The 57,671-nt window shown below is 73.0% G+C and carries 41 protein-coding genes and 2 tRNA genes (1 of these 43 running past the window's edge); 9 read left to right on the top strand and 34 right to left on the bottom strand.

Annotated elements, in window-relative coordinates; genetic code table 11:
* Window positions 1-714: the 3' portion of an MBL fold metallo-hydrolase gene (locus AC07FV_RS02160; RefSeq protein ID WP_479083994.1), read on the top strand. Its footprint begins 21 nt before the window's first position; 714 of the gene's 735 nt are visible here — the last part of the coding sequence; its start codon lies beyond the left edge, outside the window; its stop codon occupies window positions 712-714.
* Window positions 715-748: 34 nt separating this feature from the next.
* Entirely contained in the window at window positions 749-1,552 is an 804-nt protein-coding gene (locus AC07FV_RS02155) for a DUF3097 domain-containing protein (protein ID WP_479083993.1), read from the top strand.
* Window positions 1,553-1,678: 126 nt separating this feature from the next.
* Here AC07FV_RS02155 and hemW read toward each other — a convergent pair whose 3' ends face one another.
* From hemW to lepA, 4 genes are all read right to left on the bottom strand, one after another.
* Window positions 1,679-2,908, bottom strand: coding sequence for a radical SAM family heme chaperone HemW (gene hemW, locus AC07FV_RS02150; RefSeq protein ID WP_479083991.1), 1,230 nt, complete (start codon window positions 2,906-2,908; stop codon window positions 1,679-1,681).
* Between the two features lie 40 nt (window positions 2,909-2,948).
* Window positions 2,949-5,366 (bottom strand): SpoIIE family protein phosphatase, encoded by a 2,418-nt coding sequence (locus AC07FV_RS02145; protein ID WP_479083989.1) that lies wholly within the window; start codon window positions 5,364-5,366, stop codon window positions 2,949-2,951.
* 251 nt (window positions 5,367-5,617) lie between these two features.
* Complete coding sequence (locus AC07FV_RS02140) at window positions 5,618-7,495, bottom strand: AMP-dependent synthetase/ligase (RefSeq protein WP_479083987.1); 1,878 nt, start codon at window positions 7,493-7,495, stop codon at window positions 5,618-5,620.
* 297 nt (window positions 7,496-7,792) lie between these two features.
* Window positions 7,793-9,661, bottom strand: coding sequence for a translation elongation factor 4 (gene lepA / locus AC07FV_RS02135; protein ID WP_479083986.1), 1,869 nt, complete (start codon window positions 9,659-9,661; stop codon window positions 7,793-7,795).
* A gap of 310 nt (window positions 9,662-9,971) precedes the next feature.
* Here lepA and rpsT point away from each other — a divergent pair, with 310 nt between their 5' ends.
* Window positions 9,972-10,238: a 30S ribosomal protein S20 gene (gene rpsT / locus AC07FV_RS02130; RefSeq protein WP_030180898.1), complete on the top strand. Its 267-nt coding sequence runs from the start codon at window positions 9,972-9,974 to the stop codon at window positions 10,236-10,238.
* A gap of 444 nt (window positions 10,239-10,682) precedes the next feature.
* Here the strand turns inward: rpsT and holA are convergent, their stop codons facing one another.
* The 9 genes from holA to leuS form a co-directional block, all read right to left on the bottom strand.
* On the bottom strand, window positions 10,683-11,672 hold the full coding sequence (holA, locus tag AC07FV_RS02125) for a DNA polymerase III subunit delta (RefSeq protein WP_356603306.1): 990 nt from the start codon (window positions 11,670-11,672) through the stop codon (window positions 10,683-10,685).
* 137 nt (window positions 11,673-11,809) lie between these two features.
* Window positions 11,810-12,055: a hypothetical protein gene (locus AC07FV_RS02120; RefSeq protein WP_479083985.1), complete on the bottom strand. Its 246-nt coding sequence runs from the start codon at window positions 12,053-12,055 to the stop codon at window positions 11,810-11,812.
* A gap of 42 nt (window positions 12,056-12,097) precedes the next feature.
* Complete coding sequence (locus AC07FV_RS02115) at window positions 12,098-12,979, bottom strand: YceI family protein (protein ID WP_479083984.1); 882 nt, start codon at window positions 12,977-12,979, stop codon at window positions 12,098-12,100.
* 235 nt (window positions 12,980-13,214) lie between these two features.
* Window positions 13,215-14,042, bottom strand: coding sequence for an arylamine N-acetyltransferase family protein (locus AC07FV_RS02110; protein ID WP_479083983.1), 828 nt, complete (start codon window positions 14,040-14,042; stop codon window positions 13,215-13,217).
* Between the two features lie 4 nt (window positions 14,043-14,046).
* Window positions 14,047-16,815, bottom strand: coding sequence for a ComEC/Rec2 family competence protein (locus AC07FV_RS02105; protein ID WP_479083981.1), 2,769 nt, complete (start codon window positions 16,813-16,815; stop codon window positions 14,047-14,049).
* A complete protein-coding gene (locus AC07FV_RS02100) occupies window positions 16,812-18,116 on the bottom strand; it encodes a ComEA family DNA-binding protein (RefSeq protein ID WP_479083979.1) in 1,305 nt (434 codons plus the stop codon). Before AC07FV_RS02100 ends, AC07FV_RS02105 begins: the two co-directional genes overlap by 4 nt.
* Window positions 18,117-18,227: 111 nt before the next feature.
* Entirely contained in the window at window positions 18,228-19,073 is an 846-nt protein-coding gene (locus tag AC07FV_RS02095) for a DegV family protein (protein ID WP_479083977.1), read from the bottom strand.
* A 73-nt stretch (window positions 19,074-19,146) separates the two neighbouring features.
* Entirely contained in the window at window positions 19,147-19,881 is a 735-nt protein-coding gene (locus AC07FV_RS02090) for a hypothetical protein (protein WP_479083976.1), read from the bottom strand.
* A gap of 239 nt (window positions 19,882-20,120) precedes the next feature.
* Window positions 20,121-23,021, bottom strand: coding sequence for a leucine--tRNA ligase (gene leuS, locus AC07FV_RS02085; RefSeq protein ID WP_479083974.1), 2,901 nt, complete (start codon window positions 23,019-23,021; stop codon window positions 20,121-20,123).
* Window positions 23,022-23,571: 550 nt separating this feature from the next.
* Between leuS and AC07FV_RS02080 the strand changes: the two genes are divergently transcribed.
* On the top strand, window positions 23,572-24,828 hold the full coding sequence (locus AC07FV_RS02080) for a ferric reductase-like transmembrane domain-containing protein (RefSeq protein ID WP_479083973.1): 1,257 nt from the start codon (window positions 23,572-23,574) through the stop codon (window positions 24,826-24,828).
* A complete protein-coding gene (locus AC07FV_RS02075) occupies window positions 24,825-26,438 on the top strand; it encodes an NADH-ubiquinone oxidoreductase-F iron-sulfur binding region domain-containing protein (RefSeq protein WP_479083971.1) in 1,614 nt (537 codons plus the stop codon). Before AC07FV_RS02080 ends, AC07FV_RS02075 begins: the two co-directional genes overlap by 4 nt.
* Before the next feature lie 52 nt (window positions 26,439-26,490).
* On the opposite strand, the gene AC07FV_RS02070 is transcribed toward AC07FV_RS02075, so the two are convergent.
* From AC07FV_RS02070 to AC07FV_RS02030, 9 genes are all read right to left on the bottom strand, one after another.
* Window positions 26,491-26,563, bottom strand: a tRNA-Ala gene (locus AC07FV_RS02070).
* 126 nt (window positions 26,564-26,689) lie between these two features.
* Complete coding sequence (locus AC07FV_RS02065; RefSeq protein ID WP_003976229.1) at window positions 26,690-26,923, bottom strand: hypothetical protein; 234 nt, start codon at window positions 26,921-26,923, stop codon at window positions 26,690-26,692.
* Between the two features lie 377 nt (window positions 26,924-27,300).
* Window positions 27,301-27,373, bottom strand: a tRNA-Ala gene (locus AC07FV_RS02060).
* A 121-nt stretch (window positions 27,374-27,494) separates the two neighbouring features.
* The gene (locus AC07FV_RS02055; protein WP_479083970.1) at window positions 27,495-28,166 is read right to left on the bottom strand and encodes a histidine phosphatase family protein; all 672 of its coding nucleotides are present in this window, start codon (window positions 28,164-28,166) and stop codon (window positions 27,495-27,497) included.
* The gene (gene rsfS / locus AC07FV_RS02050; protein WP_383642460.1) at window positions 28,163-28,609 is read right to left on the bottom strand and encodes a ribosome silencing factor; all 447 of its coding nucleotides are present in this window, start codon (window positions 28,607-28,609) and stop codon (window positions 28,163-28,165) included. The genes AC07FV_RS02055 and rsfS overlap by 4 nt, the downstream gene beginning before the upstream one ends.
* Before the next feature lie 84 nt (window positions 28,610-28,693).
* On the bottom strand, window positions 28,694-30,457 hold the full coding sequence (locus AC07FV_RS02045; RefSeq protein ID WP_479083968.1) for an LCP family protein: 1,764 nt from the start codon (window positions 30,455-30,457) through the stop codon (window positions 28,694-28,696).
* Between the two features lie 16 nt (window positions 30,458-30,473).
* Complete coding sequence (gene nadD, locus AC07FV_RS02040) at window positions 30,474-31,184, bottom strand: nicotinate-nucleotide adenylyltransferase (RefSeq protein ID WP_479083966.1); 711 nt, start codon at window positions 31,182-31,184, stop codon at window positions 30,474-30,476.
* Between the two features lie 70 nt (window positions 31,185-31,254).
* Entirely contained in the window at window positions 31,255-31,422 is a 168-nt protein-coding gene (locus AC07FV_RS02035; protein WP_479083965.1) for a hypothetical protein, read from the bottom strand.
* Between the two features lie 131 nt (window positions 31,423-31,553).
* Window positions 31,554-31,715 carry a hypothetical protein gene (locus AC07FV_RS02030; protein WP_479083963.1) on the bottom strand — a complete coding sequence of 54 codons (162 nt, stop codon included), beginning with the start codon at window positions 31,713-31,715 and terminating at the stop codon, window positions 31,554-31,556.
* Between the two features lie 142 nt (window positions 31,716-31,857).
* Between AC07FV_RS02030 and AC07FV_RS02025 the strand changes: the two genes are divergently transcribed.
* Window positions 31,858-33,015, top strand: coding sequence for a M48 family metallopeptidase (locus AC07FV_RS02025; protein ID WP_479083962.1), 1,158 nt, complete (start codon window positions 31,858-31,860; stop codon window positions 33,013-33,015).
* Window positions 33,016-33,044: 29 nt separating this feature from the next.
* Here the strand turns inward: AC07FV_RS02025 and AC07FV_RS02020 are convergent, their stop codons facing one another.
* The 5 genes from AC07FV_RS02020 to proB all read right to left on the bottom strand — a co-directional run bounded on the left by AC07FV_RS02020 (window position 33,045) and on the right by proB (window position 38,127).
* On the bottom strand, window positions 33,045-34,115 hold the full coding sequence (locus AC07FV_RS02020; protein WP_479083961.1) for an SCO2583 family membrane protein: 1,071 nt from the start codon (window positions 34,113-34,115) through the stop codon (window positions 33,045-33,047).
* A gap of 85 nt (window positions 34,116-34,200) precedes the next feature.
* Complete coding sequence (locus AC07FV_RS02015; RefSeq protein ID WP_479083960.1) at window positions 34,201-34,770, bottom strand: SCO2584 family spore wall biosynthesis protein; 570 nt, start codon at window positions 34,768-34,770, stop codon at window positions 34,201-34,203.
* Window positions 34,771-34,979: 209 nt separating this feature from the next.
* Window positions 34,980-36,266, bottom strand: coding sequence for a glutamate-5-semialdehyde dehydrogenase (locus AC07FV_RS02010; protein ID WP_479083959.1), 1,287 nt, complete (start codon window positions 36,264-36,266; stop codon window positions 34,980-34,982).
* 73 nt (window positions 36,267-36,339) lie between these two features.
* Window positions 36,340-36,885, bottom strand: coding sequence for a hypothetical protein (locus AC07FV_RS02005; protein WP_479083958.1), 546 nt, complete (start codon window positions 36,883-36,885; stop codon window positions 36,340-36,342).
* Between the two features lie 135 nt (window positions 36,886-37,020).
* Complete coding sequence (gene proB, locus AC07FV_RS02000) at window positions 37,021-38,127, bottom strand: glutamate 5-kinase (protein WP_479084870.1); 1,107 nt, start codon at window positions 38,125-38,127, stop codon at window positions 37,021-37,023.
* Window positions 38,128-38,334: 207 nt separating this feature from the next.
* Here proB and AC07FV_RS01995 point away from each other — a divergent pair, with 207 nt between their 5' ends.
* Complete coding sequence (locus AC07FV_RS01995; protein WP_479083957.1) at window positions 38,335-40,491, top strand: hypothetical protein; 2,157 nt, start codon at window positions 38,335-38,337, stop codon at window positions 40,489-40,491.
* Window positions 40,492-40,780: 289 nt separating this feature from the next.
* Here AC07FV_RS01995 and galE read toward each other — a convergent pair whose 3' ends face one another.
* Window positions 40,781-41,752, bottom strand: a complete 972-nt coding sequence (gene galE / locus AC07FV_RS01990; RefSeq protein WP_479083955.1) for a UDP-glucose 4-epimerase GalE — start codon at window positions 41,750-41,752, stop codon at window positions 40,781-40,783.
* A 350-nt stretch (window positions 41,753-42,102) separates the two neighbouring features.
* On the opposite strand from galE, the gene AC07FV_RS01985 reads away from it, so the two are divergent.
* Both AC07FV_RS01985 and AC07FV_RS01980 read left to right on the top strand, forming a co-directional pair.
* Entirely contained in the window at window positions 42,103-44,334 is a 2,232-nt protein-coding gene (locus tag AC07FV_RS01985; RefSeq protein WP_479083953.1) for a bifunctional glycosyltransferase/CDP-glycerol:glycerophosphate glycerophosphotransferase, read from the top strand.
* A 23-nt stretch (window positions 44,335-44,357) separates the two neighbouring features.
* Window positions 44,358-47,921, top strand: coding sequence for a bifunctional glycosyltransferase/CDP-glycerol:glycerophosphate glycerophosphotransferase (locus AC07FV_RS01980; RefSeq protein WP_479083951.1), 3,564 nt, complete (start codon window positions 44,358-44,360; stop codon window positions 47,919-47,921).
* 216 nt (window positions 47,922-48,137) lie between these two features.
* Here AC07FV_RS01980 and AC07FV_RS01975 read toward each other — a convergent pair whose 3' ends face one another.
* The 6 genes from AC07FV_RS01975 to AC07FV_RS01950 form a co-directional block, all read right to left on the bottom strand.
* Window positions 48,138-50,177 (bottom strand): glycosyltransferase family 4 protein, encoded by a 2,040-nt coding sequence (locus tag AC07FV_RS01975; RefSeq protein WP_479083950.1) that lies wholly within the window; start codon window positions 50,175-50,177, stop codon window positions 48,138-48,140.
* Between the two features lie 214 nt (window positions 50,178-50,391).
* Entirely contained in the window at window positions 50,392-51,828 is a 1,437-nt protein-coding gene (gene obgE, locus AC07FV_RS01970) for a GTPase ObgE (protein WP_479083948.1), read from the bottom strand.
* A gap of 117 nt (window positions 51,829-51,945) precedes the next feature.
* Entirely contained in the window at window positions 51,946-52,200 is a 255-nt protein-coding gene (gene rpmA / locus AC07FV_RS01965) for a 50S ribosomal protein L27 (RefSeq protein ID WP_003976205.1), read from the bottom strand.
* 14 nt (window positions 52,201-52,214) lie between these two features.
* Entirely contained in the window at window positions 52,215-52,535 is a 321-nt protein-coding gene (rplU, locus tag AC07FV_RS01960; protein WP_004931419.1) for a 50S ribosomal protein L21, read from the bottom strand.
* 201 nt (window positions 52,536-52,736) lie between these two features.
* Window positions 52,737-53,798: an iron-containing alcohol dehydrogenase family protein gene (locus AC07FV_RS01955; protein ID WP_479083947.1), complete on the bottom strand. Its 1,062-nt coding sequence runs from the start codon at window positions 53,796-53,798 to the stop codon at window positions 52,737-52,739.
* 166 nt (window positions 53,799-53,964) lie between these two features.
* Window positions 53,965-57,671: Rne/Rng family ribonuclease (locus tag AC07FV_RS01950; RefSeq protein ID WP_479083945.1), on the bottom strand; the 3,707-nt coding region annotated here is incomplete at its 5' end.

Genomic DNA, 57,671 nt, shown 5'->3' with positions numbered 1-57,671 from the left:
CTGGGATGGGAGCGGCTGGCCGACGGGGTGGGCCGGTGCCGGCTGCCGGTGTGGGACTGCACGGCGGGGCTGGTCGTCGGCGCGGGCACGGCACTGGTCGTGGACACCGGGTCGAGCCTCGGGGAGGGCGCCCGGGTGCGTGCGCAGGCACGGCGGCTCGCCGGTCACCGTGTGACGCATCTCGCGCTGACCCACCCGCACTTCGACCACGTCTTCGGCGCGGCGGCCTTCGCGGGCGTGGAGGTCCACGGCGCGGCGGGCGTCGGGGCGGTGTTCGCGCCGGGCGGACGGGGGCGGGAGGCGCTGCGTGCGGACGCGGTGGCGGAGGGGCTGGACGCGGGGGCGGCCGAGGAGGCGGCCGACGCGCTCGTCCGCGTCCACCGCGAGGTCGACGGCGCGTACCCGCTCGACCTGGGCGGCGGCCGGCGGGTGCTGCTGGCCGACGTGGGGCCGGGGCACACCGGCCAGGACCTCGCGGTGCTGGTGCCGGGTGATCCGCCGGTCGTGTTCTGCGGCGACCTGGTCGAGGAGTCCGGCGAGCCGCAGGCGGGCCCGGACGCCGTGCCCGCGCGCTGGCCGGCCGCCCTGGACCGGCTGCTCGCCCTGGGCGGTGCGGACGCGCTGTACGTGCCCGGCCACGGAGCGGTGGTGGACGCGGCGTTCGTCCGGTCCCAACGGGACGCGCTGGCCGCGCGCTTCGGCGTGTCGCGCTGATCACGGACGGCGGATTCCTCGTATCGTCCTGAGAATGCGCCAGTACTCCGCCGACCTGACCCCTCCGTGGAAGAAGCCGCAGCCGGTACCGGAGGTCCCGGCCGATCCCGGCCTGGTGGTCGAGGAGCCCGGCACCGGCTTCTGCGGTGCGGTGACCGGCTGCGAGGCGGGCACGGTGACCCTGGAGGACCGCTTCGGCAAGCGCCGGGCCTTCCCGATGGAGCCGCGCGGCTTCCTGCTGGAGGGGCGCGTGGTGACCCTGGTGCGCCCGTCGTCCGGTCCGGTGCGGCCCGCCCGCACGGCGTCCGGTTCGGTCGCCGTCCCCGGGGCGCGCGCCCGGGTGGCCCGGGCCGGGCGGATCTACGTCGAGGGGCGGCACGACGCCGAGCTGGTCGAGAAGGTGTGGGGCGACGACCTGCGCGTCGAGGGCGTCGTGGTCGAGTACCTGGGGGGCGTGGACGACCTGCCGGCGATCGTCGCCGAGTTCGGTCCGGGGCCGGACGCGCGGCTGGGGGTCCTGGTGGACCACCTGGTGCCGGGGTCGAAGGAGTGGCGGATCGCGAAGGACGTGACGAGCGAGCACGCGCTGGTCGTGGGCCACCCGTACATCGACATCTGGGAGGCGGTGAAGCCGGCGTCGGTCGGCATCGACGCCTGGCCCCGGGTGCCGCGCGGCCAGGACTGGAAGACGGGCGTGTGCCGGGCCCTGGGGTGGCCGCCGGAGAACACCGGGGCGGTGTGGCAGGCGATCCTGGCGCGGGTGGGTTCGTACAAGGACCTGGAGCCGGAGCTGCTGGGCAGTGTGGAACGACTCATCGATCACGTGACCGTGTCCTGAACGTCGACCGGGCGTTGACAGACCGGGCCTGGTGGGCTGCTCTCCGCCGCTGCGGAGACGGTCCGTCGATGAGTTCGTCGACACGCCCGAGCAGTTCCTGCTCCCCGCCATAGCGGGGATGACCCTTCAGTCCACCAGGTCCCGCACCACCGCGTCCGCCAGCAGCCGCCCCCGCAGCGTGAGCACGGCGCTCCCCGCCTCGTACGGCGCCTCCTGGAGCAGTCCGTCGGACAGCGCCCGCCGTGACGCCGCGAGCCCCGGCTCCCGCAGCAGCGACAGCGGGACGCCCTCCCGCAGCCGCAGCTCCAGCAGGATGCGCTCGACGCGCCGGTCCTCGTCCGTCAGGATCTCCCGCCCGGCTCCCGGCGACCGCCCCTCCGCCAGCGCTGCCGCGTAGGCCCCCGGGTGCTTCACGTTCCACCAGCGCACGCCGCCCACGTGCGAGTGCGCGCCCGGCCCGGCGCCCCACCAGTCGGCGCCTCGCCAGTACAGCTCGTTGTGGAGGCAGCGCCCCGCGTCCGAGGTGGCCCAGTTCGACACCTCGTACCAGTCGAAGCCCGCCGCCGACAGCCGCTCCTCCGCGATCAGGTACCGGTCGGCGTGCACGTCGTCGTCGGTCATCGGGACCTCGCCGCGCCGGATGCGGCGGGCCAGCTGGGTGCCCTCCTCGACGATCAGGGCGTACGCGGAGACGTGGTCGGGTCCGGCGCCGAGCGCGGCGTCGAGGGTCGCGCGCCAGTCGTCGTCGGACTCGCCCGGCGTGCCGTAGATCAGGTCCAGGTTGACGTGGTCGAAGCCGGCCGCGCGGGCCTCGGCGACGCACGCCTCCGGGCGGCCCGGGGTGTGGGTGCGGTCCAGCACCTTCAGGACGTGCTGGCGGGCGCTCTGCATGCCGAAGGAGACCCGGTTGAAGCCGCCCTCCCGCAGGGTGGCGAGGTACGCCGGGTCGACCGACTCGGGGTTGGCCTCCGTCGTGACCTCCGCGTCGGCGGCGAGGCCGAACTCGTCGCGGATCGCCCCCAGCATCCGGACCAGGTCGCCGGCGGCCAGCAGGGTGGGCGTACCGCCGCCGACGAAGACCGTGCGGACCTCGCGGGGGTCGTCGCCGAGCACCTTGCGGGCGAGGCGGACCTCGTCGACGAGTGTCTCGGCGTAGTTGTCCCGGGAGGCGAGGACGCCGCCGGTGCCGCGCAGCTCGGTGGCGGTGTAGGTGTTGAAGTCGCAGTATCCGCAGCGGGTCGCGCAGTACGGGACGTGCAGGTAGAAACCGAGGGGGCGGTCGGCGGCGGCGAGCGCGGACGCCGGGAGGGCGCCGTCGGAGGGGACGGGTTCGCCGTCGGGCAGTGCGGAGGGCATGCGTTCCATTGTCCCGCACCCCGCCTCGTGCCCCGGGCCGTCACTCCGCCTGGAGCACCAGCAGCGCCAGATCGTCTTCCGGGGGCCGGGCCCCGAACTCGTGCACCAGCCGCCTGATGCGCTCCGCGACCAGGCCCGCGTCGAGCCCCGCGCACCCGGCGAGCGCCGCCGCCAGACCGTCCCCGTCGTCGAACTGGCGGGAGCCGCTGCGCCGCTCGGTGACCCCGTCCGTGACGCACAGCAGGGTGTCCCCGGAGCCCAGGTCGAAGGTCTCACTGGTGTACGTCGCGTCCTCGACGACCCCGAGCAGCGTCTGCGGCTGCGCGACCGCGCGGACGGTGCCGTCGGGCCCGAGGAGCAGGGGCAGCGGGTGCCCGGCGGAGGCCAGGGTGCAGCGCACGCCGCCCTCGAACGGGACCAGCTCGCCGTAGAGCAGGGACAGGAAGCGGGTCTGCGGTCCGTCGCCCGGGGCAACCGGACGGCCGCCGACGGCGACCAGGGCGCGCGCGGCGGCCTCGGCGGCCTCGGTGGCGTCGTCGAGGAGCAGTTGGTTGAGGCGGTCGAGGACGTCCGGGACGCCGTACCCCTCGCGGGCCAGCAGCCGCAGCCAGGGCCGGGCGAGCCCGATGACGACGGCGGCCTCGGGGCCCTTGCCCTGGACGTCGCCGACGGCGAAGCACCAGCGGCCGTCGCCGGCCGGGAAGAGGTCGTAGAAGTCGCCGCTGGGGCCGCCCTTGTCGCACGGTTCGTAGACCAGGGCGCTGCGCACGCCGGGGATCTCGGCGACGGCACCGGGCAGCAGGCCGCGTTGCAGGACGGCGCTGATGGTGGCCTGCCGGGCGTACTGGCGGGCGGCGCCGATGGCGAGCGCCACGCGGCGGCTGAGGTCCTCGACGAGGCCGCTGATCTCGTCCGGGAAGCGGGAGGTGCCGGACCGCCCGATGACGAGGGTGCCCAGCGGCCGGCCGCCCGCGACCAGCCGGTAGGCGAGCGCGGCGCCCTGCGTGCCGTCCGGGCCGAGCCCCTCCGCGGGCCAGGGGTGGTCGACGGGGCCGGAGCGCCAGGGATCGCGCGGGCGGGGCGGGTCCTTCTCCAGGACCCGGCGCAGTTCCTCGATGTGGCTCTCGCTGCCGTGCCAGACGCGGGCCAGCCGCGCTCCGACGGCCGAGCCGGGGTCGTCGCTCCACGCTCCCCGGCCGAGGGACTCGTCCTCCAGCCACACGGCGCACCAGTCGGCGAGCCGCGGCACGATCAGCTGGCCGGTGAGGGAGGCGACGAGGTCCTCGTCGAGCTGACCGGCCAGGAGGTCGGAGGCCTCGGCGAGGAAGGACAGGGCACCGTGTCCCAGCCACTCCCGGTCGCGCAGGCCACGCGGTCCGGTGGCCGCCTCCACGTCCCACCAGAAGGGCCACTGCGGGGGCTCCGCCCGGTCGGCGTCCTCCTCGCGTCCCGGGTGCTCCGGTCCTCCCTCCGGTGCCGTCGGACCCGGGCCGGGCAGGACGCCCTTCGGTTCGGGCGCAGCACCCTCGGTGCCGGTCGGAACGCTTCGGACCGGCCCACCCGGCGAGGATCGCGGCCCGGCCGGACCCGGCCCCGGGTCCGGGTCCGGGGCCGGCGGGAGGTCACCCGCGTACTCCGCATCGTCCGGGGCCCGAAAGCCGGCCGGGACGGCCGGGACGCCCGGACTGCCCGGACCGCCGGGGTCGACCGAAACGTCCCGGCCTTCGGTGCCGCCCGAACCGTTCGCGCCATGCGAGGCGTACGGGGCGGGTGTGCCCTGCGGGGGGTGCGTACCGTCGGCGCCGTCCCCGGTCGCCGCGCCCTCCGCGCCCTCCCCGCCCCTCACGCCCCCGGGCCGCTCCCCCGGCGGTTCCGCGAGCGGCGACCCGCCGCGGCGCCACCCCCGGCCCCCGGCGTACGCCTCGGTCCGCTCGGTGACGTCGGTGCCGACCGCCGGCAGCCGCGCCCACACCGTCTTGGTGCCCGGCCGGTACGTGATGCCCCAGGCCTCGGAGAGCGCGGCGACGAGCCGCAGGCCGCGCCCGTACTCCGCGACGTCCTGCGGTGTCTCGTGGTTGCCGCCCCTGGGCGCACGGGAGGGGTGGTGGTCCGTGGCCTCGACGACGAGGGTGCCCGTCTCCTCCAGCCGGCAGACCACCTCGACGTCGGTACCGGCGTGGACGACGGCGTTGGTGACCAGTTCGCTGACCGCCACCAGGGCGTCGGCGACGAGGTGCTCCGTCAGCCGGCCCGTCCCGGGCAGGCCGAGCGCGGACCAGTCGGCCAGCGCGTCCCGCACCATCGCGCGGGCCGCGCCCGGCGCCAGGGAGCTTCCGAGCAGGGTCACGTGCGCCGGCGCGCACCCCTGGTCCGGTGCCTCGGACGATGCCTCGGCGGTGTGCGCCGGCGCCCCGCCGGCGTGGGAGACGGTCTCCCGTTGCGTCGGAATGGCCCCCATGGACGGCTCCCCGGGCAGTTCGTGCGAGTACTTCGCAGTCGATGCCGACAGAGTGACAGACCGGACCCGTCCATAAGCGTCGAGTTACCGAAGTGGGCCGCCATGAGTGAGAACCGTGCCAGGCGAATGCCCGAAAATGGCCCGAAGGAGACCAGAAGAAGACCGGAAGACGGCCCGAGGGCGATCCGAAGAGGGCGAGGTGCGGGCAGCGGCCGGGCGGATCGCCGCGACCGCCCCCCGCCGCGCCCCCGCTACGCCTCCCGGGAGCCCTCGTACATCTCCTCGATCAGGTGCTTGTACTCCCGCTCCACGACCGGCCGCTTCAGCTTCAGGCTGGGGGTGATCTCCCCGTGCTCGACGTCGAGGTCACGGGGCAGCAGACGGAACTTCTTGACCGTCTGCCAGCGCTGCAGGCCCTCGTTGAGCTGCTTGACGTAGCCGTCGACCATCTCCACCGTCACGGGCGCGGCGACGATCTCGGCGTAGGCCTTGCCCTCCAGGCCGTTCTCCTTCGCCCACTGCGTGATCGCGATCTCGTCGAGGGCGATGAGCGCGGTGCAGAAGTTCCGGTCGGCGCCGTGGACCAGGATGTTGGAGACGTAGGGGCAGACCGCCTTGAACTGGCCCTCGACCTCGGCCGGCGCGATGTACTTGCCGCCGGAGGTCTTGATCAGGTCCTTCTTGCGGTCGGTGATGCGCAGGTAGCCGTCGGGCGAGAGTTCGCCGATGTCCCCGGTGTGGAACCAGCCGTCGCTCTCCAGCACCTCGGCGGTCTTCTCGGGCAGCTGGTGGTAGCCCTCCATGATGCCGGGGCCGCGCAGCAGGATCTCGCCGTCGTCCGCGATGCGCACCTCGGTGCCGGGCAGCGGCTTGCCGACCGTGCCGGTGCGGTAGGCCTCACCGGGGTTGACGAAGGACGCGGCGGAGGACTCGGTGAGGCCGTACCCCTCCAGGATGTGGATGCCGGCGCCGGCGAAGAAGAAGCCGATCTCCGGGGCCAGGGCGGCCGAGCCGGAGACGCAGGCGCGCAGGCGGCCGCCGAAGGCCTCGCGGATCTTGGCGTAGACGAGCTTGTCGGCGACGGCGTGCTTGGCACGCAGGCCGGCCGGAGCGCTGGCGGTGCCGGTGCGCTTGAAGTTGTCCTGGGTGACCTTCGCGTACTCGCGGGCGACCCCGGCGGCCCACTGGAAGATCTTGTACTTGGCTCCGCCGCCGGCCCGGGCCTTGGCGGCCACGCCGTTGTAGACCTTCTCGAAGATGCGCGGGACGGCCGCCATGTAGGTCGGCTGCACGACCGGCAGGTTCTCGATGATCTTGTCGACGCGGCCGTCGACGGCCGTGACGTGACCGGCCTCGATCTGGCCGGAGGTGAGCACCTTGCCGAAGACGTGCGCGAGCGGCAGCCACAGGTACTGCACGTCGTCCGGGCTGACCAGGCCGGTCGCGGCGATCGCCTTCGCCATGTACGACCAGTTGTCGTGCGGGAGGCGCACTCCCTTGGGACGGCCGGTCGTGCCGGAGGTGTAGATGAGGGTGGCGAGCTGGTCCTTGGTGAGAGCGCCCACCCGCTTCCTGACCAGCTCCGGGTCCGCCTCCAGACGGGCCGCGCCCCGGCGCTCCAGGTCGTCGAGGGTCAGCACCCAGTCCTCGGAGGTGTCGGCGCCGGTCGCGTCGACCACCACCACGTGGGTCAGCTCGGGCAGCTCGCCGCGCTTGTCCCGCGCCTTGGCGAGCTGGGCGGCGTCCTCCGCGATCAGGACCCGGCTCTCGGAGTCGGAAAGGATGTACGCCGACTCCTCGGCGTTGGTCTGCGGATAGACGGTGGTCGTCGCGGCGCCCGCGCACATGATGCCGAGGTCGGCGAGGATCCACTCCAGCCGGGTGGAGGAGGCGAGGGCCACGCGCTGCTCGGGCTGCACACCGAGTTCGATCAGTCCGGCCGCGATCGCGTAGACCCGCTCGGCGGCCTCGCCCCAGGTCAGCGACTTCCAGTCGTCCGGTCCCTCACCCGAGGACGACGGCACCGGGTAGCGGTACGCCTCGGCGTCCGGCGTGGCCGCCACCCGCTCCAGGAAGAGTCCCGCCACGGAGGGCGGACGGTTCTCGATCAGTGTCTGTGTGTCGCTCACGACATCCTCCGTGGGCCCGCGTCGGTGCGGCTTGCTCAGGTGCGGCTGGATTTTCACTCTCGGGCGGTGCTGGGCAGCGGCTCGGGCAGGTGCCCGATCACTTGTTTAACTCACGAGTAACTACGGGGCAGGCATCAGATTAAGGGGCGACCGGCCCCGGCGTAAGACTCCGCACCCTGTCACTTCCTACAGATGCCCGGCCGTGACATGCGAAGGGACCCGCCGCACTTTCGCACGACGGGCCCCTGCACGACCGTTTTTCCCGGACCCGGCGTACGGCGGCGCGGTGTGACGCGGTTACTTCTTGCCCTTGCCCGATCCCGCGCTGTCGTCACTGGACAGGACCGCGATGAAGGCCTCCTGCGGAACCTCCACGGAACCCACCATCTTCATCCGCTTCTTGCCTTCCTTCTGCTTCTCCAGCAGCTTCCGCTTGCGGGAGATGTCACCGCCGTAGCACTTGGCGAGGACGTCCTTGCGGATGGCGCGGATGGTCTCGCGGGCGATCACCCGGGAGCCGATGGCGGCCTGGATGGGCACCTCGAAGGCCTGCCGCGGGATCAGCTCGCGCAGCTTGGCGACGAGCCGCACCCCGTACGCGTACGCGGCGTCCTTGTGGGTGATCGCCGAGAAGGCGTCCACCTTGTCGCCGTGCAGCAGGATGTCGACCTTGACCAGGCTGGAGGTCTGCTCGCCGGTGGGCTCGTAGTCCAGCGAGGCGTAGCCCCGCGTCTTCGACTTGAGCTGGTCGAAGAAGTCGAAGACGATCTCGGCGAGGGGCAGGGTGTAACGGATCTCCACCCGGTCCTCGGAGAGGTAGTCCATGCCGAGCAGGGTGCCGCGCCGGGTCTGGCACAGCTCCATGATCGAGCCGATGAACTCGGTCGGCGCCAGGATCGTGGCGCGCACGACCGGCTCGTACACCTCGTTGATCTTGCCTTCGGGGAACTCGCTCGGGTTGGTGACGATGTGCTCGGTGCCGTCCTCCATGATCACGCGGTAGACCACGTTGGGCGCGGTGGCGATCAGGTCGAGCCCGAACTCGCGCTCCAGCCGCTCGCGGATCACGTCGAGGTGCAGCAGGCCGAGGAAGCCGACGCGGAAGCCGAAGCCGAGGGCCGCGGAGGTCTCGGGCTCGTAGACCAGCGCCGCGTCGTTGAGCTGGAGCTTGTCCAGCGCCTCGCGCAGCTCGGGGTAGTCCGAGCCGTCCAGCGGATACAGGCCGGAGAAGACCATCGGCCGCGGGTCCTTGTAGCCGCCGAGCGCCTCCGTGGCGCCCTTGTGCTGGCTGGTGACGGTGTCACCGACCTTGGACTGGCGGACGTCCTTCACGCCGGTGATCAGGTAGCCCACCTCGCCGACGCCGAGACCGTCGGCGCCGAGCATCTCCGGGGAGTTGGTGCCGATCTCCAGCAGCTCGTGGGTGGCGCCGGTCGACATCATCCTGATGCGCTCGCGCTTGCCGAGCTGGCCGTCGATGACACGGACGTACGTCACGACACCGCGGTACGAGTCGTAGACGGAGTCGAAGATCATCGCGCGGGCCGGTGCGTCCTTGACGCCGACCGGGGCCGGGACCTCGGCGACGATCTTGTCCAGCAGCACGTCGACGCCGAGCCCGGTCTTGGCGGAGACCTTGAGCACGTCGTCGGGGTCGCAGCCGACCAGGTTGGCGAGTTCCTCGGCGAACTTCTCGGGCTGCGCGGCCGGCAGGTCGATCTTGTTCAGCACGGGGATGATCGTGAGGTCGTTCTCCATCGCCAGGTAGAGGTTGGCGAGGGTCTGGGCCTCGATGCCCTGGGCGGCGTCGACGAGGAGGATGGTGCCCTCGCACGCGGCCAGCGACCGCGAGACCTCGTAGGTGAAGTCGACGTGCCCCGGGGTGTCGATCATGTTGAGGATGTGCGTGTCGGTCTTGTCGTGGGTGGGAGCCCACGGCAGACGCACCGCCTGGGACTTGATCGTGATGCCGCGCTCGCGCTCGATGTCCATGCGGTCGAGGTACTGGGCGCGCATCTGCCGCTGCTCGACGACACCGGTCAGCTGGAGCATCCGGTCGGCGAGCGTGGACTTGCCGTGGTCGATGTGCGCGATGATGCAGAAGTTGCGGATCAGCGACGGGTCGGTACGGCTCGGCTCGGGCACATGGCTAGGGATCGCGGGCACGCAGGGTCCTGATTCTTGAGGCGTCCGCAGTGTCTGCGGTCTCGGGTCGGATCTATACGTAGCCTCCATCGTCCCACGGGTGGGGAGCCGGGGTGGGTCTGGGAGCGGGTCCGGCGGCGGTGCGGGACGGCGGCGGGGGACGGCCGGGACCCGGTCCGGGGGCGGGCGGAGGGCGGGTTTGGGTCGGCCCGCGGGCCGCTGGTAGTGTGGGGGGCTGTGTCTCTTGCCCTCTCAGCGCGAGGCACTCCTTCAAGAAATCACCGGTACGGGCCCTTCGCGGCCTCGTGCCTGAACCTGCAAAGGCTCATTCGTGGCGAACATCAAGTCCCAGATCAAGCGGAACAAGACCAACGAGAAGGCCCGGCTGCGCAACAAGGCCGTCAAGTCCTCTCTGAAGACCGCGATCCGCAAGGCCCGTGAGGCCGCTGCCGCGGGTGACGTGGAGAAGGCCACCGAGTACCAGCGCGTCGCTTCGCGCCAGCTCGACAAGGCCGTCTCCAAGGGCGTCATCCACAAGAACCAGGCCGCCAACAAGAAGTCGGCGCTGGCGCAGAAGGTCGGCGCTCTCAAGGGCTGAACCCCTTATCTGGTCTGATCGCCGGAAGGACCCAGAGCGGGCCCTCTCTCATCCGCTCCCGTCCGGCACCCAGGGTCCATGCGCGGCCTGCGTTCGCCACGCGGGCATGGACCCCCGAGCTTGATCCCGAGGCCCCGGTGGCCGTCCTTCCCCAGGACGGAGACCGGGGCCTTCGGTCTGCTCCGGCTCGGGCTGGGGGGAGGGGACGGCCCGGGGGTGCGGACGGCGGAGCCCCGGGGTCACCGACGGGACGGGCCGGGGATCACCGACCGGACGGACCGGGGGGCACCGACGGAACGGGCAGGAGGCCACCGACGGGACGGGCCGGGCGATCACCGACCGGACGGACCTGGGGACACCGACCGGACGGACAGGAGGCCACCGACGGAACGGGCCGGGGGGCACCGACGGGACGGGCCGGGGTACGGACCTGGGGACCGCGCTCTACGACCGTCCCCGCGAGCGCGCGGCCCGGGCGATGATCACCACGCACTTCTCCAGGGCGTACTCGGGGTCGTCCCCGCTGCCCTTGACTCCCGCGTCCGCCTCGGCCACCGCGCGCAGGGCCACGGAGACGCCGTCCGGTGTCCAGCCGCGCATCTGCTGCCGGACCCGGTCGATCTTCCACGGCGGCATCCCCAGCTCGCGGGCGAGGTCGGCGGGGCGTCCGCCGCGGGCGGAGGACAGCTTGCCGATCGCCCGCACTCCCTGGGCCAGCGCGCTGGTGATCAGCACCGGTGCCACCCCCGTCGCGAGGGACCAGCGCAGCGCCTCCAGCGCCTCCGCCGCCCGTCCCTCGACCGCCCGGTCGGCGACCGTGAAGCTGGAGGCCTCGGCCCGCCCGGTGTAGTACCGCCCGACGACCGCCTCGTCGATCGTCCCCTCCATGTCGGCGGTCAGCTGGGAGACCGCCGAGGCCAGCTCCCGCAGGTCGCTGCCGATCGCGTCGACCAGCGCCTGGCACGCCTCGGGGGTGGCCGACCGCCCGGCGGTGCGGAACTCCGCCCGCACGAAGGCCAGCCGGTCCGCCGGCTTCGTCATCTTGGCGCACGCCACCTCACGCGCGCCCGCCTTGCGTGCGGCGTCCAGCAGGCCCTTGCCCTTGGCTCCGCCCGCGTGCAGCAGGACGAGGGTGATCTCCTCGGCCGGTGCGCCGAGGTAGGCCTTGACGTCCTTGACGGTGTCGGCGGACAAATCCTGCGCGTTGCGTACGGCCACGACCTTGCGCTCGGCGAAGAGCGAGGGGCTGGTCAGCTCGGCGAGTGTGCCGGGCTGCAACTGGTCGGGCGTCAGGTCGCGTACGTCCGTGTCGGCGTCGGCGGCCTTCGCGGCGGCCACCACCTCCTGCAGGGCACGGTCGAGCAGGAGGTCCTCCTGGCCCACGGCAAGGGTCACCGGGGCGAGAGGGTCGTCGTTCGCAGTCTTCCTGGCCATCGCGACAAGCATCGCACGCACCACTGACAACGGTCCCCGGGCGGCGCCCCTCCCGCACCCGAGGCCGGGGCCGGGCCCGCCTGGGGGCCGGGGCCGGGCTGGGGGCGGTCCGGGGTCGGGCCGTGCTCGGGGCCGGGTCAGGGCTCCTCGCGCCAGCCCTCCCACTCCCCCGCGAACGCGTCGAGCACCGCGGGGTCCAGCCGCTCCCTCTCGTCGCGCAGGACCACGAGCCACTGGGCGTCCTCGGCGTCGTCCTCGCCGGCCAGGGCGTCCCGGACCAGCTGCGGTTCCTCGTCGAGCCCGAAACGCTCCCCCAGCGCCTGGGCCGCCTCCTCCGCGGCATCGCGGTCCGGCAGCACCAGCACATGTCTCACATCACTCACGGGAGCCATTGTCCGGCACCCCGCTCCACGCCGACCGCCCGGTCAGCCCTTGGGCACGATCTGCACGTCCAGGTCGATCCGGATGCTGGGCCCGACGACGGCGATGCCGCGCGCCAGCATCGTCTGCCAGCTCACCGTGAAGTCGTCGCGGTGCAGCTCGGTCGTGGCACGGCAGGCCGCCCGCACCTCGCCCTCCATCCCGTTGCCGAGCCCCAGGTACTCCGCGTCCAGCGTGACCGTGCGCGTCACGCCGTGCAGCGACAGCGCCCCCGTGACGGCCCACCGGTTGCCGCCCCGGTGCGTGAAGCGGTCGCCGTAGAACTCCAGGGTCGGGAAGCGCTGCACATCCAGGAAGTCCGCCGACCTCAGATGGTCGTCGCGCATCTTCACGTTGGTGTCGATGGACGCCGCGCCGATCACCACGTGCATCGCCGACTGCGCCATGTCGTCCGCGATCCGCACCGCGCCCGCGAAGGAGTTGAACCGGCCGTGGATGCGGGCCAGCCCGATGTGCCGGGCCGTGAAGGCTATCGAGGAGTGCGCCGGCTCGATCTCCCAGTCGCCCGGCGCGGGCAGCTCCGGCGGCTGGGCCACCTGAAGGGTCACGTCGCCGAGCGTGGCCAGCGTGTCCTCGGTGACCGTCGCGGACGCCCGGTACGGCGCGTAGCCCTCGGCGGACACCGCGAGCCGGTACTCCCCCGCCGGCACCGTCGCCACGAACGACCCGAAGGGGTCCGTGCCGCCGCCGACCACCTTGCGCCCCATGGTGTCGCTCACCGTGAACTCCGCGTGCGGTACCGGTTCGTCGACGGGGTCGAGTACCCGGCAGCTGAGCACTCCCGCGCTCGGCGGGATCCGCACCGCCGCCAGAGGACCCGTCCGTTCCATCCGCTTCGTTCGGCTTTCCAGCCAGCGGCCGATCATCTGCGACACCCTCTGCGCGACGTGCGAAAATTCGTTGACGAAGCAACATTCGATCACTGATGGGGCTTTCGAGGCAACACGGACCCACATCACGGGAAACCGGCGTATGTGCAGGCAGTAGGCACGAGTAAGCCTGACTACGTACGAGTGGACCCCGTGTGGCTCGTGTGTACCCCGTGGGGCGAATTGGGTGGTTGGAGCGCGGTCCCGGCGCGGTTCCGCCGGGGACCGCCGCTCACGGTCGGCGCGCGGCGGGCACCCGGTCCAGTGCGATGCCGAACCGGTCCCGGTACGCGGCGAGCACCTCCTCGTCCGTCGTCAGCCCGGTCTCCTCCCGGCGCCCGTCGACGGTCGTCGACACGAACCTGCGGCCGCTGATCGTGATCCTCCCCCCGTCCTCCGTGAGCATCGAGCAGACCGGCGCCTGGAGGAAGTGCGACTGCGGCGAAGTGCTGTGCCACCACGCACCGGACACGAAGTCGCCGAGCACCCGCGGGCGCAGCTCCAGGCGGTACACGGGCTTCCCGTCCTGCGACACGTCCAGGTCGGCCGCCCGGGCCGAGTCGTGGCCGCCGCGCACCCCCGCGGCGTCCGGCCCCGCCTCGGCCACCCGGAACGTGCCGCCGGGGTCCTCCTGCTCGCCCCGCTCCGCGAAGGCCAGCGGTCCGTGGCTGTGCGCCCCGAACCCGACGTCGGCCAGCCAGTCACCGGCGTCCACCGACCGCACCAGCAGCGCCAGGTGGTCGTACGGGACGCCGAGCCGGCCGCCGTCCCCGTACACCCGCGCCGCGAGCAGGGTGACCTCGTACCCGAGCGCCGTCAGCAGCGCGCCGAACAGGCCGTTGAGTTCGTAGCAGAACCCGCCCCGGCGGGCGCCCACCACCTTGTCCAGGAGCCGCTTCTCCTCCAGCACGATCTCCTCACCGAGGTGGACGGAGAGGTTCTCGAAGGGCACCGTCCGCAGATGGCGCGACTGAAGCTCACGCAGGGCGTCGGCGGTGGGCCACGCCGGGTACTCGACTCCGAGTCGGCGGAGGTAGGCATCGACCTGTGCTGAATCCATGCCCTCAGTCTCCCGCCACGCGCAAGGCCTCGCCGGTGCCGGTGACCGCCAGCGCCCCGTCCCGGTCCGTGCGCAGCACCATCGTGCCCCGGGCGCGCAGCGCCGCGACGGTGGCGGGGGCCGGGTGCCCGTAGGTGTTGTCCGCGCCGCAGCTGATGAGCGCCAGCCGGGGGGCGACCCTTCTCAGGAGGCCGGGATCCTGGTGGGCCGAGCCGTGGTGGGCCACCTTGAGCACGTCGACGCCTGCCAGCGCCACCGCCACCGGTGAGTCCGCCAACTCCCGCTGGGCCGGCGGCTCCAGGTCGCCGAGCAGCAGCAGCCGCAGCCCCGCCGTCCGCACCAGGAGGGTGACACTGGCGTCGTTGGGCTCCACCGCGCTCGTCACGGAACCCGGCCCGGCGCTCGGCGAGGGTGGTGGCCACACCACCTGCCAGGACAGCGGTCCCGCCCTTCGCTGCTGCCCGGCGGCGGCGTGCCGCATCGGGATCCGTCGTGCCGCCGCCTGTCTGCGGACGGACTCGGCCTGCTCCGCGGGCTCCTCGAGCGCGGTGGTCTCGATGGCGCCCACGGCACGCCCCCGCAACACCCCGGCCAGTCCCGCGACGTGGTCGGCGTGGAAGTGGGTGAGCACCACGAGCGGGACGCGGGTGATGCCGAGCGAGCGCAGGCAGTGGTCGACCAGCGCCGGGTCCGGTCCGGCGTCCACGACCACACCCGTGCCCTCGCCCGCCGCGAGCACCATGGCGTCGCCCTGCCCCACGTCGCACATCACCATCCGCCAGTCGGGCGGGGGCCACCCCGTGATCACCCGGGCCAGTGGGGGCGGCCTGACCACCACCAGCATCAGGAGCACCGCGCAGACTCCGCACCACCAGGGATGCCCGAGCAGTCGCCGGCCCACCAGGAGCGCACCCACCGTGGCGAGGGCGAGCAGCGCAGCCCCGGTCCAACTGCCCGGCCAGTCGACTCCCGCGCCGGGCAGCGCGGCCCCCGTGCGGGCGATCCCCGCGATCCACTCGGCGGGCCAGCTCCCGCACCAGGCCAGACCTCGGGCCACCGGCATCGCCACCGGGGCCGTGGCCAGCGCCGCGAACCCCAGCACCGTGGCCGGTGCGACCGCGAACTCCACGAGCAGGTTGCAGGGGACCGCCACCAGACTCACCCGCGCCGACAGCACGGCGACGACCGGCGCGCACAGGGCCTGTGCGGCACCCGCGGCGGCCAGCGCCTCGGCGAGCCGAGGGGGGACCCGACGCCGGCGCAGCGCCGCGCTCCACCGGGGGGCGATCGTGAGCAGCGCCCCGGTGGCCAGCACGGAGAGCAGGAATCCGTAGCTGCGGGCGAGCCACGGGTCGTACAGCACCAGCAGCAGCACGGCCGTCGCCAGCGCGGGGAGCAGCGACCTGCGACGCCCGGTGGCCAGCGCGAGCAGGGCGACGGCCCCGCAGGCCGCTGCCCGCAGCACGCTCGGGTCGGGCCGGCAGACGACGACGAAGCCGAGTGCCAGGACCCCGCCGAGCAGCGCGGTGGTCCGCAGGGAGATGCCGAGCCGGGGCGCCAGGCCTCGGCGCTCGCTGCGCTGGGCCAGGCCGGGCGGTCCCAGCAGCAGGGCGAGCACGATCGTGAAGTTGGCCCCGGACACCGCCAGCGTGTGCGCGAGGTCGGTCTCCTTGAACGCCTCCTCCAGCTCCGGCGTGATACGCGAGGTGTCCCCGACGACCAAGCCGGGCAACAGGGCCCGGGCGTCCTCCGGCAGGCCGTCGGTGGCCTCCCGCAACCCCTCCCGCAGCCGTCCGGCCAGCCGCTGCGCCCCCGACGGATCGGCCACGACCTCCGGGGCCTCCCGTCCACCCCGTACCCGCAGCACGGCGGCGATGCGGTCGCCGGCCGCCCTCGGGGGTGCCGCCCGGGCGGTGACGCGCAGCCGCGTGGTGGGCAGCAGCCCCAGCCAGTGTGCGGCGCCGGGCCCGGCTCGGGAGGCAGACGGGTCGTCCGGGACGCCCGGGAGGGAGCGGCTCGCGATCCCTCCGGGTGTCTCCGGCCTCCCCGACTCCGCCGGTGCTCCACGTGTCTCCGGCCTCCCCGACTCCGCCGGTGCTCCACGTGTCTCCGGCCTCCCCGACTCCGCCGGTGCTCCGGATGCCGACCTCTCGGACGCCGCCGGTGCCCGGGATGCCCCCTCCCCTTCCCCCACGTCGACGAGCACCAGCACCGGTGTCCGGGTCGTGACCTCAGCGCCGCCCGCCTCCATCAGCCGGCGGACCTCGCCCTCGATCAGCACGGTGGGCGGCACGGCCCGGTTCCCCCGGACGCGGGGCCGGGTGAGGCGGGGATCCGCGGTCACCTCCACCTCGGCGGTGACGGTGGCGTACTGCCGTGCCAACGCCGGTACCGGCCCACGGCGCAGATCCGCGCCGTGCAGTGCGGCCGAGGCGGCGGCCGCGGTGACGCACAGGAGCAGGGCGGCGAACGCCACGTACGGTCGTCCACGCGTCGGGCGGCGCCCGCGCGACCTCAGCAGCAGTACGCCGGCCAGGAGAAGGGCACCGGCCACGACCGCGACGGCCCACCCGGGCGGCGCGTCGAGCATCACCGCCGCCGTCGTCCAGGCCCCCAGCGCGGGCGGTACCAACCGCAGGTCCGTGGGCCCCTCCTGGCGGGGATGGGCGGCACCGAGCCGATGCCCGGAAGCGGCGTGCACGGCCGCACGCGGCGGTGCCGTCCGTTCGCCGGGCGCCTCGGCGCTGCCGGGGGCCGCCGCCTCCGTCCTCATGGCCGCACGAGGTTTCGCAGGTCGGCGAAGCGGCGCTCACCGATGCCGTTGACCTCGCGCAGTTCGTCCACCGAGCGGAAACCGCCGTGTCGAGTGCGGTAGTCGAGGATGTGCTGCGCCAGCACGGGGCCGACACCGGGCAGGGTGTCGAGCTGGTCGGCGGTCGCCGTGTTGAGGGAGACCGGTGCGACGGGACCCGCTCCCGCGAGCCCGCCCGCGGCGGCCGACCCGCCCGCCCCGCCTGGTCCACCTGGTCCGCCCGGGGCCGTCCCGCCCGGGACCGCCCCGGTGCCGGGCGCCGGAGCCCCGACGACCACCTGTTCGCCGTCCACGAGGAAGCGGGCCCGGTTCAGCCCGTCGGTCCCGGCGCCGGGCCGGACCCCTCCGGCGGCACGGAGGGCGTCCGCCACCCGTGAGCCGGCCGGCAGGCGGTGGACCCCGGGCTTGCGGACCTTCCCCCCGACGTCCACCACGATCTCGGCGCCGACGGTGGCACCGGCCACGGCGGAGCCCCGGTGCGCACCGGCCGTGGAGCCGCCCCCACCCGCCTCCCCTCCGCCCGCCTCGCCCTCGGCCGACCCGCTCCCCGCCGAGGCGCCGTACACCGCGGCCTCGCGCACGGTCTCGGGCGCCGGGACCGGCTGGGTGCGGCCCGTCCAGAAGTGCTGCACGGCGAAGACCGACGCGATGACGAGCAGCACCGTGAGCGCGGCCACGCTGCGCCGCTCCAGCGCGCACCGGGTCTGCAACCACACCGGCATGCGCTCCCGCAGTGCCTGCCCTGCCCGGTCCCGCCAGGTCGCCGCAGGGGTGTCGGCGGCGCGGTGTGCCGCCTCCGCCTCGCTCCCGGCGGTCTCCCTCCGCGCCCCTTCGCTGCCTGCGTCCGCCCGCCGGTGCCCGAGATCGCGGCCCCGGGGCGTCGGCGGTCCCTTCCCCGACTCGCCCCGCCGCGCGGGGTGTTCGGCGAAGAGTGCCTCGGCCCGCAGGCGCAGCTCCTCCGCCTGCGCGTGCCGGCGCATCCGTCCTCCCCGGCCGCCGGAAAGGGACCCGGCCCCGGGACGGGCGTGCAAGCCGGACCCGGCCCCGGAACGGCCGTGCAAACCGGACCCGGCCCCGGAACGGCCGTGCAGACCGGACCCGGAACGGGTCTGAAAGCCGGAGTCCGACCGACGGCGGTCGCGCAGTCGCCCGGAGGGGCGGCGGTCGCGCTGCCGGCCGTCGGATGCGGGGCCCCGGCCCGGGCCACTGGCCGCGGTCGCCGTACGTGAGCGTGAGTGTGAACGTGGTGATCGGAGAGCCATGCGACGAGGATCGGGCACCCCGGCACCACCGCGTTGATCTTGGTCAGATCCCGGGGACGACCACCGCGTTGTGGACAACTCCGCCACCCTCACGGGTGATGCGGCGCCCGTTCAGCGCGACGAGACCACGACCCCCAGCAGCCCGGGGCCCGTGTGTGCCCCGATCACCGCCCCGACCTCGCTCACATGCAGGTCGGCGAGTCCCGGCACCCGCTCGCGCAGACGGTCCGCCAGGGCCGAGGCCCGGTCGGGGGCGGCGAGATGGTGGACGGCGATGTCGACGGGCGCGGCACCCGCCCGGTCGGCGACGATCTCCTCCAGCCGGGCGATTGCCCTGGACGCCGTCCGTACCTTCTCCAGAGGCTCGATGCGGCCCTCGGCCAGCTGCAACAGCGGTTTCACCGCGAGCGCGGAGCCGAACAGGGCCTGGGCCGCGCCGATCCGGCCGCCGCGGCGCAGGTAGTCGAGGGTGTCGACGTAGAAGTAGGCGGAGGTGGCCGCGGCCCGCTTCTCCGCGGCCGTGACCGCCTCGTCCACCGTGCCGCCCGCCTCCGCGGCCTCGGCCGCGGCCAGCGCGCAGAATCCGAGGGCCATCGCGATCATCCCGGTGTCCACGACCCGCACCGGAACCGCCGCCTCGCGCGCGGCGACGACGGCCGCGTCGTGCGTACCGGAGAGCTCGGCGGAGAGATGGAGGGAGACGATGCCGTCGACGCCGGACTCGGCGATCCGTCGGTAGGTCTCGGCGAAGAGTTCGGGGCCGGGGCGGGAGGTGGTGACCGGGCGCCGCTTCTGCAGGGCCTGGGCCAGCGAGCGGGTCGAGATCTCGGTGCCCTCTTCCAGCGCCCGGTCGCCCAGGACGACGGTCAGGGGGACCGCGGTGATGCCGTGCCGCTCCATCGTCCGGGCCGGGAGGTAGGCCGTGGAATCCGTGACGATCGCGACATGGCGGGACATGAGCTGGAGGTTACCTGGCGTAGCGCCGGTACGGCAGCCCGGCCCTTCCGCCGGGCATCCACACGGCGTGTGATCAGGTCGTGTTCTCCGGACGGGCCTTCTTCTGCCAGGGGTACACGGGGCTCGGGCCGGGCGGGTCGAGGGCGGGCCGCGCGGGTTCCTCCGCCGGCTCCGGCTGCGGGGTCCGCGGCCAACTCTGCCGGGCGCCGGGGGTGTCGGCGGCCGGGGCCTCGGGCCAGGGCGGTGGCGCGGCGGCGGGCTCCGTCTCCGTCCAGTGCCGCAGGGCTCCGGCCTCGACGTCGATCTGCGCGCTCAGTGAGTCCAGGTCGTCGTCCGCGAAACGGCGGGCCCGGTCACGGGCCGCCCAGCGCAGGGACTCCGCCGAGCGCGCGATGCGTTCGGTGCGCTCGCGCAGCGTGGGGAGGCGCTCGGCGAGCGTGGCCCGGTCCGGATCGGACTCCAGCCGCCTGAGCTCGCTGTCCAGTTCGAACCCGTGCGCGCTGAGCCGGTCGAAGAGGGCGAGGGACTCCTTGAGGGACTCGTCCTCGGCCACACCCGCGTGCAGCGCGTCCTGGGTGGCCCGCATCGATGTGCGCAGGGTCAGCCGCAGCTGCGCCAGCTCGCCCGCCGGGCCCGTCTGGACGAGGGACTTGGCCCGCAGCGTGTGGTCCTCGACCGTGCGCCGGGCCTGGGTGATACCGCGGTCCACGCTGCGCTTGGCCGCGCCGACGGCCTTCACCGTGGCGTAGGCGCCCAGCACGAGGGCGAGCACGAAAAGCAGGGCGAATACCGTGATCACTGCTTCCACGAAGCTCCTCCTCCAGGCGTCCGACCCGCGCACCGGCAGGCCGCGGCATTCTCCGCGCCGCTCTTCCACGGTAAACGCAGCGGGCAGGCCCAGGGTTCCGACGGAACCCCGAACCTGCCCGCACGCGACCCTGAACCGGCCCGCACCGCCCCCTAGGGGACGTCCGCGCCCCCGCACGCCCCCTACAGGACGTCCGCCCCGGACGCCCGTCCCGCTCAAGCAGCCCGCCAGGCAGCCCGCTAGGCAGGAACGATGTTCACCAACTTCGGCGCCCGCACGATCACCTTGCGGATCCCGGCCCCGCCCAGCGCGGCCACGACCTTGTCGTCGGCCAGCGCGGCCTTCTCCAGGTCCTCCTCGGAGATCGACGGAGCGACCTCCAGCCGCGCCTTGACCTTGCCCTTGATCTGCACGACGCAGGTCACGGTCTCGTCGACGACGTAGGCCGGGTCGGCGACCGGGAAGTCCTGGTGGACGACCGAGTCGGAGTGCCCCAGCCTGCGCCACAGCTCCTCGGCGACGTGCGGGGCCAGCGGCGCGACCAGCAGCACCAGGCGCTCGGCGACCGTGCGCGGGACCGGGCCGCCCACCTTCGTCAGGTGGTTGTTCAGCTCGGTGACCTTGGCGATGGCGGTGTTGAAGCGCATGCCCTCCAGGTCCTGCCGTACGCCGTCGACGGCCTTGTGCAGGGCGCGCAGGGTGTCCGTGTCGACGTCGGTCTCGGCGACGTCCGCGACCGTCACCTCGCCGGTGTCCTCGTCGACGACGTTGCGCCACAGCCGCTGCAGCAGCCGGAACTGGCCCACCACCGCGCGCGTGTCCCACGGACGGGAGACGTCCAGCGGACCCATCGCCATCTCGTACAGGCGCAGGGTGTCGGCGCCGTACTCGGCGCAGATCTCGTCCGGGGTGACCGCGTTCTTCAGGGACTTGCCCATCTTGCCCAGCAGCCTGGAGACCTGTTCGCCCTGGTAGTAGTAGGAGCCGTCGCGCTCCTCCACCTCGGCGGCCGGCACCGCGATGCCGCGGCTGTCCCGGTAGACGTAGGCCTGGATCATGCCCTGGTTGAACAGCTTGTGGAACGGCTCGGCCGAGGAGACATGCCCCAGGTCGAACAGGACCTTGGACCAGAAGCGCGCGTACAGCAGGTGCAGCACGGCGTGTTCGGCACCGCCGACGTACAGGTCGACGCCGCCGTGCGGCAGGCCCTCGCGGGGGCCCATCCAGTACTTCTCGATCTCCGGGTCGACCAGCTTCTCGCTGTTGTGCGGGTCCAGGTACCGCATCTCGTACCAGCAGGAGCCGGCCCAGTTGGGCATGGTGTTGGTCTCGCGCCGGTACTTGCGCGGCCCGCGGCCGTCTCCCAGGTCCAGGGTGACGTGGACCCAGTCGTCGTTGCGCGACAGCGGGGTCTCGGGCCGGGTGTCGGCGTCGTCCGGGTCGAAGGTCCGCGGGGAGTAGTCCTCGACCTCGGGCAGCTCCAGCGGCAGCATCGACTCGGGCAGGGCGTGCGCGATGCCGTCCTCGTCGTAGACGATCGGGAAGGGCTCGCCCCAGTAGCGCTGGCGGCTGAACAGCCAGTCGCGCAGGCGGAAGTTGACGGTGCCCTCGCCGGCGCCGGACCGCTCCAGCCATTCGGTGACGCGCTCCTTGGCCTCGACGACGCCCAGGCCGTCCAGGGAGACGTCCGCACCGGCGGAGTTCACGATCTTCGCGTCGTAGGAGGCGAAGGCCTCGTCCCACGTCGCGGTGTCCGTACCGCGGCCGTCGGTCGGTTCGACGACGCAGCGGATGGGCAGCTCGAAGGCGCGCGCGAACTCGAAGTCGCGGCCGTCGTGCGCCGGGACGGCCATGATCGCGCCGGTTCCGTACCCCATCAGCACGTAGTCGGCGATGAAGACCGGCACCTGCTCGCCGTTGACCGGGTTGGTCGCGTACGCGCCGATGAAGACGCCGGTCTTGTCCTTGGCCTCGGCCTGCCGCTCCACGTCGGACTTCGAGGCGGCCTGCGCGCGGTACGCCGCGACGGCCTCGGTCGGGGTCGCGTGACCGCCGGTCCACACGTCGTGCGTGCCCTCGGGCCAGGCGGCCGGGGTGAACTTCTCGACCAGCGGGTGCTCGGGCGCCAGCACCATGTAGGTGGCGCCGAACAGGGTGTCCGGGCGCGTGGTGAAGACGGTGATGCGCTCCCCGTCGACGGGGAAGTCGACGCGGGCGCCCTCGGACCGGCCGATCCAGTTGCGCTGCTGCAGCTTGATGGCCTCGGGCCAGTCCAGCTCGTCCAGGTCGTCCAGCAGCCGGTCGGCATAGGCGGTGATGCGCATGTTCCACTGGCGCAGCTTGGACTTGAAGACGGGGAAGTTGCCGCGCTCGGAACGGCCGTCGGCGGTGACCTCCTCGTTGGCCAGCACGGTGCCCAGACCCGGGCACCAGTTGACGGGCGCGTCGGAGGCGTAGGCCAGGCGGAACCCGCCCAGCACGTCGGCACGCTCGGCCTCGGTCAGCTCGCTCCACGCCCGGCCGGAGTGGCCCGGGACCGCCCGCTCACCGGACTCGAACCGGGCGACCAGCTCGGCGATCGGCCGGGCCCTGCCCGCCTCCTCGTCGTACCAGGAGTTGAAGATCTGCAGGAAGATCCACTGGGTCCACTTGTAGTACTCCGGGTCGATCGTGGCGAACGACCGGCGCTTGTCGTGGCCCAGACCCAGCCGGCGCAGCTGGCTCTGCATGTTCTTCATGTTGGCCTCGGTCGACACGCGCGGGTGCGTGCCGGTCTGCACGGCGTACTGCTCGGCGGGCAGTCCGAAGGCGTCGAAGCCCAGGGTGTGCAGGACGTTGTGGCCGGTCATCCGCTGGAAGCGGGCGAAGACGTCGGTGGCGATGTAGCCCAGGGGGTGACCGACGTGCAGGCCCGCGCCGGAGGGGTACGGGAACATGTCCATGATGAACTTCTTGGGCTTGGCGACCAGCTCGGGGTCGCCCGCCAGATCGCCCTCGGGGTTCGGTGCGGCGTACGTCCCCTCGGCGTCCCAGAAGTCCTGCCAGCGTGCCTCGATGTCGGCGGCCATGGCGGCCGTGTAGCGGTGCGGCGCGGCGTCCGCCGACACAGGGGCGGTCGCCGCGGGGTTCGTCTCGCTCATGATCCTCAAAGCTCCATCGATCGTCTCTGCCAGCGGCTGCGACCTTCATGACCCACGGCGACGAAGGCCGGGAAATGAAAAATCCCCTCGCACAGGAGGGGACGCCGCGCCGATTCCGGCCGCCGGACTGTGGCCGGGGTCGGGACTGATCAGCGCGGCTCGCTAAGCAGAAGGCGTACGGCACGCATGGCGTCAGGGTACCGCAGTCGCCGCACGGGCCGCGACGGCCCTGCGGACGCCGCGCGCACGCCCCCAAGCACGCTCCCGCGCACACCCCGCGCACACCCTGCGCACCGGGCGAACCTGAACCAAGGTCAAAGGTTACTTCGCGTAACGACCACTAACGGGACATCACAACGACCGCATTGTCATTTGATAACAACGCAATAACTCAAACCTCGTACTCGCGGGTATGGCGCCACTTAGAGTGCGGCAGCGGGACCGCTTTCCCGAACCGCTCCGGAGTCGCCCCCATGAACCCTCCCCCGTTCCACCCCAGCAGTGACAGCTCACCCCCTCCCCTCACGTCCCTGACGTGGGGAGGCCGGTCGTGGTGACGAACGACAGCACGATGGACGACACCTTCGCCCAGTTCCTCGACTTCGGCGCCGGTGTCCTCTCCCTCGTCTTCCTCAGCTGTTCCGTGATCTGGGGACTCGTCGCCCAGGACCGGGTGGTCCTCGACACCCGCCAGCGCATCCTGGCGCAGGCGGTGCACCGGACCACCGCGGTCGCCTCGGTCGTGTTCCTGCTCGTGCACATCGGGGTCAAGCTGACCCTGGCCCACACCACCTGGGTCGCCGCGGTGATACCCTTCGGGCTGCTGGCCACGGAGGACGAGGCCTTCGGGGGAAGGTCCGTCCTCATCGGCTTCGGCACCCTCGCCAGCATGCTCATGATCTTCGTGGGCGTGACCGGCGCCCTGCGCAACCGCTTCGCGTCCCCGGCCCCCGTGGCCTCCCGCTGGCGCGCCATGCACATGCTGGCCTACCCGGCGTGGTGCCTGGCCCTGCTGCACGGGCTCTACGCGGGTCGCGCGGCGAAGCCGGTCTTCACGGTGCTGTACGGCCTGTCCGTGCTCGGCGTCATGGCGGCGCTGGCCCTGCGCGCGGCGCCCGGCCCGGTCAAGCGCCGGGTCGCCGACCGGATCGCCGACTTCTTCGGAACCGCCGAGCGCAGGCGCCAGGAGGAGCTGGAGGAGAGCCGGGCCCGCACGGCCGACGCCTCCGCACTTCCGGGGTACGCGGGCCAGGGGGCCTCCGGGTCCCGGTCCACGCCGCTGTACGCGTCCGCGGAGCGGCTCGCACCCCCGGAGCCCGCAGGCGGCTTCGCGGCGGCCTACCGCGCCGTGTCCAGCCCCGGCGGCACCCGGCGGCAGCCGCTGCCGGCCGACGCGGTCACGCCCGACCTGCTGCCGCCGGACATGCGTCCCACCCAGACGATGCCGGTCGCGGACAGCGGCGGCAGCACCTCGGGAAGCTGGCCGATACCGTCGCCCCCGCCGGTCGGCGAGGCGCCCCCCTCGGCCTACGACCCGCTCAACGACACGGGACACACCATCCCGGTCTATGGCAATCCGGACGCCTCTGGCTACGGCTCGAGTGACGTGTACGACACCGCTGAGACGAACGCCGTCTATGACACGTACTACCCCAACGACACCTACAACAGCGGTCCCGCCACTGAACCGACCCCCGGCGTGCCCTCCGGCCCCACGGCCTTCGGCACGCCGTACGACCCGTCCTACGATTTCGACGCACCGGGTTCGGGCGAACCTTGGAACACGCCTTCCGGAGGCTTGAAGTGAACGAGGCCCTGCCCGACGTCCCCGAAGTCCGCGTCGTCGGTCTTCCCCAGCTCACGTCGGGCTTCGACCTTGTCGAGCGCCTGGACCTGCCGATGCACCTCAAGGTGCACGGGCCGCTCGAACCGCTGGGCGGCGAACAGCTCGCCCAGCTGTCCGAACGCATCAACCTGCTGGGCCGCGGCGGCGCGGGCTTCCCCTTCCACAAGAAGCTGCGCTCGGTCGCCGAGGCGGCGATCAAGCGCGGTGTGCGGCCGGTCGTGGTCGTCAACGGCAGCGAGGACGAGCCCGCCTGCCGCAAGGACACGGTCCTCATCAACCGCGCCCCGCACCTGATCCTGGACGGCGCGCTGCTGTGCGCCGAGGCCATGGGCGCGCGCACGCTGGTCATCGGGGTCACCCGGGAGTCCACCCAGCGCTCCATGGAGGCCGCCCTCGCCGAGCGCGGCCTGAACAACGGGCGCCGCTCCGCCCTGCGCGCCCGGGTGCAGCGCAACCCGGTCCGCATGGTCACCGGTGCGGCCGCCTCCCTGATCCGCTCCATCGACGGCGGCCCCGCGATGCCGCCCGGCCGCAAGGTCAGCGCCTCCCGGAGCGGGGTCGGCGGCGCCCCGACACTGCTGTCCAACGCCGAGACCTTCGCCCAGCTGGCGATCGCCGCCCGCATCGGCCCGGAGCGCTACGGCAACACCGGCCTGTACGACGAGCCGGGCACCGTCATGCTCACCGTCTCCGGCGCGGTCGCCCGCCCGATGGTGATCGAGGTGCCGACGGGCGTGCCGTTGCGCTACGTCCTCCAGCTCGCCGGCGCCCCGCCGGTGCCGCAGGGCGTGCTGACCGGCGGCTACCACGGCAAGTGGATCGACGCGGCGACCGTCGACGAGGCGATCGTCTCCCGCAACTCCCTGCAGCAGGCGGGCGGCTCGCTCGGCGCGGGCGCGATCCTGCCGATCGGTCAGGGCACCTGCCCGCTGGGCGAGTCGCTGCGCGTGGCGCAGTGGCTGGCGCAGGAGAGCGCGGGCCAGTGCGGCCCCTGCTACCTGGGTCTGCCGGCCGCCGCCCGCGGTCTGGAGGACATCCTGAACGGCGGTGGCCCGGCCGCGCTGGAGGCGGTCAAGCAGGTCGCGCGGAACGTGAAGCGGCGCGGCGCCTGCTCGCACCCGGACGGCTCGGCGATGTTCCTGGAGTCGACCCTCAAGGCCTTCACCGACGACCTCGCCGCGCATGTCCTCGGCAACGGCTGCGGACGGCCCGTGGAGGGCGTCCTGCCGCTCTTCGAGGGCGGGGCGACCCCTACGGGCGTGCCGGGCGGCGGTGCGGAGAACGGCCCCAGCCGCCAGAAGATCTACGTCGACTGGACGCTGTGCCGGGGCCACGGCCTGTGCGCGGACATCCTGCCGGAGGTCTTCCAGCTCGGCGCCGACGGCTTCCCGACGGTCGCGCAGGCCGAGGTGCCGCGCTTCGCGGAGGCCAAGGCGGTCCGCGCGGTGCGCCGCTGCCCGGCGCTCGCCCTGCGCATCGAGGAGGACACCCGGGGCCAGCTCCCCGCGCCCTCGCGGACCAACCTGCCGGTCCTCTCCCCGGGCCGGGGCCGCCGGGCGCTCGGCCGCTGAGGCCGGATCATACGAACAAACCCCCCGGATCGTGATCCGGGGGGTTTTTCTGTGGAGCTAAGGAGAATTGAACTCCTGACCTCCTGCATGCCATGCAGGCGCTCTACCAACTGAGCTATAGCCCCTTGCTTCTTCCTCCGCCCGGTCTCCCCGGCGGCGACGCCAACATTACACGGTCCACCGGGCCCAACACCAAATCGTTTCCGTTCTGTCCGATTTGGTGCCGGATGCTCCGCACTGGGCAGGTGTGGCTAGGCCGTCACGAAGGAGTAGAACCGCTTGAGTGTGCAGTGCTCCTCCAGGAGCCGGCCGTAGATCGGCTCACCCTCCAGCTCACGGTACGTCTCGATGGGGTCGCCTTTTATGATCAGCGCCCGCGCGCACTCCTCGCACCAGTACTGGTAGTCCGGATTCACCGGCTCCATGTCCCGCACGATCGGGGTGCCGCTGCCGCACCAGTCGCACTTCCGCCTGTGTGCACCCATCGATCAGCTCCAGCTGTGGCCGCAGGCCGTGCACACGTAAGAGATCCCGCCGTTGTCACCGAGGACTTGGGCCACGTGTCCGGAACCGCAGGAAGGGCAGCTGAGACGGGTGATCGTGTTCCGTGTCACCGCTCCGCCGAGGAGATGACCGACCTCCTCGAGGATGCTCGCAGGCATCGCCACTCCCTCCCGTCGGGCCGCGGTCCCTTCCGGCCGTTTGATTCTGCCACGACCGGGCCAATACGGTCAGCGACGCCTCAGTACCGGTCCGGACACGGAGTCCCGGAGGGGTATACGCCTGCGGGACGCCTGGTGCTCAGCTGGGCTCGAACGAAAAATCCCGCCCCCCGAGGGGGACGGGATTCGTCCGTGGGCTGTGGAGCTAAGGAGAATTGAACTCCTGACCTCCTGCATGCCATGCAGGCGCTCTACCAACTGAGCTATAGCCCCTTGCTGCCACCCGGCTGGGCCGTGTGGTCCTTCGCTCCGCTCGGCGGGGCGAACAAGAAGAACTTTAGCCTGCGACCTGCCGGAAAGTGAAATCCGGGTACCGGACCCCGCCCGCGGCGGCTCAGTCGTCGTCGCCGAGCACCGGTTCCGGCAGCGTGCCGGCGTTGTGCTCCAGCAGGCGCCAGCCCCGGGCGCCCTCGCCGAGGACGGACCAGCAGCAGTTGGTCAGCCCGCCGAGGCTCTCCCAGCTGTGCGGTTCCAGACCGAGCAGGCGGCCGATGGTGGTGCGGATCGTGCCGCCGTGGCTGACCACGACGAGGGTGCCGTCCTCGCCGAGCTTCTCCGCGTGGCGGAGCACCACGGGCGCGGCGCGGTCGGCGACCTCGGTCTCCAGCTCGCCACCGCCGCGGCGGACCGGCTCGCCGCGCTTCCACGCCGCGTACTGCTCGCCGTGCCGGGCGATGATCTCCTCGTGGGTCAGCCCCTGCCAGACGCCCGCGTAGGTCTCCCGCAGGCCCTCCTCCGGGGTCACGTCCAGGCCGGTGAGGGCGGCGAGTTCGGCCGCGGTGTGCGCGGCCCGCTTGAGGTCGGAGGCGATGATCGCGTCGGGGCGCAGTCCGACGAGCAGCCGGGCGGCGCGGCGGGCCTGGGCGACGCCGGTCTCGGTCAGCTCGACGTCCGTGGTGCCCTGGAAGCGGCGCTCCACGTTCCACGAGGTCTGGCCGTGCCGCCACAGGATGATGCGCCGGCCCTTGCCGGGCCGGCCGGCGGTCACCTCGCCGGTGGCGCTCACCGCCAGTCCCCGTCGGTGTCGGTCGCCTCCTCGGCGGCCTTGAGCTCGGCGTGCTCCGCCCCCTTGCCGCGGGTCTCCTTGGCGTCGGCGGGCAGCTCCAGCTCGGGGCAGTCCTTCCAGAGCCGCTCCAGGGCGTAGAAGACGCGCTCCTCGCTGTGCTGGACGTGGACGACGATGTCGACGTAGTCGAGCAGGACCCAGCGGGCCTCTCGGTCGCCCTCGCGGCGCACCGGCTTGGCGCCGAGCTGCTTGTTGAGCCGCTCCTCGATCTCGTCGACGATCGACTTGACCTGGCGGTCGTTGGGGGCGGAGGCCAGGAGGAAGGCGTCCGTGATCGACAGCACGTCGCTGACGTCGTAGGCGATGACGTCGTGGGCGAGCTTGTCGGCTGCCGCCTGGGCGGCGGCGTTGATGAGTTCGATGGAGCGGTCGGTCGCGGTCACTGCCTGGCTTTCGGGTCGGCGGTCGGTTGACCTCAAGGGTCTCACGACCGCCGACGGTGCCCCACGTGACGACCGCGCCGCCCGCTAGGACGCCGGTTCGTAGTCCTGCCCGAGGACGACCGAGACCCTCGCGTTCGCGGAGACCTCGCCCTGGGTGACGGAGCCGGCGGGCAGGCCCAGGGTCTGGGCGACCTGGACGGCGTTCTCCTTGTCGGCGGCCTGCGCGTAGACCACCTTCGACGTGGCTTCGGTACCGGAGGCGGTGCCGCCCTCCAGGAAGGTGAAGCCGCCGTTCAGGAGGACGACGCGGGCCTTGCCGGCGCGGTCCTCGACGCCGGTGGCGTTGCGGACGGAGACGCTGACGGCCGCGTCCTTGTCGGGGCTCTTGGCGGTGCCGCCGAGCACGTCCTTGACGATGCTGTCGCTCGCCTCGGCGCTGAGCCTGCCGTCACCCCCCACGGGCAGCAGCGCGGTCCTGAAGTCGCCGCCCTTGGCCAGGTCGGAGAGCCCGGCGAGGAAGGCGCCGAGGTCCTGGTCGGTCAGCGGCGGGTCGAGGATCAGCCCGAGCGTCTGGATGGTGGTGGTCGCGGCCTGCGGGTCGGAGGAGAGCTTGCGCAGCACCCCCTGCATGACCTGGCCGAACCGCTGGAGCTGGGCGTCGGCCCGCTCGCCGGAGCCGCGGTGGGTGGCGTAGGCGACGGCCGCCTTGCCGCTGAGGGTCTGGTTCTCGCCCTGGTGGACGAGCGGGGCGGTGCCCTTGGTCTTGGCCGCCGGGTCGGGGACGTCGGTGTCGGTGTCGACCTCGATGTTGCCGACCAGGTCGACGAGGATCTGGAGGTACGGCGTGTCCAGGCGCCAGGTGCCGCCGATGTCGGTGCCGAGGGCCGAGTCGAGCGCGGTGCGGGTCGCGTCGGGACCGTCGTCGTCCACGGACCTGGCGAGCGTGGTGGTGGTGCCGTCGTCGCCGGTCAGGGCGAGCGCGTTGGGCACCAGTACGGCGGTGCCCTGCTTGGTCGTGGTGTTGTCGACGAGCAGCGCGGTGGAGGTGCCGCCGCCCTTGGTGTCGTGCAGGTGGACGGCGATCACGTCGCGTTTCTGGGCGCCGGCGGCCGTCGTGCCGCCCGTCCGGTCGTCCGAGGAGGACGTGCCGGGCAGCTTCCCGGCGTACCAGAGGTAGCCGACGCCGCCGACCGCGACCAGCGCCAGGACGACGACCAGGGCGACGACACGCGCGCGTGCGCGCCGCCGGGCCTCCTCACGGCGCTCGGTGCGGTTCTCCGTGAACTTCATCCAGTCGATGACGTCCTCGGAGTCGTCGGTGGGCTCCTCGACGAAGGCGAACTGCTCGGTCCGGTACTCCCGGTCGGGCCCGGCGGTCTCGGTGAGGGCGTCCGCCTCCGGTTCCCCGCGCGGGCCTGCCTGCTGCGGGATGTGGGCGGTCTGCTCGGCGACGCGGGGCTGCGGGCCGCTGGTGGCGGTGCGGCCGTACGGGTCGTGGGCGGGCTGCTCCTGGCCGGTGGCGTAGCCGTCGTAGGTGCCGTGGCCGGGGGCGGGGGGCTGCTGCCCGGTGTCCCAGCCGCCCTGGGCGCCGTAGGGGTCGTACGGCTGCTGGGCGGGCTGCTGCGCGTACGGGTCGTAGCCGTAGCCCTGCTGCCCGTACTGCCCCTGCTGGTGACCGTACTGGCCGGCCTGCGGCTGCGCGTACGGGTCGTACGGCTGCTGTCCGCCGAGGCCGCCCTGGGCCTGGTCCGGCGCCTGGGCCTGGCGGTACACCGGCCGGCCGTACTCGTCGTAGCCGACGAGTTCGTACTGGTCGCCGCCGTACCCCGCGTCGTATCCGTCGTTCACCGGTGCCCCTCTCGGCTCACTCGCCGCGGTACAGCTGGCGCTTGTCGATATAGCGCACCACGCCGTCCGGCACCAGGTACCAGACGGGATCGCCCTGGGCGACTCTCGCACGGCAGTCCGTGGAGGAGATGGCGAGGGCGGGGACCTCGACGAGCGAGACTCCGCCCTTGGGGAGCCCGGCGTCCGTGAGCGTGTGGCCGGGGCGGGTGACGCCGATGAAGTGTGCCAGGGAGAACAGCTCCTCGCTGTCGCGCCAGGTGAGGATCTGGGCGAGGGCGTCGGCGCCGGTGATGAAGAACAGGTCCGCGTCCGTGTTGAGGGCGGCCAGGTCGCGCAGGGTGTCCACGGTGTAGGTGGGGCCGCCGCGGTCGATGTCGATGCGGCTGACCGAGAACTGGGGGTTCTCGACGGTGGCGACGACCGTCATCAGGTAGCGGTCCTCGGCCGCGGAGACCGCGCGGTGGCTCTTCTGCCAGGGCTGCCCGGTGGGCACGAACACCACCTCGTCGAGGTGGAACTGCGCGGCGACCTCGCTGGCCGCCACGAGGTGTCCGTGGTGGATCGGGTCGAAGGTGCCGCCCATGACGCCGAGGCGGCGCTTGCCCGACGGCGACGGGCCGTTGCCCGGGCCGGCGGCGCGCGCGGGCGCCACCCGGTTCTGCGTGCCGCGCGCCGGAGCGGGCGCCGTGTCGTGCGCCGGACCGGTAGGCATGTCCTGCTCTCCCATGCGTGCAGACCCTACCGGCCCGGCCTGAGGGCTCCTGCCGGGCCCACGGTCCCCGGACCCGCGGCCGTGCTCAGCGGTCGCGGTTGAACCGGGTGGTGATCCACAGCAGCAGCATCAGGATGACGAACGCGCCGATGCCGGTGACGTAAGGGCTGAGACTCTGGTGGTTGCCGCTGTGCTCCTCGCCGCCCTCGGAGGCGAGGGTGACGATCTGGGCAGCGGTGCTGTGGAAGCTCATCTTCGGCAGGACCTATCCGGTGTGGGCGGAATAAAGACGTCGGCTCATCGTATGCGGGCGTCTCACGGGCGATCACGCCGACTCCGCCGTTGGGGACGGGTCGGGGAGGTCCGGGGAACCTTCGGATCTCCTCAGTCGTCCTTCCGCTTGTACCCCCGCAGCAGGAACCACGCGGTCAGCACGCAGCCCACCATCATCACGATCAGCACCACCCGGAGCAGATTCCCCGCCCCTTGCTGTTCGGCCGCGGTCGCCGCCGTGGCGAGCCAGTCGGTGTGGGGGGTGTGCGCCATGACGTGGACTCCTTCGTTGCACTGCCCGTCCACGGTATCTCCGCCTGAGGTGGGCTCGGCTCCGGGGGCGCAAAGGACCGCACAAGGGTTCGTAAAGGGCCGGCCAGCAGCACAGGCCGCACACACGCACATGGGGGATGACATGTCCGACGGCCACCAGCACAACGGGCACGAGCACGTGCCGAGCAGGCAGCGCAGGCGCTTCCCCGGGATCTCCTCGCGCGCGTACGAGCACCCCGCCGACCGCAGCGCCCTGGTGGCGCTGCGCAAGCTGAGCGGCTTCGACACGGTCTTCAAGGCGCTCAGCGGGCTGCTGCCCGAGCGGAGCCTGAGGCTGCTGTTCCTGTCCGACTCGGTCCGGGTCTCGGACCGGCAGTTCGCCCATCTGAACGTCATGCTGCGCGACGCCTGCTACATCCTGGACCTGGAGAAGGTCCCGGCGATGTACGTGCAGCAGGATCCGAAGCCCAACGCGATGTGCATCGGTCTGGACGAACCGATCATCGTCGTCACCACGGGCCTCGTCGAGCTGCTGGACGAGGAGGAGATGCGGGCGGTCGTCGGGCACGAGGTCGGGCACGCGCTGTCCGGGCACTCGGTCTACCGGACCGTCCTGCTCTTCCTGACGTCCCTCGCGGTCCGGGTCGCCTGGATCCCGCTGGGGAACCTGGCGATCATGGCGATCGTGACCGGGCTGCGCGAGTGGTTCCGCAAGTCGGAGCTGTCCGCCGACCGTGCGGGCCTGCTGGTCGGTCAGGACCTCCAGGCCTCCATGCGGGGCCTGATGAAGATCGCGGGCGGCAACCACCTGCACGAGATGAACGTGGACGCGTTCCTGGAGCAGGCCGACGAGTACGAGGCCGGGGGCGACCTGCGCGACTCCGTGCTGAAGATCCTGAACGTGCTGCCCCGCTCCCACCCCTTCACCACGGTGCGGGCCGCCGAGCTGAAGAAGTGGGCCGAGTCCCGCGACTACCAGCGGATCATGGACGGCCACTACGCGCGGCGCGAGGAGGACAAGGACACCTCGGTCCGGGACTCCTTCCGCCAGTCGGCGTCCAGCTACGCCTCGGACGTGCGCGACTCCAAGGACCCCCTGATGAAGCTGGTGGGCGACATCGCCGGCGGTGCCGGTGACCTCGGGGACCGGGTGCGGCGGGGCTTCGGCGGCTTCACCGGCTCCCGGCCGAGGCCGCCCCAGGACGCCGACCGCCCGTCCGACCGCCCGTCCGAAGGTCCGACAGGGGCCGGCGGCACGGACGGCGGCCCGGACGACCGCCCGCCCCGCGACGGCGCCTGAGAGCGCGGTTCACGGCCCCGTCCGGCCCCTCACACCCGCGGCTGCGCGCCGGTCGCGAGGGTGCCGCACAGGGCCGTGGCGTTGTCGGTGGTGTAGGGATCGGTGCCCGCCGGGGCGCTGGTCCTGACGCTCTGGCCGGCGAGCAGCGGCCGGAGGTGGTTCGCCGCGTCCTCGGCGCAGGACAGCGGGCCGGCCTGGACGTAGGAGGCGACGAGCTGCGTCTGGTGCAGGCGCAGGTCCTCCCGGTCGAAGCGGAAGTGCAGCTCGCGCCGGACGGTGAACAGCGAGGCCTCGGCCCGGTCGTCGCCGGCGGGCCGCAGGGGGTAGACCATCGTGTGGTCGGCGGTGACCTCCAGCGTGGACGCCTCCGTCTCCGCGATCCGCATGCTGCCCTTCACCCGGATCTCGGCGTCGGTGAGTCGGGCGCGCCCCGGGTCGAAGCGCACCAGCCAGCCGGTGGGCGCGTGCCGGCCGTCCGCGGCGGGCCGCTCGAAGCTCTCGTCGAACTGGTCGAGCTGGTCTGGGTCCAGCAGCACCCGCACGGAACGGACCTCGCCCCGGCCGAGCACGTCCGGGTCGAGCGCCGAGCGGACGATGTAGTTCTTGGCGGTGGTCAGCGCGTTGAGCACCTGGTCTTCGGAGAAGTGCGCGGTGCGCCGGGCGCCGGGCAGCGGGACGCCCTCGGCGGCGGACCGGAAGTGCGCGGCCGGGCTGTGCTCGTACAGGTGGACGGCGTCCCGCGCGCCCGGCACCGGTTCGCGGGGGGCGAGCGGGACGACGGTCATCCGCACCGGCTCGCCGGACCGCTGGTCGCCGGGGTTCTGGTAGGGGTGCCGGACGCCCATGTAGAGGGCGGTGCCGAAGGCCACGGCGATCAGCACGACGAGGATCAGCGCCTGCCGGGAGAGGCCGGCCCGGCGCAGCGGCGTACGGCGGCGCACGGCGGGAGTGTGGTCGGCGATGCGCTCCTGCGCGGAGAACTCCTGGAGGCGGGCAGCGCGGACGAACGACTCGTCGAAGACGACGGATCGGTACTCGTCCTCTCCGCCTCCGGGGGAGCCCTCGGGCGTCCCTCCGGGCGGGTCGCCAAGCCCTGCCATACCTTCAGGGTGGGTCGCCGGGACGCCCGGTAAACGCGTCGGCAGGGGTCAGGGCGGGAGGGGCCCCCGGTCCCCGGGCGGTCGGTCAGGGGCTGTGCGGAATGACCGGGACGGCCGGCTGCGAGTAGTCGGCGGAGGCCGAGGGCGTCGCGGTGCCGCCCTGCTCGGGGCCGGTGGAGGCGGGTGGGGGCACCTGCTGCGTGCCGCCGCCCGAGGACGCGCCCCGGTACACGGCCACGAAGGCCAGCGCGACCATGCCGATCCCCATCACCAGGGCGAGCAGCCAGGCCACCGGGCGGTGCCAGCGGACCTGTTTCCCGGAGGCGGGAGGAGCGCCGTAGGGGCGGTCGAGGAGGTCCCGGTCGTCGTCCGGGTCGTCGAGGTCGGGGTCGTGGCCGAAGTCGCCGTACCCGTCGTCGTAGCGCTCGGCTCTGCTGCGGCCGCGGCGGGCCGCCTCCGCCTCGGTGGCCTCGGCCCTGGCCTCCGCGGCGGCCAGGAGGCGTTCGACGGCGGTCGGCTCGTGCACAACGGCCGCCCGTACGAAGTCCTCGTCGAAGACCACGGAGGCGAACTCTTCGTCCGACACCCCGCGGTCGTGATCGTCGTCGGGCTCCCAGCCGTCAGGGAACGGCCTACCCCCCACGTCCTCCGGCACGGGACCAGAGTAGACCGGGGGGGTCGTTTTGGGCAGACCGCGGGGAAATTCATCCGGTGGGTGAGATGCCCCGATCGGGGCAGGGACGTCACCGAGAGCGTGCGCCGGTCGTCCGTGCCCCGGCGTGCGCCTCGGCGCGGCTCGCGCCGACGCACGCCGGGCCGGTGCGGCGGCTCCCGTCGGTGCCCGTAGGTGGGGCGGGGGCCCGATCAGCGCCGTACGTGCCCGTCACCGGTGACGATGTACTTGGTGCTGGTCAGTTCCGGCAGCCCCATCGGTCCCCGGGCGTGCAGCTTCTGCGTGGAGATGCCGATCTCGGCGCCGAAGCCGAACTGGCCGCCGTCGGTGAAGCGGGTGGAGGTGTTCACCGCGACGGTGGTGGAATCGACCAGCTGGGTGAAGCGGCGGGCGGCCTGCTGGGAGGTCGTCACGATGGCCTCGGTGTGACCGGAGGTCCACAGCCGGATGTGCTCGACGGCCCGGTCGAGGGAGTCGACGACCGCCGCGGCGATGTCGTAGGAGAGGTACTCCGTCTCCCAGTCCTCCGGCGTGGCCTCCACGACGGTCGCCTTGGAGTCCTCGGCATGGGCCAGCACGCGTTCGTCGGCGTGCACGGTGACGCCGGCCTCGGCGAGGGCGTCCAGCGCGCGGGGGAGGAACTCGGCGGCGATGTCCTGGTGGACCAGGAGGGTCTCGGCCGCGTTGCAGACGCCGACGCGCTGCGCCTTGGAGTTGATCAGGATGTCGACGGCCATGTCGAGGTCGGCCTGGGCGTCGACGTAGACGTGGCAGTTGCCGGTGCCGGTCTCGATGACCGGGACCGTGGACTCCTGGACGACCGTGTTGATCAGCGAGGCCCCGCCGCGCGGGATGAGCACGTCGACCAGGCCGCGGGCCCGCATCAGCTCGCGCACGCTCTCGCGGCTCTCGCCGGGCACGAGCTGCACGGCGTCGGCGGGCAGTCCGGCCCCGCCCACGGCGTCGCGGACGACGCGGACCAGGGCGGTGTTGGACCCGTAGGCGGAGGAGGAGCCGCGGAGCAGGACCGCGTTGCCGGACTTCAGGCACAGGGCGGCGGCGTCGACCGTCACGTTGGGCCGGCCCTCGTAGATGATGCCGACCACGCCGAGCGGCACCCGGACCTGGCGCAGGTCGATGCCGTTGGGGAGCGTGGAGCCGCGCACGACCTCGCCGACCGGGTCGGGCAGCGCGGCGACGTCGCGCACGTCGGAGGCGATGGCGCGGACCCGCTCCGGGGTCAGGGTCAGCCGGTCGATGATGGCCTCGCTGGTCCCGGCGGCGCGGGCCTTGGCCACGTCCTGGGCGTTGGCCTCGACGATCTCGCTCGTCCGGACCTCCAGCGCGTCCGCGACGGCGAGCAGCGCGTCGTCCTTGGCGGCCCGCGGCAGCGGCGCGAGGTCGGCCGCGGCGGCCTTGGCCCGGTAGGCGGCCCGGGTGACCGGGGACATCGAGTCGTACGGCGAGAGCGTGGTCATGGGGGGAAGCGTAGTGCGCCGGGCAGGGGCGTTCACCGGCTGTCCCAAACCCCGAGACATGCCCCGGACGGCGTCAAAAGGGGTGCACCCCGACCGGGGTGGCCGGGGCGGGCCCGTACCCGGCGGCGATGCGCTGGTGGTAGGTGGCCCGGTCGATGACCTCCAGGCCGACGATCTCCCAGGGAGGCAGTCCGGCGGTCTGCCGGTGCTCGCCCCACAGGCGCAGGGCGACCGCGGCGGCGTCGTGCAGGTCGCGGGCCTCCTCCCAGTACCGGATCTCCGCGTGGTCGTCGGCGTACCGGCTGGTCAGCAGGAAGGGGTGGTCGTGGGCGAGCTGCTCCAGGGCGCGGCGCACCTCGGTGAGCGGGGCGCGGGCGCCGGAGACGCTGAGGGTGACGTGCCACAGGCGCGGGGTGTGCTCGGGCTCCTCGCCCCGGTGGCGGTCACCGGCCGCGACGCTGGTCAGCGGGCGCTCCTCGCCGGCCGCGCGGGGTCCGCCGCGGCTCCCCCGGGCGCCGGTGCCGCCGCGGGAGGCCGTGCTCCCACCGCGGGAGCCGGTGCCACCGCGGTACCCCGTACCACCGCGGGACGCCGCCGTCCCAGGGCGCACTCCGCTCACGACGGCCTCCTTCACGCACACCGCTCGGCCCGGTGGTCGGCCGGGCTCGTCCCTGAGGAAAGTTGAGCAGGCCGCACAGGCTCGCGGGGCGGTTTTGCGGAACGTCCACCGCCGATTCGGGGACGTTTCGACCCATTACGGATGCAGGATCACCAGGTCGTCCCTGTGTACGACCTCACGTTCGTACGCCGGGCCGAGTTCGCGCGCCAGTTCGCGGGTGGAGCGGCCGATCAGGCGGGGCATCTCCCTGGCGTCGAAGTTGACGAGCCCGCGGGCCACCGCGTGTCCCGCGCCGTCGCGCAGCTCGACGGGGTCCCCGGCGGTGAACTCGCCCTCGACGGCGGCGATCCCGGCCGGCAGCAGCGACTTGCGGCCGTCGACGACCGCGCGCACCGCACCGTCGTCCAGGAGGAGCGCCCCCCGCGGGGTGGAGGCGTGCTGGAGCCAGAGCAGCCGGTCGGCGGAGCGCTTGCCGGTGGCGTGGAACCAGGTGCCGGTGTCGCCGCCGGCCAGGGCGTCGGCCGCGTGCACCGCGCTGGTCAGCACCACGGGGATGCCGGCGGCGGCGGCGATGCGGGCCGCCTCGACCTTGGTGACCATGCCGCCGGTGCCGACGCCGGCCTTGCCCGTGCTGCCGATCTCGACGTCCGCGAGGTCGGCCGGCGCGCGCACCTCGGCGATCCTCGAGGTGCCCGGCCTGCTCGGGTCGCCGTCGTAGACGCCGTCCACGTCGGACAGGAGCACCAGCAGGTCGGCGCGGACCAGGTGGGCGACGAGGGCGGCGAGCCGGTCGTTGTCGCCGAAGCGGATCTCGTCGGTGGCGACGGTGTCGTTCTCGTTGACGATCGGGAAGGCGCCCATCGCCAGCAGTTTGTCGAGGGTGCGGGAGGCGTTGCGGTGGTGGGCGCGGCGGCTCATGTCGTCGCTGGTCAGCAGCACCTGTCCGACGCGTACGCCGTAGCGGGCGAAGGAGGCGGTGTAGCGGGCGACCAGCAGTCCCTGGCCGACGCTGGCGGCGGCCTGCTGGCGGGCCAGGTCCCTCGGGCGGCGGCGCAGGCCCAGGGGGGCGAGTCCGGCGGCGATGGCACCGGAGGAGACGAGGACGATCTCCCGGTCCCCTCCCCCGCGCACCTTGGCGAGGACGTCGACGAGCGCGTCGACCCGGTCGGCGTCCAGGCCGCCCGCCGCGGTGGTCAGCGAGGAGGAGCCGACCTTGACGACGATCCTGCGGGCCTCGCCCACGGCCTGCCTTGCCCCTGCCACGGCCCCGTCCGCCTCTCCCGTCGACGCGCGCCGATCCCTGCGCTCGCCAGGCAATCTACGCGAAGGGCGACGCGCGCCGCACCACGGTTCAGGCTGTGGACGCCCGGTGCGGGATCCGCCGCGTCGAGGGGGCGGTCAACACGCGCGTGTCGTCGGACGGCCACCGGGCGTTAACCCGGTCGTCCGATGTGCGACGAGCCTGGAGCGACCGCAGTGCCCCTATCCCCGCCCCGCCGCCGACTCCCCCGCCCGCCCCGCGTGCCCCGCGGTCTCCGCTTCGGCCTGCCGGGGCGGCGGGCCGTGGTGAAGGTGCTCGTCCTGTGCGTGGCGGCGGCCGCCTTCGTCGCGCAGGCCGTCGGCGCGCTGCTGCCGCACGTACCCCTGCTGCTCGCCGCGACCGCCGGTTCCCTGGCCGCGGAGGGCGTGCTGTACCGGTGGCAGCGGGGCATGGTGTCGCTGTTCGCCAAGTCGCACGCGGACGTCACGGTGCGGCACGTGCTGCGGGACCTGCTGCTCGTGGTGGGGCTGCTGCGGCTCGGCGAGCAGCACCGGGAGACGGTGTACGCCCCGCTGGTCGCCGGTCTGCTCGCCTTCTACGGGCTGCACTGGGCGATCCAGGCGGTGTCGGTCCTGGTCCGCCGCACCCGCACGCTGCCCGTGGTCACCCGGAACGTCGACACCTCCGCGCTGCGCCTGACCCCGGCTCCCCCGCTGCTGCTGCGCCGGCCCGGGCACCGCCTGGCGGCCTTCGGGCTGCCGGCGACGGCCGGGCTGCTCGCCACCACGGCCACCGACGCCCCGGTCTACGGCGCGGCCGGTCTCGCGCTGTCCCTGACGGCGGCGCTGGCGGGCCTGGTCGCGCTGCTGCTGCGGTTGCTGCCGGGGCGCCGGCCGGCGGGCGAGCAGGAGGTGCTCGACTGGTTCGAGGCGTGGCTCGCGGCGTACCGGCCCACCGTCGGCCTGTACTTCTCGGGCGGGGCCTCCTCCGCGTACCAGGCGAACATGTGGCTGGAGCCGCTGGCCCGGCTGGACGAGCGGCCGCTGATCGTGCTGCGGGAACGGCACATGGTGCAGCGGATCGCGGCGACCGACATCCCGGTCGTGTGCCTGCCCCGGGTGTCCACGCTGATGCGCCTGGAGCACTCCACGCTGCGGGTACTGCTGCACCCGTCCAACTCCGGGAAGACCTCGCAGGTCCTGCGCATCCCCACGATCAAGCACGCCTTCGTCAACCACGGGGAGAGCGACAAGCTGTCCTCGTGCAACCCGTACGCGAAGGCGTACGACGAGGTGTGGGTGGCCGGCCCGGCGGCGCGCGAGCGGTACGCGCTGGCGGAGGTCGGGGTGGAGGACAAGGACGTCGTGGAGATCGGCCGCCCGCAGCTGGACGCCGTGGCGCCGTACGCGGGGCCGCCCGCGCCCGGCGCGTACACGACGGTCCTGTACGCGCCGACCTGGGAGGGCTGGGACGGCAACCCCGGCAACACGTCGGTCGTCGTGGCCGGCGAGAACCTCGTGCGGGCGCTGCTCGCGGACCCGGGGGTGCGGCTGCTGTACAAGCCGCACCCGCTGACGGGGTCGGTCGATCCGCGGGCACGCGCCGCCGACCTGCGCATCCGGGAGCTGGTGCGGGCGGCGGGCCGGGAGCGGGGCGGGCCCCGCCCTGACGCGTCGGCGGCGGCCGAGCTGACCCGGCGGACGGCGGAGCTGGACGGGCTCGTCGCAGCGGGCTTCCGGTCGGCCGCCGACCAGGCGGAGCGGATGCTGTACCGGCCGGCGCCGGAGCCCGGGCGGGCGTCTGCGGTGGCGCGGGCGACGGCCGCCTGGGAGGAGGCGTACCGGGCCTCGCTGCCGGCCTGGGAGCACCAGGTCGTCACGGACGCCCGGCCGCCGCTGTACGTCTGCTTCAACCAGGCCGATCTGCTCATCAGCGACGTGTCCAGCGTGATCAGCGACTTCCTCGCGAGCGGCAAGCCGTACGCCGTGGCCAACACCAGCGGGCTGGCCGAGGACGTGTTCCGCAAGTCGTTCCCGACGGTGGCGGCGGCGACCGTGCTGGCGCCGGACGCGTCCGGGGTGCCGGCGCTGCTGGAGGCGGTCCGGCGTCCCGAGCTGGACGAACTGGCGGGGGCGCGCGCCGAGTTGGCCCTGAGGCTGCTGGGGCCGGCCGAGCCGCCGTCCCAGGAGCGCTTCGCCGGGGCCGTACGGGCGCTGTGCGCGACGGCCGGGGAGCACCGGGCGCGGAAGGCGGAGCGGACGTCGGCGGAGCTGCCGCTCCCCGCCCCGCGGCGGCACGCCGGAGCCCTCGCCGCCGCCGCGCCGGAGCGGCGGAACCGCCCCTGACGCCTGCCGCCGGGCCGGGGCGCCGAGGGACGCGCCCCGGTGCGTCGCGGCCCCGGGCCGCACACCCGCGCGGGAAGCGGCCGGGAGGCCGTTGACGCCTGCCGCCGGGCCGGGGCGCCGAGGGACGCGCCCCGGTGCGTCGCGGCCCCGGGCCGCACACCCGCGCGGGAAGCGGCCGGGAGGCCGTCAACCGGTCGGCCGACGCCGCTTCGGAGCGGGCGGGCAGCCCTCGACGGCGGCCCGGCAGTCCTCGGCGGCGGACGGAGCCCGGGGGCAGAGCCGACGGACGTCACCCGTGCCGGTGGCACCAGCCCTGCCAGGCCGAGTCGATCATGTCGTCCAGGCCGTGCCGCGCCGACCAGCCGAGTTCCGCGTGGGCGCGGTCGGCGGAGGCGACGACGCGGGCCGGGTCGCCGGGGCGGCGTTCGGTCACCCGCGGGGCGAGGTCCTCCCGGCCGGCGACCTTGAGGATGCGGTCCACCATCTCCCGGACCGAACTGCCCTCGCCGCGGCCGATGTTCAGGACGAGCGAGGTGCCCTCCGGGGCGTCCCCGAGGCGCCGGGCCGCCGCCAGGTGGGCGGCGGCGATGTCCCGTACGTGGATGTAGTCCCGTACGCAGGTGCCGTCGGGCGTGGCGTAGTCGTCGCCGAAGACGCGCGGGGCCTCGCCCGCCTCCAGGCGCTCGAAGACCATGGGGATGAGGTTGAAGACGCCGGAGTCGGACAGCTCGGGGGCTGCGGCGCCCGCGACGTTGAAGTAGCGCAGCGACGCCGCGCGGATGCCGTGCGCCCGGGCGGCGGCGCCGATCAGCCACTCACCGATCAGCTTGGTCTCGCCGTAGGGGCTCATCGGCAGGCAGGGGGTGTCCTCCGTGACGAGGTCCACGTCGGGCATGCCGTAGACGGCGGCGGAGGAGGAGAAGACGAGGCGGTCGACGCCGGTCGACGTCATGGCCTCCAGGAGGGTCTGCAGACCCGTCACGTTCTCCCGGTAGTAGTGGAGCGGCCGCTCCACCGACTCGGCCACCTGCTTCTTGGCCGCGATGTGCACCACACCTGTCACAGCATGGTCACGAAACGCGCCTTCCAGGGCGGCCCGGTCGAGCACGCTGCCGACCACCAGCGGCACCCCTTCGGGCACCCGGTCCGCGCTGCCGGTGGACAGGTCGTCGTAGACGGCCACGCGTTCACCGCCGTCGGCCAGAGCGCGCACCACATGCGCGCCGATGTACCCGGCGCCACCCGTGACCAGCCAGCTCATCCTCATGCCTCCCAGGTCTTCGTACCTGGATGCAGACTCGTCCGTGCGCCGGGGAAAATCGAGTCGGGCACAAGGGACGGAAGCCGACGGAAGTCCTTAAAGAGGACAGGGGGGCCGAATGTGAGGAAGTTCTCCAGCCGCGGTGAAGCGTTCGTTTCGGGCCTCCGTCGCCGGGCAATTCCCGTGGTGGCCGGGCACGGACTGTCCGACTACCGTGCCAGCGGAAACTTCGCGTGAATCCTTTACGCTGATGCGGCGGCGCGCTCCAGGCCCCCACGGCGCCGGGAACGTGTTCCGGCCCCGGTCCCGGCTCGCGGTCCCCTGGTCAGTTCTCGGAACAGGTTGTAAGGATGCCCAAACTCTCTCTCGTCGTCCCCGTGTACAAGGTGCAGGGCTATCTGCCCGAGTGCCTCGACTCCGTACTCGGACAGGACTGCACGGACTTCGAGATCATCGCGGTCGACGACTGTTCGCCGGACGAGTCTGGGGCCATTCTCGACGAGTACGCGAAACGCGACTCCCGGATTCATGTGATTCACCTCACGGAAAACGTGGGTCTGGGTCGCGCGCGCAACGCCGGGCTGGAAAAGGCCACGGGCGATTACGTGTTGTTCCTGGACAGTGACGACACGTTGTCCGACGGCGCGTTGTCGGCCATTCGCGACCGGCTCGAGGCCACGGACCATCCCGAGATCCTCGTCTTCGACTACACCCGCACCTACTGGGACGGCAGGGTCCGCCCGAACCTCCGGGCCGAGCTGCTCAAGGAGGAGGGACCGGACGTCTTCTCCCTCGCCGAGCGGCCCGAACTGCTCGACCTGCTGCAGATCGTCTGGAACAAGGCCTACCGGCGGGACTTCATCACCCGCACCGGGCTCACCTTCCCGCCCGGGTACTACGAGGACGCCCCCTGGACGTTCTGCTCGCTGATCAGCGCCGAGCGGATCGCCGTGCTGGACCGCGTCTGCGTGCGCTACCGGCAGCGCCGCGAGGGCGGCAACATCCTCAAGACGGTGAGCCGCAAGCACTTCGACGTCTTCGACCAGTACCGCCGCGTCTTCGACTTCCTCGACGCGCACGAGGAACTCGCCCGGTGGCGCGGCCCGTTGTTCCGCAAGATGGTCGACCACTACCTGACCGTCCTGGAGCGCCCGGGCCGCCTGCCGCAGAACGCGCGGGCCGAGTTCTTCCACCGTGCCGCCGCCGACTACCGGGCCCGGGTGCCCAAGGGCTTCACCCGGCCGGGCGGCGGCCGCGGCCACAAGTACGGGATGCTGGAGCGGGACGCGTACACCACCATGGTGAGCGCGCTCGCGGCGGTGAAGCTCCGCCAGCGGGTCAGGACTCGCACCCGCACCGCGCTCAACCGCTCCAAGCGCAGCGCGATGGGCGCCTTCTACCAGTCGCAGCTCAGGCTGCCGCTGGACGAGAACCTGGTGCTGTTCTCCGCCTACTGGAGCCGCAGCGTCTCCTGCAACCCCGCCGCCATCGACGCCGAACTCGCCCGGCAGGCCCCGCACATGCGCCGCGTGTGGGCGGTCCGCGCGGAGAACGCGGCCCAGGTGCCCAAGGGCGTGCGGGTCGTGCGCGTGGGTTCGCGCGAGTACTGGGCGGCCCTCGCCCGCGCCAAGTACCTCGTGAACAACGTGAACTTCGCCGACTCCGTGGTCAAGCGCGAGGGCCAGATCCACGTGCAGACCCATCACGGCACCCCGCTGAAGACCATGGGCCTGGACCAGCAGAAGTACCCGGCCTCCACCGACATGGACTTCGAGAAGCTCCTGGAGCGGTGCGACCGCTGGGACTACAGCGTCAGCTCCAACCGGTTCTCCTCCGTGATCTGGGAGCGGGTCTACCCCTGCTCGTACACCACGCTGGAGACCGGCTACCCGCGCAACGACGTCCTGGTGAACGCCACGTCCGAGGACGTGCGCGCGGCACGTGCGGCGCTCGGGCTGGCCGACGGCTCCAAGGCCTTCCTGTACATGCCGACGCACCGCGAGTACCAGCCCGGCTTCACCCCGCCGCTGGACCTGGGCCGGTTCGCCGACGAGCTGGGCCCGGACGTGACCCTGCTGGTGCGCGGCCACTACTTCTACGGCAACTCCCCGCACACCGCCGAGCTGCGCCGCACCGGCCGGATCGTCGACGTGTCCGGGCACGCGAAGGTGGAGGAGCTGTACCTCGCCGCGGACGCCCTGATCACGGACTACTCCTCGGCGATGTTCGACTACGCCGTGCTGGACCGCCCGATCATCAGCTACGTCCCCGACTGGGACGTCTACTCGGCCGTGCGCGGCACCTACTTCGACCTCCTCCAGGAACCGCCCGGCGCGGTGGCCACCTCGCAGACGGAGCTGCTGCGGCTGCTCGCCTCGGGTGACCACGACAGCCCGGAGACGACCGAGCGCCGGGACGCCTTCCGCCGGCGTTTCTGCGAATTCGACGACGGACACGCAGCCGAACGCGTCGTGCGACGCGTCTTCCTCGGTGACGAGACCCCGCTGCCCTTCGTCCCGTTCGACGAACGCCCCCACGCCCCGACCCCCGCCCAGGCTCTCGAACTGGTCGAGCGGGCCTGACCCCGAAAGGAGACCACCAAGCCATGGCCCCTCGGCTCAGTGTCATCGTCCCCATCTACGACGTGGAGCGTTACCTCCCCGCCTGCCTGGACTCGCTCGCGGCGCAGACCTTCCGTGACTTCGAGGTCCTGATGGTGGACGACGGTTCACCCGACGGCTCCGCCGCCATCGCCGAGGAGTACGCCTCCCGCGACCCCCGCTTCAAGCTCATACGCAAGGAGAACGGCGGCCTCGGCGCCGCCCGCAACACGGGCATGGCCCACCTTGCGCCCGAGTCCGAGTTCCTGACCTTCGTGGACAGCGACGACCTGATACCGCCGGACGCCTACCGCCTCATGGTCGGCAGCCTCGACGAGAGCGGCTCCGATTTCGCCACCGGCAACGTCTTCCACCTCAAGGGCGAGAAGTCCTGGCAGGTGCCGCTGATGCGGATGCTGGCCGGCGAGGCCCGGGTGCGCACCCACATATCCCGGTACGCCAAGCTGGTCGCCGACCGCATCGCCTGCAACAAGGTCTTCCGCCGCACCTTCTGGGAGAAGAACGGCTTCGCCTTCCCCGAGGGCCGGCTGTACGAGGACACCCCCGTCACCATGCGGGCCCACTACCTGGCCGAGAGCGTCGACGTCATCTCGGAGCCCTGCTACTACTGGCGCCTGCGCGAGGGCGAGTCCGCCCCGTCGATCACCCAGCGGCGCACCGACCCTGCGGGTGTGCGGGACCGGGTGACCTCCGTGATGGAGATCAGTGCCTTCCTCGCCGAGCAGCCCGGCGAGACCTACGCCCGCCTCAAGCGCGAGTACGACACCCGTGTCCTCCGCGACGACCTGCGGCTCTTCCTCAACGTGGTGCCGGACGGCGACGAGGAGTACCGGGCCGAGTTCCTGCGCTCGGCGAACCGCTTCCTCGACAGCATCGACCCCAAGCTCGTCATGGACCTCCCGGCCGAACTGCGCGTGCAGTGGCTGCTGGTGCGCAAGCACCAGACGGAGGAGCTGATCGCCCTGCTGGCCGGCCAGCGCCGCAAGGAGACCCCCGAGGTCAGCGGCCTGGTCCGCAAGTACGCCTCCTGGCCCTCCCTGGAAGGTGCCGACCTGCACCTGCCCAAGGAAGCGCTCCGCATCGACCAGCACCTGAACATGCGGGCGCCGCTCCAGGAGGTGAGCTGGGTCGGCGGCAAGCTCGTGCTGTCCGGCAACGCGTGGATCGACAAGATAGACCTGCCGACCCGCAAGGCCTCGGTCAAGGTCCTCCAGCTGCGCAAGGACCGCTCCCGCCGCCGCGTCCTGCTGCCGGCCCGCAACCTGCCGCGCCCCGAGGTCACCACCGACTCCGGCCAGGACCGCTACAACTACGACTGGGCCGGCTGGGAGGTCACCATCGACCCCGCCCGGTTCCGCAAGGGCGGCGAGTGGCAGGAGGCCGTGTGGCACGTGGGCCTGGGCATCTTCGCCTCCGGCCTGGTGCGACGCCACGCGGTCCACTCCAGCGGCGGCGCGGCCTGCAACTTCCCGCCGTACCACTGGCTGAGCCCGGACTTCCGGATGCTGCCCGCGGTGGAGCGCGGCGCGCTGAAGCTGCGGATCGAGAAGGTCCGCGCCCTGATCACCGGCCGCTCCCTGGAGGGTGAGCGGATCAAGGTCACCGGTGAGATCCGCGAGCCCCTCGCGGCGGACGAGCAGGTGGTCCTGCGGGTCAAGAACCAGAAGGGCGCCGAGACCCTCGAGTACCCGGTCACCGTGGACCGCGCGGGCTCCGGGCAGACCTTCTCGGTCGAGGTGCCGGTCGCGGACGTGGCGCTGGTCTTCCACGAGGGCGTCGACGAGAAGGCGCAGCCGGAGAAGCGGACCTGGTCCACGGTGCTGGTCGCGACCGGCCCGACGGGCACGGAGCGCCGCTTCGGCACCGTGATGCGGGAGGGCCTGGCCGACGCGGAGTTCGCCCTGCCGTCCTCCCTCGGCACCCAGTCGCACCTGGTGGAGCTGGCCGTGGTGGCGGGCCACACCGGGTTCCTGAAGTTCTCCGGCCGCACCCGCCGCGCGGTGATCGACACCGCCACGGTGCGCGACGGCAGGATCGCCCTCACCGGCCACGCCGACCCGCGGCTGTCCGGTTCCCGCTTCCTGCTCAAGCCCCGCAACCGCTACGAGGAGCGCTTCGTCGAGACCCGGTGGCTCGACGGCGGGCGCTTCGAGGTGTCCTTCGACCCCTCCCGCCTCGGCGGCGCGGGCGACGTCCCGCTGCGGGCCGGCCGCTGGAACCTCTTCCTGCGTCCCGACGAGGAGGGCGTGCCCGACGTGCCCTTCGTCACCGACCGGCTGGCCGCCGACTCGTTCCCGGTCCAGGCCGAACTGGGCGGCCGCCGCTACTGGCTGGAGAATCGCTGGGGCGACTTCCCGCAGCTCAACGCCCGCTCCGAGCTGAGCGACCTGGAGCGCGGCCCGTACCGCCAGAAGGAGCTGCGCCGGACGGTGTACGAGCCGCTGTTCCAGCAGCCGCTCAAGGACCAGGTCTTCTACCTGAGCTACAACGGCAAGCAGTTCTCGGACAGCCCGCGTGCGATGTACGAGGAGCTGGTGCGGCGCGGCGCGGACCTGAAGCACCTGTGGGCGGTGCGTGACGGCCAGGTCAACCTGCCGGACGGCATCGAGACGGTCCGGATGTGGGGCAAGGAGTGGTACGAGGCGCTGGCCTCCAGCCGCTACATCGTCACCAACGGCCACCTTCCCGACTGGATCGTGCGGCGCCCCGGCCAGTCGATCGTGCAGACCTGGCACGGCACGATGCTGAAGAAGATCGGGCACGACATCGACACGCTCCACTTCGACCGGCGCTACCAGGAGAAGCTGGCGCTGGAGGCCAAGCAGTGGAGCCTGCTGGTGTCCTCCAACCGCTTCAGCACGCCCATCCTGAAGCGGGCGTTCTCCTACGACGGTGAGATCCAGGAGGCGGGCTACCCCCGCAACGACTACCTGTACACCGCCGACCGGGACGCGATCACGGCGCGGGTGCGGAAGGCGCTCGGCCTGCCCGAGGGCAAGAAGGTCGTGCTGTACGCGCCGACCTGGCGCGACGACCAGTCGCACAGCGCCGGGCAGTACCTGTTCGACCTGCGCATCGACCTCGAGGACGCCCAGCGGCGCCTGGGCGACGACCACGTGCTGCTGATCCGCCGCCACTCCAACGTGGTGGATGCGGTGCCGGGCGCGGGCAACGGGTTCGTGTGGGACGCCTCGGAGTACCCGGACATCGTCGACCTCTACATCGCGGCGGACATCATGATCACGGACTACTCGTCGGTGATGTTCGACTACGCGCACCTCAAGCGGCCGATGCTGTTCTTCACGTACGACCTGGAGCACTACCGGGACACGCTGCGCGGGTTCTACTTCGACTTCGAGCAGGACTCCCCCGGCCCGCTGATCGACAACTCCAAGGAGCTGGTCGACGCGATCCGGGACATCGATCAGGTGCGGGTGGAGTACCAGGAGCGGTTCGACCGCTTCCACCACCTGTTCTGCGACCTGGACGACGGCAACGCGTCCGCGCGGGTCGTGGACCGGATGCTGGAGCAGGCCCGGGAGGGCTGACCCACGGCGCCGGGGTGATGGGGGGGGGGGGGGGGGGGGGGGGGGGGGGGGGGGAGGGGGGGGTGGGGGGGGGGGGGGGGGGGGGGGGGGGGGGGGGGGGGGGGGGGGGGTAGGAGGAGGGGGGGTAGGTACACCCCCCCCCCCCCCCCCCCTGCCTCCCCCCCCCCCCCCCCCCCCCCCCCCCCCCCCCCCCGCCCCCATTACGCCTTCGGCCGCTCAGAGGCGCACGGTCTTCACCGCGAGCTGGCAGGCGGCCGTGAAGTAGGGCCGCAGCTCGGTGCGCCGGCGGGTGGGCGGCAGCGGGACGGGCGTCTGGCCCAGCGCACGGCGGGACTTGCGCACCGCGCGGGTGAGCACGGTCGGCGGGGCGGCCACCAGCTCGCTGATCACCGGACGGGGGAAGGTGAACACGTCGATCGGCGCGAGCACGTCGGTGCCCAGCTTGGCCAGCTGCACCCGGGGCGCGTCGGGCGCCGTGCGCAGCGACAGGTCCCAGATGACCTCCTGCTCGTCGCCCTCGCCGTGCTCGCGCACCAGCGTGGCGCAGTCCAGGTCCACGGCCACCCAGCCGTCGCCCTCGTCGCGCAGCGGGAAGGTCAGCACCCGCTCCTTGTCCCGGCGGTGCACGGCCTCCACCACGGCGCCCGCGGCGGGCCGCGCGCCCCACAGTTCGGCGCGTACGGCGATGGTCCGCTCGTCGACCCTGACCGGGCCGACCTCGGCGTGGACGTCACGCAGCGCGGAGCGCAGCCGCAGCCCCCCGTCCTCGTGCAGGTGCGGCAGCAGCAGCGCGAGGGACGGCCCCTGCGTGCGCGGCAGTTCCACGGCGAGCAGGTCCCGGGTGTCGCACCCGTAGCCGTCGGTGGTCAGCGCCACCTCGCGCTCTCCCTCGCGGGCGGCCAGGGCCAGCTCCCAGGTGCCGTGGGGCACCCCGGCGTCCCAGGGCACGACGGCGTCGCCCTCGGCGGAGAACGGGAAGCGGTGCTCCCCGCCGCCGGCGCCGCCCTTGCGCAGGACCAGCTCGGCCTGCCCGGCGCTCGGCGGCAGCGTGCCCACGGCGACGTGGACCGAGCCCTGCCGGTCCACCCGGGCGGTGGCGTGGCGGGGCAGCTCCTTGCGGGCGAAGGCCTCCTCGATGATGGCCTCGAAACGTTCCCGGCTGGCCCGCTCGTGGAAGCGCTCGGCGTTGCGGATGCCGGCGGCGGCCATCTTCAGGCGCAGTTCGTCGTCCTGGACCAGGCGTCGGATCGCGTCGGCCATCGCCTCCACGTCGCCGCGCGGGACGATCAGCCCGTCCTCGCCGTGGGTGAGGATGTTGCGCGGTCCGTGGTCGGCGTCCGTGGCGACGACGGGCAGTCCGGCGGCCATCGCCTCGACGACGACGTTGCCGAACGCCTCCCGCTTGGAGGGCAGGACGAAGATCGAGGCCTTGCCGAACTCCGGCGTGACGGGCGAGGTCTGGCCCATCAGCAGGATGCTGTTGGACAGCCCCAGTTCCTCGATGCGGGCCCGCAGCTTCTTCTTCTCGGCGCCGTGGCCGTAGATGCGCAGGGTCCACTCCGGGGCGACGGCGTGGACCTTGGCGAAGGCCTCGATCAGCAGGGCGTGGTTCTTGTTGTCGGTCAGGTGGCCGGCGGAGACCACCACCTTGTTGGTGCCGCTGGAGCGGATCGTGGAGGCGGGCACGCAGTTGGGCATCACCGCCAGGCGGTTGCGCACCGCGGGCACCTGCCGGGCGAGCGAGGCGACCTCTTCCGGGGTGAGCGCCGTGAGGGCGTGCAGGTGCCGGTAGGCCGGGAAGAGGCGCTGCTTGATGTCCGTGGCGTAGATGGCGGGCATCGAGTGCTCCTGGGTGACCTTCAGGAAGTCACCGGGCGCCTGCGCCAGCATGATCGTGTTGCGCGGACTGGAGCTGACGACGACGTCGGCGTCGGTGGTGGCGAAGTACTCCAGCAGCCGCAGCTCCGCGAGCCGGCTCACCACCGGCGTCTTCGCACCGTCGTTGAGCGGGTAGATCAGCGGGAACTTGTCGGACAGCGGGTCGTCCACGTCGGACACCGGGGAGTGCGGCCGCATGTCGGTGAGCGCCCGCACCTTCACCCGCGGGTCCAGCGGGAAGTACGACTCGTCGCGCACCTTGCGCAGCGCCACGATCTCGACGTCGTGCCGCTCGGCCAGCGCCCCCGCGAGGTTCTGCGTGGCGCTGACCACGCCCCCCATGTGGCACAGGTCCCGAACGAGAAATGCGATCTTCACTTTGCGGCTTCTCTCTGCTCCCGGGAGCGGCTGGTCGGGCCGTCCCCCCGCCCCTGGCCACGCACCGGCGGCCACATCCTTCTCACAACGTACACATGGATGCCGTAGAGCGGATCACGGCCCCGACACACCCCGATAACCCTGTGAACAGAAAGATGCCGCCCGCGGAACCGTGGTTCCACGGGCGGCGGTGCGCGGTGCTGCCGCGGAGGCGTCAGAACGGCTCGAATCCGTCGAACTCCTGCTGCGCCTCGTCCCGTTCGGCGTCCCGGTCCCGGCGGCGCTGGGCGGCCGGGCGGGGTGCCTCGAAGCGGTGGTCCTCGCCGCGGCGGCCGAGCATCTCGGCGCCGGCCGTCACCGACGGCTCCCAGTCGAAGACGACCGCGTTGTCCTCGGGGCCGATGGCCACGCCGTCGCCGCTGCGGGCGCCCGCCTTCATCAACCGGTCCTCGACACCGAGGCGGTTGAGCCGGTCGGCGAGGTAGCCGACGGCCTCGTCGTTGCTGAAGTCGGTCTGGCGCACCCAGCGTTCGGGCTTCTCGCCGCGCACCCGGAACAGGCCGTCCTCCTCGCGGGTGACGGTGAAACCGGCGTCGTCCACGGCCTTGGGCCGGATGACGATCCGGGTCGCCTCCTCCTTGGGCCGGGCGGCGCGCGCCCCGGACACCAGCTCGGCCAGCGCGAAGGACAGCTCCTTCAGGCCCATGTGGGCCACCGCCGACACCTCGAAGACGCGGTAGCCGCGCGCCTCCAGGTCCGGCCGGACCATCTCGGCGAGGTCCTTGCCGTCGGGCACGTCGATCTTGTTGAGGACGACGATCCGGGGCCGGTTCTCCAGCCCGCCGTACTCGCGCAGCTCCGCCTCGATGATGTCGAGGTCGGAGACCGGGTCGCGGTCGGACTCCAGCGTCGCCGTGTCCAGGACGTGCACCAGCACGCTGCACCGCTCCACGTGCCGCAGGAACTCCAGGCCGAGGCCCTTGCCCTGGCTGGCGCCGGGGATCAGGCCGGGGACGTCGGCGACGGTGTACACGGTCGCGCCGGCCGTCACCACGCCCAGGTTCGGCACGAGCGTCGTGAAGGGGTAGTCGGCGATCTTCGGCTTCGCCGCGCTCAGCACGGAGATCAGCGAGGACTTGCCGGCGCTCGGGTAGCCGACCAGCGCCACGTCGGCGACGGTCTTCAGCTCCAGCTGGATGTCCAGGACGTCACCGGGGACGCCGAGGAGCGCGAAGCCGGGCGCCTTGCGCCGCGCGGAGGCCAGCGCCGCGTTGCCGAGGCCGCCCCGGCCGCCCTGCGCGGCGACGTAGGAGGTGCCCTGCCCGACCAGGTCGGCCAGCACGTTGCCCGCCCCGTCGAGGACCACGGTGCCGTCCGGGACGGGGAGGACGAGGTCCTGGCCGTCCTTGCCGGAGCGGCTGCCGCCCTCGCCGGGCTTGCCGTTGGTGGCCTTGCGGTGCGGGGAGTGGTGGTACTCGAGGAGCGTGGTCACCGACTGGTCGACGGTGAGGATCACGTCGCCGCCACGGCCGCCGTTGCCGCCGTCCGGGCCGCCGAGCGGCTTGAACTTCTCACGGTGGACGGAGGCACAGCCGTGGCCTCCGTTACCCGCGGCGACATGCAGCTCGACGCGGTCCACGAAGGTGGTCATGGGATGTGCCTCCAGTTACCAGTTACTGCTTACTACGGGATTGTCTCTTGCGTAACACGCGAAAGGCGGACCCGCTTCCCCTGGGGGAAGTGAGGCCCGCCTCGCGAAAGTCTCCGATCAGGCGACCGGAACGATGTTCACGACCTTGCGGCCACGGTGGGTGCCGAACTGCACCGCACCGGCCTGCAGGGCGAACAGCGTGTCGTCGCCGCCGCGGCCGACGCCCGCGCCCGGGTGGAAGTGGGTGCCGCGCTGGCGGACCAGGATCTCACCCGCGTTGACGGCCTGACCGCCGAAGCGCTTCACGCCGAGCCGCTGGGCATTCGAGTCGCGACCGTTCCGGGTGGACGATGCGCCCTTCTTGTGTGCCATGTCTCCTCAGTCCCTTACTTCGCAGCCGCGGGGATCTCAGTGACCTTGATCGCCGTGTACTGCTGGCGGTGGCCCTGACGACGGCGGTAGCCGGTCTTGTTCTTGTAGCGCAGAATGTCGATCTTCTGGCCCTTGTGGTGGTCCACGACCTCGGCCTGGACCTTGATGCCGGCCAGCACCCACGGGTCGCTGGTCACAGCGTCGCCGTCGACGACGAGCAGGGTCGAGAGCTCGACCGTGTCGCCGACCTTGGCGGTGGAAATCTTGTCAACCTCAACGATGTCACCGACAGCAACCTTGTGCTGGCGGCCACCGCTGCGCACGATGGCGTACACGCGGATCTCACTCTCTCGCTCAGAACGGCACCCCCGCAGTCCAGCCACCCGGTGACACACGCGGACAGCCTCTCCCGGTCGGGGCCCGAGGGGGCCCGCATCCGGAAGGAATGAGGTTTACGGGGATGTGACGCGTCAGTCGACACGCCGACGGTCAAGATTACGGGGCCGCACCACAGGGGTCAAACCGGGCTCCGCGCCTCACCCGGCGACCGCCGCGACGTACTCCGCGTACGCCTCCCCGGCCCGCGCCGCCGACAGGTCCAGGTGCTCCAGGACGGTGTACCGGCCGGGCCGGGTCTGCGGGGCGAACTCCACGGCCCGCACGAACTCGTCGTCGCCGAAGCCGATCTCTTCGGCCACCACCGGCAGCCCGTGGCGGCGGAGCGTCCCGGCCATCAGCAGGGCCGCCTCGTGGTCGCCCCGCAGGTACGTCGCGAAGGCGGCGCCGATGCCGACCTGCTCACCGTGGCTCGCCGCACGCCTCGGGTACAGCAGGTCGAGCGCGTGGCTGATCTCGTGGCACGCACCGGAGGAGGGGCGGGTGTGCCCGGCGATCGTCATGGCGATGCCGGACAGGACCAGTCCCTCGGTCAGCACCGTCAGGAACCCGTCGTCCCCGCAGCCGCCGGGGTGGCGCAGCACGGCCTCGCCGGCCTGGCGGGCCAGGGCGGCGGCGAGGCCGTCGACCTTCTCACCGTTCACCCGGTGGGCCAGCTCCCAGTCGGCGACCGCGGAGATGTTGGAGACGGCGTCGCCGATCCCGGAGCGCACGAAGCGGATCGGCGCCTCGCGGATCACCGCGAGGTCGACGACGAGCGCGATCGGCGTCGGCACCCCGTAGGAACCGCGGCCCGCGTCGTTGTCGAGGATCGACACCGGCGAGCAGATGCCGTCGTGGGAGAGGTTGGTGGCCACGGCGACCATGGGCAGGCCGACGCGCGCGGCGGCGAACTTGGCGCAGTCGATGACCTTGCCGCCGCCCAGGCCGACGACGGCGTCGTAGCGGCCCGACTTCATCCCGTCGGCCAGCCGCACGGCGTCGTCGATCGTGCCGCCGCCGACCTCGAACCAGTCGGCGCCCGGCAGGGACGGCGCCAGCCTCCGGCGCAGACGGGCGCCCGAGCCGTCGCTGACCGCCACGGCGAGCTTCCCGGACTGGGAGATCCGCTGGTCCGCGAGGACACCCGCCAGGTCGTCCAGGGCGCCCGGCCGGATGTCCACGACGAGCGGCGAGGGGATGAGCCTCGTCAGTACCGGCACGTGATCGCGCTCCTCGCGGGGACGGGACGGGTCGGGCCGCGCCGTGGCACGGCTGTCCGGTGATGATGCGCCCGGACGGGCCCGGGGAAACGTGTGGTCCCGCCCGTACCGGGATCCTGGCGGATTCCGGACGGACGGGACCACATGCTCGGTGACAGGGGCCGGATCAGCCCTCGTCGGTGGCGGCCGTGACCGAGGACGGCGCCGGCTGGGCGGCGGCCGCGGTCTTCTTCGACGTCGCCTTCTTGGCCGTGGCCTTCTTGGCGGTCGTCGTCTTGGCCGCCTTCTTCGCCGTGGCCTTCTTCGCCGTCGTCGTCTTCTTGGCCGCGGTCTTCTTGGTGGCGGCCTTCTTCGCCGTCGCCTTCTTGGCCGTCTTGCGGGCCGCCGCCTTCTTGGCGGGGGCGGCCTCGTCGGCGGGGGCGGCCTCGTCGGCGGCCTCCGCCTCGGGGGCCTGCTCCGCCGGTGCCTGCTCGGCCGGGGTCTGCTCGGCCGGGGTCTGCTCCGCCGACTCCTCCGCCGGGCCCGACGGGACGACCATGACGGCCGTCTCCTCGGACGCGGTGGACGTGGTGGGCTTGCGCACGGCCCGGCGCCGCGGACGGGCCGGGGCGGCGCTCTCGGCGCCCTTACCGGACGGCTCCGCGTCCGCCTCGGCGGCCACCGGGGCCGGAGCCGCCGGCTCCGGCTGCGGGACCTGCTCGACGGGGGCGGCCTCGGACACCGTCACCACGGCGGCCTCGGCACCCGCGGGCGAACCGGCCGGTGCGGACACCTTCCGGGTGGCCCGACGACGGGTACGGCCCTTGGGCGCGGCCTCCTCGGCAGCCGGGGCCTCGGTGGCGGCCGGCGCCGGAGCACCGGAGACCGCGTCCTCGACGGCCGCGGGCTCGGCCAGGATCTCGGCGGCCGGCTCCTGGACGACCGGACGCTCGGCCTCCTCCTCGGCCGTGACGTCCTGCGCCGTCGGTGCCTCGGCGCGCCGGGCCTCGCCCTTCGCCTTCGGGGCGCCCGCGGGTGCCGACGCCCGCCGGCTCGCGCGACGCCGGCCGCGACCGCGCGTGGCGGCGGCCTCGGCCTCGGCGGCGCTGCTGTACAGCTCCTCGTCCGGGACGAACTCGGGCGCGGGGAGCGCGACCGGCTCGGCCACCTCGGCGGCGACCTCGGCCTCCGACTCGGCGTCCGCCTCCTGCTCCGCCGTGGGACCGGTCTCGACGCCGGCCACGTGCTCGTGCTCGTGCGGCTGGTCGGCTCCGGCCCGCGCCCGCTTGCGGCGCTTGCTGCCGCCTCCGCCGCCGGCGGCCGAGGTCGGCTGGTCCAGGTGGACGATGACACCGCGGCCGTTGCAGTGGACGCAGGTCTCCGAGAACGACTCCAGCAGCCCCTGGCCGACCCGCTTGCGGGTCATCTGCACCAGGCCCAGCGAGGTCACCTCGGCCACCTGGTGCTTCGTACGGTCCCGGCCCAGGCACTCCAGCAGGCGCCGCAGCACCAGGTCCCGGTTGGACTCCAGCACCATGTCGATGAAGTCGATGACGATGATGCCGCCGAGGTCGCGCAGCCTGAGCTGGCGCACGATCTCCTCGGCCGCCTCCAGGTTGTTCCTGGTGACCGTCTCCTCGAGGTTGCCGCCCTGGCCGGTGAACTTGCCGGTGTTGACGTCGACGACGATCATCGCCTCGGTCCGGTCGATCACCAGCGAACCGCCGCTGGGCAGCCAGACCTTGCGGTCCAGCGCCTTGGCGAGCTGCTCGTCGATCCGGTACGTGGCGAAGACGTCGACCTCGCTGGTCCACTTGGACAGCCGGTCGGCGAGGTCCGGTGCCACGTGCGACACGTAGCCGTGGATGGTCTGCCAGGCGTCGTCACCACTGACGACGACCTTGGTGAAGTCCTCGTTGAAGATGTCGCGCACGACCCGGACGGTCATGTCCGGCTCGCCGTAGAGCAGCGTGGGCGCGTTGGAGCTGCCGCCGCCCTTGGCCTTCTTCTGGATGTCCTCCCACTGGCCCTGGAGCCGCTCGACGTCGCGGCGCAGCTCCTCCTCGCTCGCGCCCTCGGCGGCGGTGCGCACGATGACGCCCGCGTCCTCGGGGACGATCTTCTTGAGGATGGTCTTCAGCCGGGCCCGCTCGGTGTCGGGCAGCTTGCGGCTGATGCCGGTCATCGAGCCCTCGGGCACGTAGACCAGGTAGCGGCCGGGCAGCGAGACCTGACTGGTCAGGCGGGCGCCCTTGTGGCCGATCGGGTCCTTGGTGACCTGCACGAGGACCGACTGGCCGGACTTGAGGGCGGACTCGATACGGCGCGGGCCGTGGCCCATGCCGAGCGCCTCGAAGTTGACCTCGCCGGCGTACAGGACGGCGTTGCGGCCCTTGCCGATGTCGATGAAGGCGGCCTCCATCGACGGCAGCACGTTCTGCACCTTGCCGAGGTAGACGTTGCCGACGTACGAGGTGGCCTGCTCCTTGTTGACGTAGTGCTCGACGAGCACGCCGTCCTCCAGGACGCCGATCTGGGTGCGCTCGCCGTGCTGGCGGACGACCATGACGCGCTCGACGGCCTCGCGGCGGGCCAGGAACTCGGCCTCGGTGATGATCGGCACGCGTCGGCGGCCCTGCTCGCGGCCCTCCCGGCGGCGCTGCTTCTTGGCCTCCAGGCGGGTGGAGCCCTTGATGGACTGCACCTCGTCGGACGGCTCGCTCTTCTCCCGCGCGGGCCGGGGCTCGCGGACCTTGACGACGGTGCGCTCGGGGTCGTCGGTCGACGCGTCACCCTCGCCGGAGGCGTCCCCGGCACGGCGGCGGCGCCGGCGGCGACGACGGCTGCTGCTGGAGCCGCCGCTCTCCCCGGAGGCGTCCTCGTCCTCCTCGGCGTCCTCCTCGACCTGCTCCGCGGTGTCCTCGGCGGCCTGCTCGCCGCCGGTGTGCTCGGTGTCGTCGGACTCGCCCGCGTCACCGTCGGCGGAGTCGCCCCGGCGACGGCGACGGCCGCCCCGGCGCCTGCGACGGCGGGAGCCGGACTCCTCGGAGCCGTCGGCGTCGTCGTGGTCCTCGCCCGACTCGTCGGAGTCGGCGTCGGAGTCGGCGTCCGTCTCGGTCTCGGCCTCCGGCTCGTCCTGCGTGACGGCGGCGGTGGCCCGCTCCTCGGCGGCCTCCTCGGCGGCGGCGCCCCGGCGCTTGCGGCGGCGACGCGACCCGGCGGACTGCTCCTCCGGGAGTTCCTCGGTCTCCTCGGGCGCCTGGGCCGGCGCGGCTCCGGCCGCCTCGGCGGCGGCCTCGGCCGCGGCCCGCTCGGGCGTCTGGAACTTGGGCTCGGCGAAGACGGGCGCCTGGAACACGGCCACGGCGGGACGCGACGGACGCTTGGGAGCGTCGTCCTCGTCGGACGCCCCGGCGCTCTGCGCGGGCGCGGCGAAACCGGAGGCGGCCTTGCGGGTGGACCGGCGGCGCGCTCGGCGCGGAGCGGCGTCCTCGACGGGCTCCGCGGGCGCGGCGGCCTCGGCCGGCGTCTCGGGGGCCGGAGCGGACTCGACGGCCTCGGTACCGGTATCGGCGGTCGCGGCGGCCTCGCGGCGCGTGGCACGCCGACGACCGCGACGCGGCGCGGCGTCCTCGACGGGCTCGGCCTCGGCCTGCGCGGAAGCCTCGGCGGCCCCGGCCTCCGACACCTCCGCCACGGCCGCCTCACCGGACGACGTCACACTGCGCGTCGCCCGACGACGACCACGACGCGGAGCCGCGTCCTCGACCGGCTCGGCGGCGGCCTCGGCCTGCACGGGAGCCTCGGCGGCCCCGGCCTCCGACACCTCCGCCACGGCCGCCTCACCGGACGACGTCACACTGCGCGTCGCCCGACGACGACCACGACGCGGAG

This window comes from Streptomyces sp. NPDC045956 (assembly GCF_056430705.1).
This window is presented reverse-complemented; position numbering and strand designations above follow the sequence as displayed.

Coding starts and splice junctions, on each gene's coding strand:
- AC07FV_RS02155 (WP_479083993.1), top strand. CDS start 749: ATGCGCCAGTACTCCGCCGACCTGACCCCTCCGTGGAAGAAGCCGCAG.
- hemW (WP_479083991.1), bottom strand. CDS start 2,908: ATGCCCTCCGCACTGCCCGACGGCGAACCCGTCCCCTCCGACGGCGCC.
- AC07FV_RS02145 (WP_479083989.1), bottom strand. CDS start 5,366: ATGGGGGCCATTCCGACGCAACGGGAGACCGTCTCCCACGCCGGCGGG.
- holA (WP_356603306.1), bottom strand. CDS start 11,672: ATGGCCAGGAAGACTGCGAACGACGACCCTCTCGCCCCGGTGACCCTT.
- AC07FV_RS02115 (WP_479083984.1), bottom strand. CDS start 12,979: ATGATCGGCCGCTGGCTGGAAAGCCGAACGAAGCGGATGGAACGGACG.
- AC07FV_RS02110 (WP_479083983.1), bottom strand. CDS start 14,042: ATGGATTCAGCACAGGTCGATGCCTACCTCCGCCGACTCGGAGTCGAG.
- AC07FV_RS02105 (WP_479083981.1), bottom strand. CDS start 16,815: ATGAGGACGGAGGCGGCGGCCCCCGGCAGCGCCGAGGCGCCCGGCGAA.
- AC07FV_RS02100 (WP_479083979.1), bottom strand. CDS start 18,116: ATGGCTCTCCGATCACCACGTTCACACTCACGCTCACGTACGGCGACC.
- AC07FV_RS02095 (WP_479083977.1), bottom strand. CDS start 19,073: ATGTCCCGCCATGTCGCGATCGTCACGGATTCCACGGCCTACCTCCCG.
- leuS (WP_479083974.1), bottom strand. CDS start 23,021: ATGAGCGAGACGAACCCCGCGGCGACCGCCCCTGTGTCGGCGGACGCC.
- AC07FV_RS02065 (WP_003976229.1), bottom strand. CDS start 26,923: ATGGGTGCACACAGGCGGAAGTGCGACTGGTGCGGCAGCGGCACCCCG.
- nadD (WP_479083966.1), bottom strand. CDS start 31,184: ATGGGAGAGCAGGACATGCCTACCGGTCCGGCGCACGACACGGCGCCC.
- AC07FV_RS02035 (WP_479083965.1), bottom strand. CDS start 31,422: ATGAGCTTCCACAGCACCGCTGCCCAGATCGTCACCCTCGCCTCCGAG.
- AC07FV_RS02030 (WP_479083963.1), bottom strand. CDS start 31,715: ATGGCGCACACCCCCCACACCGACTGGCTCGCCACGGCGGCGACCGCG.
- AC07FV_RS02025 (WP_479083962.1), top strand. CDS start 31,858: ATGTCCGACGGCCACCAGCACAACGGGCACGAGCACGTGCCGAGCAGG.
- AC07FV_RS02020 (WP_479083961.1), bottom strand. CDS start 34,115: ATGGCAGGGCTTGGCGACCCGCCCGGAGGGACGCCCGAGGGCTCCCCC.
- AC07FV_RS02010 (WP_479083959.1), bottom strand. CDS start 36,266: ATGACCACGCTCTCGCCGTACGACTCGATGTCCCCGGTCACCCGGGCC.
- AC07FV_RS01995 (WP_479083957.1), top strand. CDS start 38,335: ATGTGCGACGAGCCTGGAGCGACCGCAGTGCCCCTATCCCCGCCCCGC.
- galE (WP_479083955.1), bottom strand. CDS start 41,752: ATGAGCTGGCTGGTCACGGGTGGCGCCGGGTACATCGGCGCGCATGTG.
- AC07FV_RS01985 (WP_479083953.1), top strand. CDS start 42,103: ATGCCCAAACTCTCTCTCGTCGTCCCCGTGTACAAGGTGCAGGGCTAT.
- AC07FV_RS01980 (WP_479083951.1), top strand. CDS start 44,358: ATGGCCCCTCGGCTCAGTGTCATCGTCCCCATCTACGACGTGGAGCGT.
- obgE (WP_479083948.1), bottom strand. CDS start 51,828: ATGACCACCTTCGTGGACCGCGTCGAGCTGCATGTCGCCGCGGGTAAC.
- rpmA (WP_003976205.1), bottom strand. CDS start 52,200: ATGGCACACAAGAAGGGCGCATCGTCCACCCGGAACGGTCGCGACTCG.